Below are 57,671 nucleotides of genomic sequence, written 5' to 3'. Positions count from 1 at the left end.
TAACCAACCATTAAAAGAACCGGTTACTAAAACGTTTTCCATTAAAACGGGAATCACATATGACTTGGCGAATGTACAAGCCAATGGCACGACTACCATAGTGGAAAGGTTTCCAAGTTTTGAAGCAGCGGCAAGCCGTATGAATAGCAATCAAGTCGTGCTGTTCCAAAACAACATCATCCACATGCCGAAAGGGCTTATTTCAACCGTGGCATACGGCGGCAGCTCATTGACCATTTTGCATGCTGATCAAGACCTGAAAATTCAAGAAACATATGTCCCAGCAGATACGGAACTTGTGTATGTTGACTCGACAGCCACTTCTGTAAAAGTAGAGCTTGCGGGAAGAAACTTCTATATCAAGCCACAAAATGCAACGATGTTACCGAGTCAGACCGTAACGGATCGCACCTATTACAAAGTATCGAATCGTTCACTCTATCATTTCATTTACTCACATAGGACAAAGACGTTCGCTTCGTATGAAATGGGTGCTGCTCCAAACTTCATGCAAGAAGGGGTAAAGTATTACAGCACGGACGGCAGTCACTTCCATAATGAAGCAGGGGCTTTGATTGGCACGGCTCATCAATACTTTCAGTACTTGCCGATGCGTAGTATGACACGCTATACAGCTGAAGAGTTGGATGCATATATTATGAAACAGCTTAGGGGCCTGGAGCAGTCTTATCCGAACTCTTCCATTTATAAAAATGCGGCAACGAGAAGTAAATTAATCGGGTTGGGTTCAGAATTGAAGCGAATTGAAAGAGAGAGTCATGTGAACGCGATGCATATACTGGCTCTTGCACAGCATGAAAGCCAGTATGGACTCAGTAAGCACGCGCTGGAATCCAATAATTTATTCGTTATGTACGTAACAGATGACAATCCGTTGAATAAAAACTTTGATTCGGTAAGCGCAAATATTCAAGAACTGGTCGATGCCTTTTTGAATAGAAATTACTTACCGCCTCAAGCCAAATATGCGAATGGAACGAATTTCGGTAATAAAGCAGTCGGCATGAATGTTAAATATGCATCCGATCCTTACTGGGGATCAAAAATTGCAGGGCATTTGTACCGTATGGACCGTTCGATGGGCGGAAAGGAAATAGCTAACCAGCTGAAGATTGGATTGACGAATCCGTCCATTTTGAATGTACGTCCTATACCTTCATCAGCACCAGGCACGCCAATCATGTATAAATATCAAAAGATAGGCATGCCACTCGTTATTTTGGATGATCAACTACCTGAAGCGCCATGGATCAAAATCCGTTCAGATAAGGCTCCATATGACGCGGTATATGTGCATGGAGATTTAGTAGATCCGTTAGAATGGCAATGAACACTGATACAACCCCTTACCTAAATTATCGGTAAGGGGTATTTTTATTCAATCCGCTTGAAAAACTCTTTCGTCAAGTCACCGTTAATTCCTATAGCTGCAGCGCTTCCGGTTCCCGCTGCGACTAGTAGCTGTGAAGGGACGATATGTGAAACATCGCCCGCTGCATAGACATTCCAAACTGTTGTCCGTCCGTAGTCATCGGTTAAAATCCCACCGTATTTATTGCGCTCACATCCTAAGTCTTGAGCGAAATGATTGGGATGACTCCAGCGCGGAGAGGCAAATCCGCCTGCGCGGTCTATCAATGTACCGTCTTCAAGTCGCACACTGTGTAGTTGCCCGTCTATCCCTTCAAGACCTGAAATGATATCATCGACAATTTGTATTCCTTTCGCACTCAACTTCTTTTGTTCCTCTGCCGTCAGCTGACCTTCTCCACTGGTGAAAACAATCAGATCCCGGCTCCATGTATACACTTCCGTTGCTAATTTAAACACGTTTTTATCCGCAAATACAGCCAATGAACGATCTCGCAATTCCCAACCGTCGCAATACGGACAACTGAAGATGGATGTGCCATAAAAGCGCTCAATACCTGGCACATTAGGCTGTTCATCACGCAAACCGACAGCAAGAAGTACTTTCTGTGTGCGGAACGTCTTGCCGTCTGCTGTCATTAACTCATAATGTGATTCATCCAATCGTTCGACTGCAACAATTTTTTGATGATGAAATGTCACAGACGGATACTGCGTCAGTTCTCCCCGCCCAATCTTTCGTAATTCTGAAGGTGGCACACCGTCACGCGTTAAAAATCCATGTGACGCACGGGAGACGCGATTTCTTGCATGATCGTCATCAAATACAATAATATTCCGCCTTGCCCGTCCGAGTACTAAAGCCGCACTTAATCCAGCAGGACCGCCACCAATAATTGCACATTCATAGATCATTGCTATTTTCATCCCTTTTCATTCCATTTTGGTTATAGGACTTCCCATGAAACGTCTGAAGTAAACTGTAGTGTGTGTAGTTTGGGGAAAATAGCAACAGATATGTTGGGAAAAAGCGAGAACATATCATGTCTTTAGGTAATAGGGATACGTTCGATGCTTTACGCTTTATTATTTATATTTCATTCTACACAATTAGGCTAAAAGGACCGGTTCTAGATTCTTAACAAATGGCTAATTATGCCGATAAATGGAGAAGGAGACTTCATTTTTATATAGCCATGTGTATAGGTTAGAAATTTAGTATAAAAGACGTTACTGGCTATTTATTGCAACGCCAAATTTATCAAGCGGAGGAGAATAAGGAGATGAAACAATTTTGGAAAGCGACATTTGCACTGATACTGTTGGTCTGTGTGCTTGGTGCGGGGTTGAAGGCTGATGCAGCGGTGAAGCCGGGAACTCCGGAACCTGTTGAGAAGAAGCCTTATGAGTATGAGTTTGTGGAGGATTCAGCAGAAAAGTATAATGGCTTTACAGGTGCAAAGAAGATGGTGATTACGTTTGATAAGGATATAAATTCTATCAAACCCTCTGACGTGTACGTGGAACAAATAGTTGAAGGTAGAAATAAAACATTACCATTAGTTAAAAATATTGATCCAGTTGGAAAAAAACTTACTATTACATTTAAAAATCTAGAGCTTGTTGACTATAAAGGGAAAGAGGATTTTCAGTTGGTGGTAAAACAAGGAAAACTTTATTTTGACCAGTTGACTAATTATGAATTCCCATTCAAATTTTATGATCTGACACCTGGATTTGAGTCCGTGTTTGTTAATACAAACAACGCAACGCTTATTAACGAGAAAATCTTCAAGCACAATGAGCCGCGAAATATTATGATTCAAGTGCCACCAATTTATATCACAAAGATTGAAACAATTCATCGCTACAAAGGAGTTGTTGATCCGGCTAAGAGCGCACCGAACTTATCAAATATTGATGTCATTGCACACGAAGAAGCGAAGCGTTTGAAAGTAAAGTTAGGAACAAACAATACGCAATATGAAAGAGATTTAGATCGCTCCACAGCAGGCGTCAACGGTTTCTCAATGGGACAAGCAGGTATTGATGATCTCGCTTGTGTGCCAAATACACCACCAAAAGATGGTTGTAAAGAGTACACTCTAAATGACGATTTTGAATTAACTGCTTTTAGCAAAGATGGTCGCAAGCTTGAAACGAAAAACTTTAAAATACGAGTCAGTGACAAGGAAAAAGATTTTAAAATAAATGATTATGTAAAAGCAGATACTAAATTCATCGGCAAACCGGTATCGCTTTATGAGTTGATGCTATCGCCTATTTTACTAGATAACATTATGAAAGAAATTGATGTAAGGGCATTGAATGATTTAGGCGTTAGTTATTCTGTAGCGCCTGTAGCCACCGTTACAACTCGTGAACAATTGGAATTAGCATTAATAAATGACAAACTTAAGAAAATTAGTTTATCAGGGAATTTTAACTTAGCTAATACACCTGCCGTTCCATTTGTGATTGATCGTGATGTGACGATTGCAGGTGGAACTATTACTGGAGACATTCAATTAGGTAACGGAAAAGATCGAATCATACGTCTGGAAGGCACAAAGATTAATGGCAACCTGATAGTTGATGTAGGCGCTAACGGCACTGCTGTGCTAGATAAAGTGACTGTTACAGGCAATACATCAGATCCGCACACAAAAATAGTGAGTGGAGGATCAAAATCTATTCATTTGAATGATTTCAAATCTAGGAATGGAATAGAAGTGTCGAATATAAAGCAACTCCGAATTGTCACAACTAATACTTTCGAAGATACTTTAATATTCGATTATAAAGCACAAGCACCTGTTCAGTTGGAGGTAGTGAGTGGAAAAGTAGATCTTACTTTAGGTGAAGATAACATGTTAGCGGAAAGTAATAAGTTCACTGTTTTCGCAAACGATAAAAACGATGTGACAGTATCCTCTGAGTTAACAAATAATACGTACTTTAGCCTTAATGAAGAAGTAGTGGAACTAGATGAAACGCCAGGCATAAAAAAGATAGATACTAAAGGCCGTTTTATAGAGGTTTTAAACGAAAATGGAGAGTTTTCTCTTGAAAACTTTGAGATAAGTGAATTATATTCAGAAACTATTCTCAAAGATAAAACATTAGAAGAGTGGACAGTAGTAGATCAAACAGAAGGATGGAAAATAATAAAGATAACAGATGGTTTTAATGTTTCCCAAGTTTCCGGAGATGGATTCATTACATTGGAAACATCTGATGGGGACACAGTCTATCATTTGCCTATTCAGATTAAAATTACTAGCTAGATTTAATAAACCCAAGTCTAGTAAAACAAAGGAGTTGAGTTGAGTTTGTTTACTCAATTTGCTAGGAAATACCAGGTGTTCTGCTCACTGCTAACTTGCTTCCTAATAACTTTTGCGGATCCTGCAGATGCTTATGGAATTGCTAACCATGAAAATATAGTGGATGTAGGGAAGAGCCATCTAGTAGTTTTAAAAGAGGATGGAAGTGTATGGAGTTGGGGTGATCACACTTACGGTCAATTGGGTGCAGGTATTATCAGTTCTTCGAATGCCCCCTTGCCTATTCAATTGACGGGTGGAGATAGACTTTCGAAAATTACCGCAATCTCAGCAGGGGGCTACTATACAGTTGCCCTCGATGCTGATGGGGTTGTATGGAGTTGGGGATTGAATGCCTATGGTCAGTTAGGAAGATCTACAATTGGAAATAAGGATGCAAGTCCGCTTGAGGTTAGTATACCTACAATGGTTGACATTTCAGCAGGTGAAAGTCATGTGTTAGCGGTTGATGAAATGGGAAACGTTTGGACGTGGGGACATAATCCATTTGGTCAGCTTGGTAGAAGAACAGTATCTTCCTATACAGCTATACCGGAAAAAGTTGTTGGGTTAACTAATGTAGCAGCGGTGGTTGCAGGGAAAGATCATTCCGTTGTATTGAAAAAAGATGGTACAGTTTGGGCGTGGGGACGCAACACATATGGTCAGCTTGGAAATGGGGAAACAGCAGATTACAATGTAATTCCAAAACAAGTGTTAGGATTAAGCGAAATCATTGAAATTGCAGCCGGCGACAACCACACATTAGCTCTAAAACAAGATCGTACATCATTATTAGCATGGGGCCGTAATATATCCGGTCAACTAGGTGACGGTGGATATGAAAATAAGTTGACACCTTTCTTGGTAAAAGGCGTAAATAATATTCGCTCTGTGGCAGCAGGAGATAACCATACCATTGTAGTGAAAGATGATAGCACAGTCTGGCAATGGGGCCGCAATACATCAGGTATTCAAACTTCGCAGACCGCACCTATTCAAATAACAGGGATGTCTGATGCAGTAGCTATTGGCGGCGGAGGTTATCTGGACAGCTTCACACTGGCAGTAAAGTCAGATGGCACGGTCTGGCAATGGGATAAAGCGTCTTCAGATTCAACAACTAAATTACCAATCTTTAAGAAAGTTTCTGGGATTGACGGTATTATGAAGTTAGACGAGTTCCCCTACGTTCAAGGCGGACAAGTAAAGTTTAAATACATCGGAAACAGTCTGACTGAAGACGTAAAACTGAACGGAAGCTTCAACGATAATATTGATCTGCAAATGGAACGCAAACCCGGAAACGTCTGGGAACTGCAAGTAGAACTGCAACCCGGGCAGTATGAATACGGCTTCCGCGTCAACGGTGACTGGACAGTAGATCCGCTCAACCGAGATAAAACCATTGACGACTTCGGACGGACATTCAGCGTGCTGAAAGTTGCCCCGTACGCGACTGTGGGTCCGATCATCGACCACAAAGAGGTTACGTTCACTTACAGCAGCTACGATTATAATAATCAGCTTGAACTAGAAGCACAATCGAAATCTGTTTCTGTCATGGGTAACTTCGGTGATAATTACCACTGGATCGAAATTCCAATGATCAAGCAGCCGAATAATACATGGAAAGTGTCAAGAACATTAAAGCCGAGAGATTATTATTATTCATTTGTTGTGCGGGATAATGAAAGTGGTGCAGTCGCTGTGAAGCGGAATGACCCGTTAAATCCATTCTTACAGACAGATTCGTTGACGAATATTTCCCGTAACACATTTGTCGTAGCAGAAAATGTGTTGACGAAGATTCCTGTCGCATCGATCACACTCAGCAAAGGACCTGAAATGGACTTAATCGTGGGTGAGCAATCCACATTGACCACCAGAATCAGTCCATCAAACGCGACAAACCAAAATGTTAACTGGTATTCCAGCAAACCGACCGTAGCGAGTGTGGAAGGCGGTAAAATCACAGCGCATTCTGCAGGAGAAACGACCATTGCAGTCACTTCTGTGGACGGCGGGAAGATTGCCAGTGTCACGGTTACTGTAAAACAGCAAGACGGTGCAGTATCGTACCCCCGCATAGGATATAAAACAGAAGACGACCGTAAAAACGTGGAGCCTACAAAAGCCTGGAAAATCAATCTGAATCAAGAACTAGACATCAAGACATTTAATCCAGACTCGGTCTACGTATTGAATGAATCGGGTGTAAAGATTCCACTTGGTTATCAAGTGTCAAATAATAACCGAACGATGGAAATTCGATTGCAAAACGGCTATCAGTATAAAAAAGGTGCTAACTACTATCTATTTATAGAAGATACGGTAAAGTCATCGAACGGCGCTAAGTTGAAAGAAAAAGTGCAGTTGAAATTTCAGATTAAATTGTAACTGCACAGCAAAAAAAGGAGTTGTCCCATATGGGTGCAACTCCTTTTTGCCATCAGTTGATTTTAAATGTTTGAAGTAAAGACTTTTTCAAGAATTCCTTATTCTTCGTATTTCCTTTGAATTGACGGTCGATATGCAGAGTATACTGCTTACCTCGAGTGTAAGCCTTTTTTGGAACGACATAAATTGTCTTCCCGTCGCCACTCATTTGCAATGTAGTAGCCACTTTTTCATTAGTTGCATCATCTAGAACATAGATCAGGCCGGAGTACAACGCTTCGCGGTCTACTCGAGCGTTGAAATTAATGTTCAGAACTTTGTGCGTATCGTAAGAAGGTATATTTTTGCTCCAGTCAACTGCCGGTGCGGCTTCGAGTGCCGTGATCTGACTGATTTGATTTCCGTTTACAACGACTGCATATAACTCACCTGTTGGCGTTGAAATCTTGTCGTTAGGCGTATATTTCGTCCACTTCAGAATATCTGCAGGTGAAGCTGTAGCTACATATTTATTTTTTAATTGAGCGTTAGTTGACTGTGGACTAGTAGTGAATGATATGTCTTTACTACTTGTTGTGTAATAAATTGTGCCAGCTGTTTCAAGTCGTGCTAACTGCAGCGTATACGTTGCACTGCCAGTTGCCGCTGGATTAATACGTGGTGCACTCACACTATCAACCAAGGCGTACGTTCCAGGTTCATCCACAAGACCTATAGTTGAAGTAGAAGTAGTTGCACTTGGCACGGCAACTGTGTATCCATCAACCAGTTTCGCCAATACTTTAGTTCCCGATTTTGGTAGCTTCAACTCAATCGGTTGCATGAAGCGGGATAAGTTACCAAAGCTTACTTCATACGATTCGCCGGCAAGAGATTGTTTCAATGTAAAAGTAGAGTGTCCGGATTCTATTACGTTACTTGACGGGACATGGGCTTCCACTTTTTTATCTTTTGTTATAAATGTTACACCATATTCCTTTGCCATATCCATTTCAATAGGACTAAGTGAAACGGAAGGGGATAGTGGCGTAAGTACTCCGTCTTTTTCAAGCGGCAGGCTACCGACCGAACTGTTCGCCGCGTGTTTTACTGTAACAGAGTAGGTCTTCGTAGTCGATTTGTTGCCGGCTGAATTTACTACACTGTATGATTTAGGTTTGCCATCCGAAAAGTCTGTTTTTACTGATGGGTTCGGTGTGACAGTACCGATACTTGTAATGATAGGCGTTAAGCTTTCTAAATTTGCTGTTTTAGGTACTGTTACAGTAATCTTTTCTGCTTTTTGATCAATGACACTGATTGCATCTACTTCTTTAAAGTTGAAAGAGGTAATCAATGCAGTTGGTTTTGCATCTTCAAATATGTTGACATTTACCGGCAGGGAGGGCTGGCTTTCGATGCCGTTTACTGTTTGTGTGACGTAGTAGCCGATGCCTGCTGGAATATCTTTGAATGTGGCAGTGGAACCAGTTATAGTACCAGTTCCGATATATTGATTATATGAGTTATAAAGTTTTGCAATAGTAGGTGTTGTATATGTGTCTACAGTTGCAGTAAGTATATGAATATTATTAGATATAGCTACTTCTGGTTTTGTTGTTTGCTTTGGTGCTACTGTGATCAATCGAAACTTATTATCGGCTTTTGAGTTTCTATTGGGTGCGATTGAACTGTATCTAATTTTATACAAACCTGGTTGGCTAAATGAGGTAATACACTTAGAATTCGGACTACAATTGCTCTCAATTCCATCAGGTGTGATGATTTTAGTAGAGTTTTCTAAATTAACCTCTAAATAATCTTTTGCAACCATACCGGGATCATCAAATTGTAAAGGACTGCCTTCTGTATAGTAAGGTTCTTTTGATTGATTAATAACGTACGAAAGCTTTTCAGGACCATTTAATGTGATGTATGGCTTATCAAGATCGACTATCTCTATAACGTTTGATTGGCGGCTTTCTTGTTTACTAACCGTTTGTGTTACATAATAGCGACCAGGCACTACATTTTTAAATACGTATGTTTTTTCTTCTGCGTTCAATTCTATTTCGCCACTAATAGTAGAGGTCTGACCATCTTCATTAAGTTTAAAGAGTTTAAGAGTAGTTGACGAGTTAGGGTTGGATGTTCCTGGGTATATATTTTTCACACCGACTTCACCAGTTATTGCAGTGCTTCCGATTGCTATTACAGGACGAGGGTTTATAATGATAGTTCTTTCTAATAGTACTGCCTCATTTCCTGCTTTATCTCTTACGTTGTAAGTAATTTTGTAGGTTCCAGGCTTTTCGGTATTTACTTTGCCGGTAACAACAATTTTCTCAGCAAGCTCTTCAGGTGTGTCAATATTATCTAAAGCAGTGACACCATATTCAATATACTGGTCTCCGACTTCCAAAGTAATTTCCTTATCGTTAATAAGAGTTAGTACTGGGGATGTATTATCGCGAATTTCAATCTCAGTTGACGAAAGACTTTCTACATTATTTACAGTCTGAACGACGTAATAGCCTTGTCCAACTTGAACATTACTAAATTTATATTCACCGTCACTAACTTTATCAATTTTAGATTGAATTTCAGATGTACTACCATCTGTAGTTCGTTGATAGAGCTTTAAATTTGCACCACCATATACACCTTTAACAGTTATAGTACCGGTCTTACGTTGATTAAAGGCTATTTCCGTTTGATAATCAGTATCTTCTTTATAAATATTCACTTTGTTCGGATATACTGTTACATTACGTTGAATAGTTTTACTTAAATTGTCAAACTCTCCATCTGTTGCTTTATAGGTCACTGTATACTTACCAGGAATTGTTCTGTTGGATTCGTTTATAAGGTCACCCGTAACTTCTACTTTCATTTTTAAAGGTGTGCATGGTAAGACTACCGCACTTCCGCTTTCACAAAAAAAAGCTGTTTCTTTGCCTTCATAAACTTTCTTATTCTTATCAGTCACCTTATATCCAGCTTCAGTATATTTAACACTAGACACGATATCATTCGAATTAATCCCATAGCGTATTTCTAAATTTGCGTCACCATTTAAATTAATAATTGGAAGTTGTTCGTTATAAATCTCAATCTCATTCGATGGTGAACTTTGGACACCATTCTCTTTTTGTATAACCGTATATTTGCCTGCAGGGAGTTCCTTGAATGTGAATTGATTGGTAGGAGGTGTTATTTCATCTCCTACTGGAAGTCCGCCGCTATGAAGAACGATTTTGCTTTTTGCTTTTATATTTTTCACTAAAATCGAGCCTTCATTATTCGAAGAACCAGAGTTTTTCATTCGTTCAATTGTCAATTTACTAGGGTAAACAGTGAATAGTTCTGAATCGTCACTTACAGCTCCATTAATTGTTTGTGTGAGATAGTAATTAGAACGTGCATCGATAGCGTCTGATACACCAAACACCGCATTTCCATTGGCGCTGGCTGTAGTTTCACGATAGGGATTATCCACAGCATCTTTAATATAGAGCTTAATAGTACTTGAAGGAAACGCGTTTTCAATTTTAACGTTATAAGGATTTTGAAGAGTAGTGATAATATTACCGTTACTGTTACTTGAAACTGTAAGTGATTTGGGTTTGACCATAATAGGAGCAGACTCTCTAATAACATTAGTATCTTTTTCTGCCCGGACAATGTAGAGTCCTGCTGGAACGTTAGTGAAGACCGAACTATTATCTAATACCATGCCTTGTTGGTCCTTATTTCCATATAGTTTTCTAAGTGTTATTGTCCAATCGGTATTTCCACCATTCATTTTTACAGTAACTGTACCAGTATTATTCTCGTTTACAACACTACCGTTAACACTACCTGGAAAAACTTTTTCTGTATCTTCTGTAACAGCCACCCCAGGCAACGGCCCAACAGTAGAAAACACCAACAAAAAAGCCAAAAACGCAGGGAAAAACTTTTTCATCCTCTTCATTCCTTTCTTATTTAACCTCATAATACTGCGTCTCCATCATGTGGTTCGCTTCATCTAATACCATTATCGTCAATAAATTACCTTTCGCCAGACCGATCTGTCCTTTAGAAAAGGAATCGGCACCATCCCGTAGCAACTTGATCGAGTTCCCATTATTAATCGAATAGGACACTGTTGCTATTTCCGGTTTTACTTTAACGGAAACTGAAGTTGCTAAAGGGTTCATCGTGGCGGACACATCTGTTATGTATGTACCTGTCATTTCAAATTTCTTCGTTACTGGTTTGTTAAGAGTTTTGCCTGAAGCAGCTTTAAAACTAGCTGGAATCGTCAATGTATAGCGTTCGCCAAACAAGTATGGATTTTTCGGTTTTACTATAACTTTATCAAAATCTGCCGATAGAGAAAGAGACAGATTGTTATTTTGAGTTTGTATAGTAATGAGTTCCAGATTGGCTTTTTGATCAGATACTTCTTTCGAAAATGTGATAGTCCATGGCTTTACAGGATCGGTAACCGGCTCGATATCTGCTGCGTAACTGATTTGATTACTGAATAGACTTGTCAGCAGGAAACACAGTAACGCGACGGCAGTAACAATACGTAATCGCATAGTAAATTCTCCTTTTATGTGTGGGTTTATAGTATGTGGATACTACGAAGAGGAAAAAACGCTCTATCTATATTATCGGGAAGGAAGTTGGAAAATGAAGATACATAAGAAATTCATTGCTATGCTGTCGCTGTTTCTGGTTATGCTTTCAGTGACGCAGCCTTTGGAGACAAAAGCGGCTGAAAATGATTCCGCTAAAAGTTGTGGAGTAGAACGGGGTAAGGATATTGTCTTTGTCATTCAGGATACTCCTGCAATGCAAGCGCAAGATCCGGAACAGTACAGAATTACGGAAGCATTGTATGCAGTGGATCAGGGAAATTCGATGGATCGTTTTAGTGTAGTTGGTTTCAATGAAGCCGTAACAAAGCCATTCCCGTTATCATCCAATAAATATCAGGCAAAAGCCGCACTGAAAGAGTTAGCGGTATACTCCGACAAAAATGCAAATAATGCAAGTGTGGGCTTGGAAAAAGCGATCCGTGACTTGTCTGATACAAAATCTATAAATGATAAAATTATTATACTGATAACTGTTGGCACGTCCATACACAATGAGAAAAATCTGTCGCTCGCTAATGAAGCGTATGAGAAAGATATTCAAATTCATACAATCAGTTTTGGCAGTACGCCATCATCTAGTATCGATGAAACGACATTAAGGAAAATCTCAACGATAACAGGCGGGAATTTCAATACCGCAGTGAATGCAGCGTACTTAAGAAAAGTTCTTTCCAATTTACACCAAGAAATTGTTAGCTTTCCGGGGCGTGAAATTCGCAGTGACTGGACGTTGACAAGTAATGTAACGGAGCCAAAAGGGTTGCTTGTACATGAAAACGTGAAAATCGATTTGAATGGTTATAGCTTAACTGTGGAGAATGATTTAGTCATGCTGAAATGTACAGAGCTCCGTGCTGTCAATGGTGCTGTCATCAAGGCGGAGAATCTAGATCAAAAATCAGGTTCGAGCATCCGGCTGAATAACAGCCAGCTGAATGTGACGGGAAATGTAAAACAAGACGGTTCCATTGTAGTGAATGGAAACTATAAAAATTCAGCCGCGCCTGAACTGACGCTTGGCTCCTATACACAAAGAACTCACGGCTATGTAAATCTAAACGGCCAGGAAGCATTAATTACATCAACCATTTTGCAAGAAGGTCATATAGATCTAAATGGTGGAACATTCCATGCGAAAAGTGATTTGGAACAAAAAGGTCGCTTTAATGTGCAGGGAGGCAAGCTACAAGTAGACGGTAATCTGACAATCAATGGAGGACCTTTACTTGACGATGCGTTTACGGAGAATAAATCCCTAGATGTAGGCGGTGGGTTGTTGCAAGTAGGGTCTAAAGAATCCATGGAGATGACTAATAATAAAGGTCACGTCAGGCAAGTCGATGGACAATTATTCGTTAATCACGGAACGGTTAAAATTTATGGAGATTATACAATTGTTGACGGCTGGCTGACCATGATCAAAGGTTCAATGGATACAGCTACTCCTCAATATGGCGAAGGCGACGGAGATTATGTTCATGTTCATGGCGATTTTTCAACAGCGAGTAAACGGAACCATGCCACACGAGCATACATACATCTCAGCAAGCCAATGAATGACCAGGGGCATTTGACGGACGGTGTGCTAAAAATAGAAGGTACATTCACTCAAACGGGTGACGGAGAAGGACATCCGATTTATTCAGATAGGATGTTACAGTACGAAAAAGACTACAGTCGCTATAATTTCCATGCAGAAGGCAGACATAAAGTAGCGTTGATGAACAAAGGGAAGATCAGTGCGCAGGCGAAAGGATTTACATTTAATTTGCTGGAGTTACATGGCAGGTTGGCAGATTACCCGATGGACTCCTATATCCGGTGGAATCAGCTGAATGAAGTCGTAAAATCGGCCAATGCCAATTTGGTCAGTCTTTCGATTAACGACAAAGCAGTTCCCGGCTTCACACCGGCTGTAAAGAATTATTTCAGATTTGAAGTACCGGCAGATGATTACCCAGCAGGCGGAGCTCAAACAGTAAAAGTTGATGCGCGCCCGCAGGATCGTAATGCAATCGTCGATATTTTGGACAGGACCTTGACTTCTGATGGTACAGGAGAAGTAAAGATACAGGTGACTGCTGTTGACGGAACGAAAAGCGTCTATACGGTAGAAGTGAAGATCGGTCCTGGATCTGGCGGGAAAGTTACTTCTATTAAATTAGATAGACATGAAATCATCTTTACGGAAAATGATTCTGGGGGGTATAAGCCTGAGAAAATCGCAATTGGATATACAGTTTATCCGACAAATGCAACGAATCAACAAGTAAACTGGACATCAACTAATCGGGCTGTTGCAGAAGTGAATCCGAGCGGAATGGTAACACCCCGTGCAAAGGGGGAAACAAGTATTGTTGCAACTACAGCGGATGGGGGATTGATCGATTCGGCTGTGGTGAAAGTATTGGGTCAGAATGATCTACTTCAGGGAATTAAAACTCTGGACGATTTTGTTAGTGATAATGACCGCTACGATAAGATTATGGGCGGACTGTATGATATTAAAAACATCGGAATTGTTGTACCAGGAAATTATATCAAGAAATTAACATTTACAAATTCAGGTATGTTATCAGGCGGAACAATTGAAACAGGCAGTGGCGTTATACGTGTTGAAGTTCGGGTTAACGGCAGTACATTGGGTACTAATAAGGTGAATGCCAATTATCTATTCAACCGCGCATCCATGAAAGTCACCGACTATGTAGAAGTTATCGCATATGATGCTGCATCCAATGAACTCGAACGAATTGGAACTACTTATCCGGTAAACTTCACATCAACTTCCGGTGTGTCACCCGGTTATTACTCAATCAAGAGATTGTTAGAAGAACCAGCGTTATTCAACCAGATTTTAGATGAATACTCACCGAAACAATTACGGTTTAGCGCCAGATGATGAAAAGGAGGCAGGGCGTGCACAGGTGCGTCCAAATATATGCTATGAAAAAAATAAAAATTCTATTACTGTTCAGTATTCTACTGCTATTTATCCCAACTATATCGGCAAAAGCAACTGTGAAAAAAACGGCGGTCGGTGTATCAACAGCCTTTATAGAAAGAAGCGGCTCTACAACATTATCTGTATTTATCAGCAGTGATGAAAAAATTGCAGGCGGTTCATTTGATATACTTTATAATCCGGATCAGTTAAAAATCAATGCTACGGATGTCAAAATGACGGATACACTGTCTCAATATCTAGTAGCCGGAGGGAGCGATGCGGCAGGGAAAATTTCTATGTCGTTTGCAAAATCCAGTGGTAGTCTGATTGATAATACTGTCATGGAAGTGAAAGCCACCGTACTGTCTGCAGGTTATGGGAATATACACAATCTAACGCTACAAAACGTGGAATTGTATGATGAACAGGGCAAGCGCATTACAACTCAATTAATAAATGGACAAATCAAGCCATTCGTGGGCAAGGAATCCACGCATCCGAATTCAGTTGAAGTGGATAAGCCATGGCTTATTACATTAAGCAAACCGTACAATCCGGCGACATTGAACACAAGCGCTGTCAGCTTAAAGCGTGGAACCACAGATTTTCCTATTGAATTAGTAGTAGCTAATGACACACAGTTCTGGGTGAAGCCAATTGGATCCTATATACGCTCTACGTATACATTAGAAATTACGGATCAGCTTCGGTCAATTAATGGTGCGAAATTAACTCAGCCAGTACGGCTTAAGTTTAAGGTGAATTGAGGTGAAGGATATGAAAAATATAATGAATAAAGTTTTATTATTTCTACTAGTGATGGTCGCAGTCGGAGTATCAGATTTTATGACAGAGTCAACATACGCAGAGATACTGGAAGTCGGCGAAAGTCGTTCACTCGGTACAACAGTAGAAGTACCGATTACCATTCGGGACACTTCGTATTTAACGTCAGGAAACTTTGTGATCACTGGGCCTCCTACAGATAAAGGAGTTACGTTGAAAAGTTTCCGACCAACATCAGCTTTTGACGATCAAAAATTCCGGACGAGATCAATTATTACGAATAATACATTGGATTTGAACTTTGTGCCGATTTCAGGAAAGGAAGAACGTCTGATAGGAAATAAAATCTTAGTAGGCTATTTAGTGTATGAACTCTCCTCTTCATTTAAAGCTGGGGATTCTGTCGATCTTTCCATCACATCGTTAAACATGAAAGGCCGTTTAAATCAAGATGTTATTGTGACACCCATGAACGGAAAAATTGTGCGCAAGATGCCAGTCGGTGACGTGGTAGGGAACAATAAGCCGACTCCCGCAGCGGCTATCCGAATACTGCAGCATTTGAATAATCCAATAACAGATCGTGAAGCATTCTTATCTGCTGATGTAAATGGAGATGGAGTGTTAACTCAAGAAGATGCACAAATCATCCTAGACTATATTGCAGGAACGCGCTCTACATTCTTGGCCGTTCAATCTAAAGAGTTTGACAACGCGGTATTAAAAAGCGAATATATTGAGCAAGTAACGGCTATGAATGGTCGTGCACCTTATTCATTCAAGCGCTTAGGTACCCTCCTTGCAGGCTTGACAGTAAATGAAAAAACAGGTGAAATCAGCGGAATACCAACACGAGCAGGAACGTTCATTTTCGATATTCAAGTAACTGATGCAGTCGGTGATATAGAAAAGCGGAAATTCAGTATACAGGTCATTGATTCCAATATCTTGTCCGTCGAAAAACCACTGCCAATCAACGTCAAATTGAACGGTACTCCTGAACTACCGACAAAAGTGAATGTCACGTATAAAGACAAAACAACAGGCAAAGAAGCAGTCAGCTGGGGGCCAATAGATACATCAAAAATCGGAACAGTGATTGCGAAAGGGAAAATTGGGGACAGCGGATTTACGGTAAGTGTTGAAGTCAATGTCGTATCGACGAATTACTTAAACGACGTAAAAGTCGCATTTGTACAGTTCTTGAATCTCCATACGATTAAAGTCGATGTGTCGACAGACGTTTATAAAGTAACGGTTAACAATACGTATAACATGCATTTTGAAGGAGATAAGAAATTCAGCTTAATCAGTTCGAATTTCCCGGCGAATTCAACAGTCACATTCCGTATGTATGATAAATATGGAAATCTACTTGAAACAAAGCAACATATTTTAAAACCTAATTAACTACACATAGCCATCTTCACTGATCGATAGATAATCAGAGAAGATGGCTTTTTCCTGTGATAGTATAGAAAGAAACGCCCAAGGGAGATCCATCATATGACTCATTCACAAGAAAAACACGTCCTAATATACGGGGACATTTTCGTAGACTATATCGCAACAGATGAAACGAACACCAAATTCTCGACATTCCTCGGTGGGGCAACAATCAATGTAGCGGCGGGTGTCTCTCGCCTAGGTGCAAAGTCTTCATTAATCACCGTAATCGGAGAAGACGAGGACTCGGTATTTGCAGAAAATCAGTTGCGTCAAGAAGGTGTGGATATAACGTTTTCTGTCCGTTCTCCAGAGAAAAAAGTCAATCGTGTTTATGTACATTTGACTCCAGAATGCGATCGAGTATTTGTAAAATACATAGATGACACGCCTGACCTCCAAGTCCAACCGAGTGATTTACAAGAACAAGCTTTCCAAAACGCTTCAATTTTACATATATGCTCGGGAACGATGTTCCAGCCAACAGCTTTGGCAACAACGAAGAGAGCTGTCGAATTAGCAAAAGAACACAATGTATATCTCTCGATAGATCCTAATATACGTCCGTTACGTTGGGAAAGCGAGGAGAAATGTCGAGATACGATCCTTTCATTTTTAGATCAAACGGACTTGCTTAAACTAACCGAAGAAGAACTCATGTTTCTTATGCAAGAATCGAGTATAGAAAAAGCACTAGAGCGACTGTCCGTCTATAATATTCCTGTTATCATACTGACGATGGGCGAGGCGGGAACTCTTGCCGTCATTGAAGGAGCACAACATCATGTAGCGGTTGAGCCAATTGATCCCGTCGATACAACAGGAGCAGGAGATGCTTTCTTGGCGGGCGTCCTTCGCGGTCTTCATTTAAATGGCAAGCCAGAATCACTCGAAGAAATGCTTGCACATATCGAGTTCGGCAATCAAATGGGGGCGCTATGCGCAATGAAAGTCGGCGCGCTTTCCGCGATGCCGCATACGGATGAACTAGAGTGATGTTGCGATTTAGATTTTGACTTAATACTCACTCATGGCTGATCAACGCTCAATGTGCCTGCTAATTCGCTCAATCGTAGCCACCGAGCGCTCTATGTGCCCGCTTATTCGCTCAATCATTGTCCGCAAGCGCTCTATAACCTCATTCATCCGCTCTATCACATCCCCTGGGCGCTCTAAAAAGCTAAATGAGGAACATAGTAAACACATTAAAAAAGCAATGGAGAAAAAACATAGCCAAATAGAATAAAAAAATGTACACAGTGCGCTGTGTACATTTTTTTATTCTTTTAGGAGCCATATCTAATAGTACAAATATCATCTACATCAATCATCTGGACTTCTGAATCACCAAATGGCTGAAAGTGGACTGTACGAATTTTTCTATCGAATTGTAAGTAGTATCCATTATGTTGTACTTCCTTTGAATCCTTCAGTGTAATTTCTACCGGTGCGCCCATTGTCAAATCAACAAGTATATGAATAATTTTCTTTTCATCATAACATCGTGCTTTTCTTCTCGGAATATACGGCACGTCATAATCATGGTGTGGTCGGAACCTTTTAGATGACATGTTTTAATGCACCTCCTTCTCTCTTTAGCGTATGTAGAAATTGGTTAGAGAACTGTGCAGCTTCATTGGATATATGCAATAAGAATGGATTGGTGTATATATATTGAAAGAAAGATTACTGAAAGTCATATTTGCAATGTCGATAGGGATAGTAGAACTAGAGTAAATTGAATAGAAGTATGTCTTTTGTATCAGTCCGTATGATATAATTATGAGAGAAAAGTCATTTGAATCCATTGGGGAATGGAAGAGGGGGAACCGTATGTACTGTCCGAAATGTGGTCATAAAAATACAGAAGAGGCGAATTTTTGTGGGGGCTGTGGTAAGGCGATACGAGCGGTGCGCAATACTAAACCTATTTTCGCAATGATCTTGGCATTATGGATCGGTGGGCTTAGCTATGGCTACGCGACAGATTGGAGTTTTCGCTGGCCGACAGAAACGATATCTTCCGTTAAAACAAAACTTGTTAGTAAAGATGAAACCGAATTGAAGATTAAAAAGGCGCCTACTGTTGTCAATGAAACGAAGAAGCAAGTAAAAGATAAAACAGAGCTCATTAAAGAATCGTTACCGAGTGTTTTCACCATTAGTACAGGAGACGGTTCGGGTTCAGGTTTTCTGTATAAGGCTGGCGGCTATATCGTGACGAATGCACACGTAGTGGCAGGCTATACCGACGTGACCGTGAAGAATTCTGTGGGTAAAGATTTTAACGGTACTGTCATTGGAATTTCTGATCGTTATGATATCGCGCTGATCAAATCAGAAGCGAATAAACATGTGAAACCATTTGTGACTGAGATGAAAGAGACTCCTATCGGTACGGAAGTTATTGCGCTAGGGAGCCCAAAAGGTCTTGAGAATACCGCGTCTATTGGGTATTTGACGGGTTTAAATCGGGACATGGAAATGGATTTTATTTATGAAAAAATCTACCAGATTGATGCACAAATTGATCACGGCAGTAGCGGCGGTCCGTTGCTAGATGCAATTACGGGTAAATTGATTGGCATTAATTCCTTACTCTATAAAGACAATACCGTATTCGGGTTTTCTATTCCGATGCATAGTATGCAAAAACAGGTTGACGACTGGATTGACGAGCCAATGAGCAATAAAGCGGTGGATGCGTTATTTAACGTCTACGATGATTATGTGCCGGAATCGTATCAAAATTCGGATGATACCTCGTTTGACTATGAGGACTATGGTGGTTATGACGACTCTGAAGAGGAAGACTATAATTACGAAGAAGAGCCAGAAGAGTATGGGCCTGATACAGAAGTAATGGATGAAGAGGTAGAGTATTTCATTCATGATTTCCGAAGTCAATATGAAGCGGCCATCGACCATAACGATTACGATTATATTGCGCCCTATATTGCAACTGGAAGTTCGGCGGAGAGTGAGCTGCTAGAATTCCTAAATGAGCTATCCGTGAAAAATGAGTTTTATGAATTTATTGATACGTCCGTGACTGATGTGATCTATACTGATCAATCGATTGAAGTGTATACGTATGAAACATTGAATTTCACGAAAGAAGATGGAACGGTACAGTATTTGGAAAAGAAGAAGTTGTATACAGTGGTGAATGATGAGTATGGTGATCATCAAATTCAACAGATTTCGAATCAATAATAAGTTGTTGAAATGTCCGAGTTGAGGCACTGCAACGGCTTTTTTGTATTATTGGAAGCAGAATATGCTATGAATTCTACAGGCTTGAATGGTAGTAAAATATGCTATAATTTTCCTAGAGTAGGAGGCGATCATTCATGGAGCATAAAAATTCAGAGCGTTTTCTCATTGCATTTAACCGAATTGATAAATCGTTGATGAAGATTACAGATTTGCCGAACCATTTTTCATTCTCAAAGAAGATTGATAGAGCAAAAACACAACATGCTTTGGTTGCTCATTATGAAGAGGATCTACGGGAGTTTGGCAGTTTACGTAATGCGATTGTGCATAATCGGACGGGGTTTGATTATGCTATAGCAGAGCCCCATGATGAAATTGTAAAACTGATTGAGAGTATAGATGAAAAATTAGCCAATCCGTTAACGGTCAAAGATTTATTTTCCGGCAAAGTACATATTGTGCAAGCGGATGAATCACTCGCCACCGGTCTGCGTTTAGTTAGAGAATGGAAGATCAATCAATTGCCTATTTACAAAAAGGGTCGATTTATCGGATTAATTACCGCAGATGGCATTATGAATTGGCTGGCAGATCAGGAAACAGATTGCATTTCCCGGGAAATACCGACATTATTAGACGTATATAATCACGAGAAAAGAAGAAAAACCTATCGTTTCGTCAAAAGTTCCATGTCGGTGTATGAAGCAGAAGGTTTTTTTAGAAAGTCCATTGCTTCGGGGAAACGACTCGAAGCACTGCTCATCACCGAACAAGGCGGTAAAGATGAGAAACTACTTGGCATCATTACGCCATTGGATTTACTGAAAATAGATGAATGAAGAGTTTAGAAAAGGTGAAATGGATGGATAGTGAACAGAATAAATTATTGTATGAGCCTGCAATTCATTTTCACAATGTGTCGTTTGAAGTAAGGGACACGAAGATTCTCGATGCGATAACCGGATCATTCCCTACAAATCAAATCACGGTATTGGTCGGTCCTTCTGGTGCTGGGAAAACGACGTTATTGAAAATGTGTAACGGTCTGCTGAGTCCTACTACTGGGGAAATTACAGTACAAGGGCAGGCAATTCATGAAATGTCACCAATCGATCTACGTCGAAAAGCGGGTATGGTGTTACAAAATTCACCAATGATCACCGGAAGTGTCTATGATAATTTGGCACTGCCACTACGTTTACAAGGCAAGAAGTTGAGTAAAGAAAAAGCGTTAGATATTTTAGATCAAGTGGGTCTTGAAGGTGAGTATCTCGAACGTGACAGCCAGTACTTGTCGGGTGGTCAGCAGCAGAAAGTATCGATTGCAAGAACATTATTGAATCAGTCGAAGATTTTATTGATGGATGAAATTACATCCGCGCTAGACCCGTCTTCATTGAATGAAGTGGAAGATTTAATTCGTACACTGCATGAAAAGCATGCCATCACGGTCATCTGGATCACGCATAATTTGGAACAGGCGAGAAGAATGGGGCAATATGCATGGATTATGGTGGACGGGAAGTTAGTGGATGCCGGCGAAATATCCGTACTTGATGATTCAGATATCCCTTCGGTCAATCGCTTTTTGAAAGGTGACTTTTCATGAGTACCACTGCCTTATTCCTAACACTGATATTTGTGTTGATACCGTTAGTACTCTCCAAAACGCTTGGATTGCAGTTGGAGAAAGATACTATTATCGCAACGATTCGTTCAACTGTGCAATTAGTGGCGGTCGGCTTCGTATTAAAGTTTGTCTTTGATTCAGAAAGTTATTTGTTCATCTTTTTGATGGTAGTCTTGATGATCGGCGCGGCCGTGCAAAATGCGCGTAAAAAAGGAGAAGGGATTAAAGGAATCACATGGAAGCTGATTGTGACTTTTGTGTTGCTAGAAGTGTTGACGCAAAGCATCTTACTTGGATTCAAGATTGTCCCAGCTACTGCACAATATATTATTTCATTGACCGGTATGGTGATCGGAAACTCGATGGTACTTGCGATTTTATTCCTCAATCGTTTCGTGGCGGAAGTGGAAGCGCATCGACCAGAAAGTGAACTAATCTTGTCACTTGGCGGCACACCAAAACAAGCGATACATAAGCAATTGATCCGCTCTATTCAGGCAAGTATGATTCCGACAATTGAAAGCCAAAAGACGATCGGATTGGTGCAATTGCCCGGTATGATGAGCGGTCAAATTATCGCAGGGGCCGATCCTTTAGAGGCTGTTCAATTTCAAATCTTAGTCATATTTTTATTACTGACAACTGCTGCATTAACGAGTGTTTGTTTAGGTTTACTCTCCTATCCAACATTGTTTAATGAACGCATGCAAATGCTACAACGACAAGAGCATTCGAAGTAACTACTTTTCGAGTACTCTTTAAAGTGATACAAGCCGAAATTTTGTACGACTCGTAACAATAATAATATGGAGAATCCACGGAACCATCTTGGTATAAGACAAGCTTAGCTATTCGAAAATAGACGTCACTGCAAAAAAGCCTACCTAACAAAGGAGCGAGGCTTTTTTGTCGTTCAAGAACTTTAGAGGTTCCGATGATGAGTCGCTCATTATATGTAGACGTAACCATCATTGTTTTAAATATCCTGCCACTAGTACAAAGTATTCATTCTTGCAAATCTATTTGACAATGATTCTCATTATCGACTATGATAATACTTATTGAGAGACATTCTCATTGTGTTCAAGAAAAATGAAGTTGGTTAAAAAGTTAGCGGGTGGGAAACATCATCTTCCTCTTAACGAGTGGCAGTTTACCCATAGTTGCATCTATCTTAAGCCTGATGATTGACCCGGTTTCTTCCTACATACAGTAAATTTGAGATGGGATCTTCACTTTCCACGTGTGTTAGTCGGAGTTAGTCTTGTAATCACTGGTGTGTTAGTACGAGGTAATTCATTACGGTGGCTAGCACAAACTTGTCGCTGGCATTCCGATTGTGATCTATGCAGTGGAATAGGCCTCCACTGTATAGATGGCTTTCGGTAACCCGTTAGCACACAGTACATTGCGTAAACACTTGAAAGCAAACTGTACACGTCTACTTATTGGAAATTAGCGTACAAAAGCCCACCATTGCTTTGCCACGCTAATTCCCAAACGCAACCCTCCCTTTACTTGCGGACATTCACGACATTCCAGCAGGGTTGCTTTCAAGCTGTTTCATTTGGCTGCTTTCATTATTGAGGGCAGTTTTTTTGTGTTGAAATGTGATGAAGGTAGACTGTGTTGTTGGGTAAGCGCTTTATTGGTCGTGTGATCCGCTCAATGTCGGGCGGGAAGCGCTCTATCATTCGAGTACTCCGCTCAATGTCAGTCGTGAAGCGCTCTATCACTCGAGTGCTCCGCTCAATGCCAGTTGTGAAGCGTTCTATCACTCGAGTTCTCCGCTCAATGTCACAGTCGGGAAGCGCTCTATCATTCGAGTGCTCCGCTCAATGTCAGTCGTGAAGCGATCTATCACTCGAGTGCTCCGCTCAATGCCAGTTGTGAAGCGCTCTATCACTCGAGTGCTCCGCTCAATGCCAGTCATGATGCGCTCAATCATTCGATTAATCCGCTCTATCCAAACAAAAAAACCGCTACTTCACAAAGAAGTAACGGGTTCTCACTCTACTTAAAATAACAAATGCGCAATTCCGGCAATGATTGGTAAGGCAATGAGTGTACGCAACAAGAAAATGATCAGTAAGTCGAAAATATTTAATGGAATTTTAGTGCCTAAGATCAAGCCACCGACTTCGGACATGTAAATTAGCTGAATTACGGAAACTGCCGCAATCGTAAATAGTGTAATAGGCGATGTAATGACGCCTTCCGCTAAAATAACAGGCAAGAACATGTCCGCGAATCCGACGACCATCGTCTGTGCGGCTTCTGCAGCCTCGGGTATCTGCAAGAAATTCAAGATGTATTCAAACGGCTTACCTAGAATACGGAATATACTCGTATACTCAGCCATTACTAAAGCAACCGTCCCGAAAGCCATAACGACTGGCGCGACGCCGAACCACATGTCAAGCACGTTCTGCATTCCTGCGCGAACTGTCTTCACAACAGAGCGTTGTTTTGAAGCTGTATCTAGTGCGCTAGTGAGTCCTAGTTTGAAGACGCTTGTTCCAGCGGGCAGTTTTTCGTCCTCTTCGGAATATTCACGATCATCAATATACGTATTCTTAATAGAACGTAATGGATAAATTCTTGGCATAATTAAGGCAAGAATCACTCCTGTGAACAGAACCGTCGCATAAAATGGTAAGAAGTAATTTCCAAGTCCGACTTTGTCAATAATAACAAGCGTAAATGTAATCGACACAACAGAGAATGTAGTCGAAATAATCGCTGCTTCACGCTGTGTATAGTGACCATCCTCGTATTGTTTACTTGTAAGTAAGACACCAATTGTTCCGTCTCCAATCCATGAAGCCAGTGCATCAATGGAAGAACGTCCAGGTAATTTAAATAAAGGTCGCATAACCTTTACCATTAACGTACCGAAGAATTCGAGCAATCCGAAGTTCAATAATAAAGGAAGCAGTAGACCTGCGAAGAAGAAGATACTGAACAAGAAGGAAACGAGTCCATCACCTGCAAGTAGCAATCCACCTGTATTCTCGCTCCAAATCGCTTCAGGACCTAATTTATAGACGACCATGATGGCGAAGATTGCCCCTATAATTCGGGTAATCGTCCAAAACGGTGTAACTTTGAATAAGTTTGTAAAGAATGAAGGTCTGTTTGGATCTTTTTTAACAAATAGATAGAGTATAGATCCGAGTGCAGACACAATGATCAAGCACATCATAAGTTGTGGAATAATCGGTTCCAATGAGCCTGACAATAAATCCGCCAATTTCGCAATCGGTACTTTCCAACCTGCTGTAAAAGGTAGTGGAATCATGAATAATATGACTCCGAGTATAGACGGGATTAAGAATACTAGCCAAGTGCTAGCTGTATATTTTTTCAAGGTATTTCTCTCCTTGCACATAATCTAGTTGATGTATATTTATTCATTATACTGTTTAACGGGTCGATGTAAATACTTTAGCACAAAGTGTAACTTTTCAGTCAGCAAGCAGTCTATATGGAAATGGGATATGTAACGGCAGATGGTCGGTAAAATACTATGTAGGATTACAGTAATCGGTAGCGCAAAGATGGATTTGATTGCACAAGCGGACAAGTTTCCTTTACGAAGTGAGATGGTTAGGGGAAAGAACTTTCAGAGGGCATCTGGTAACAAATCAAACTGTAGCCTGTGCAAGACTTGGCCATAAAGTGCAGCTGATCAGCACGACAGGCGCAGGAGAGAAATTTAACGGAGCGCTCGCTAGCCGACTGCTTTAGAACTAGTAAAAGAAGTAGAAAATCTTGCAGATAGAAAAGAGTGGAAATCCTTTTATATCAAGCCTGATTGGCACTCATCTGTCACCATTGACAGGCATTACTAAAAATCTAACCGTTCTCCCTTTAAATTTCTGAACAAAAGGCGTATGCTATGGCAATAGAATGGAATACGAGGAAAAATGGAGGTAGATGTTGATGGTTTTTGGAGAGAATATAAAGGTCCGTAAACGCATCTTGCAGTTGATTGATGGCTTAACAGATGAGGAATTTAACGGAACACCATCGCATGGCGGCTGGTCACCCAAACAAATTGTAGAACATTTAGCATTAATGGAATGTCGAGTTGCTACAAACATCGCCCAAGAATTGAAAAATCCTGAGAGTTTACGTGTCTTCAAAAAACCGATCAGTGTATCGGCTAGTCCTTTAGTAAAGGCATATTTCATGGAATATACACAACCAACAGATATGCATCTTTCCATTCCAGAGATTAAAGAGAAGTTGCATGCATCCAGAAATTATTTACTGGATATCTATGAATCTGCCACTATTACAGAACTTCGCTGTAAATCACTAAAGCATCCGATTTTTGGAAATGTGCCGTTAATTCAATGGTTCCGTTTCGTAGGATTCCACGAAAAACGTCATCTACGACAGCTGAAACGTACAGTAGAGCAAGTGAAGTCGGCTCGCGTACCGCTAGTTTCAACGTCTAAATAATAAAAAGAGAACTTGTTGCCTCCTAGGGCACAAGTTCTTTTCTCATTTTACTTTGAATCAGCTATACTTTACTTAACCGTGAAGGAGGAGATGGAATGAATCGATACCGTTTTGATACCCCTGAAAAGCTGCGTGCATTGCTTTGTGAACTAGTAAGTTGGGATAGTCGTACGTTAACGGAAGGAGAGCGTTTCTTTTCCTGGAAGCTACAAAATAAGTTGAGCGAACTGGAATACTTCACTGAGAATGCTGATAATATTACACTTCATGATGCGGGTCTCGGGCGGCATGTCGTGCATGCCCTTTATGAACATCCTGACGCCACAGATACGATTGTGTTGATCAGTCATTTTGATACTGTACAAACGGATGAATACGGAGCACTTGAACCACTTGCATTTCATCCGGAAGAGCTGACTAAGAAGTTGCTAGAAAATAAAGATATGTTGCCTGAAGCTGCGCGCCTTGACTTGGAATCAGGAAAATATCTATTCGGCCGAGGTACGATGGATATGAAGATGGGGTTGGCTTTACATATACAGTTGATCGAACGAGCAAGTATGGAGAATTGGCCTATTAATTTATTATTGTGTACAGTACCGGACGAAGAAGTGAACTCAGCGGGGATGCGTGCTGCCGTAAAGGAACTTGTACGCCTGCAAGAACAAGAAGGGCATCGCTTTAAGTTATTCTTGAACGGAGAGCCTTCATTTTCACAAGGACCTGCGGATACGAAAGAATATATTTATTCCGGGACAATCGGAAAGATTATGCCAGCCGCATTATTTTATGGAAAAGAAACGCATGTGGGTGAACCTTTAAAAGGGATTACTGCAGATTATATGGCGTCTTTTTTGACACAAAAGATGGAATGGAATCCTCTATTCCTTGAAATAGAGCAGAACGAATCAACACCTCTTCCCGTCACATTGCACCAAAAAGATTTGAAAATCCAGTACTCTACACAAACACCACAGCGAGCAGCTGCGTTATATAATGTCTTCCTATTCAAGCGGACAGCTGCTGAAATCATGAATATATTTGAACAAGTGGCGAATGAAGCGATGGCACTTTGTACTGAACATTATAAAGCGGTGTGTGCACGTGAATCGGCAGTGCCTCTAGGAGATATTCGTGTACTGCGTTTTGAAGAGTTATTAACATACGCTGAAGATCAGTTAGGAAAAAATGAAGTAAACAGATTGAAACAGGAAGTGCTGTTGCAAGAAGAATGGGATGACCGTGAGCAATGCATACGTATTGTCGATACGCTCATGATGGCGTGCCAGGAATTAGGTCCAGCGACCGTCCTATTCTATGCGCCACCTTATTACCCGGCTGTTAACTCGTCTGACGATCCCCTTGTGAAGGAATCGATTGCGTTTGTGCAAGAGCGAGCGCAAGTATTTAATTTAACAATTGAACAAGTACATTATTTCAATGGAATTTGCGATTTGAGTTATGTGCATTATAAGGATGAAGAGGATCATTGGAAGGCGTTCGCAAAGAATACGCCAGTCTATGGTGCGACGTATTCGATCCCGTTTGAAGATATGCGCAAGCTAACTGCACCGGTGTTGAATGTGGGTCCGTTTGGTAAGGATGCGCATCAAAAGACGGAGCGGCTGCATATCGATAGTGCGTTTAGGGAAATGCCAGTGTTGTTGGAGCAGTTGGTGAAGAAGCTCGCGGGCATGAATCAGCCGAAGTCTAGATGAGGTTTCAAACAATTTGGGTCTAATGGATAGAAGTGTTGGACCGGCGTTCGACGTAGTTTGGATACTAGAATTTGAAAGTGTCGCACTCTTGACCTGCATTGGTGCGTGGCCCTACCCGATAGAAAATCAACGTATTGATAGTACTAATAACGAATTTTAGGCAAAGCAATAGGCATAGACAGGCTAATATCCTGTCTGTAGCTTCTTGCGAAAGTCATCTACTTGAGCCGAAGTGAGGCCAATGGATTCTCCACTTACAATGGCTCGCAAAACAACCTCCCCATGTTACACCCCACTCACTTTCATTAACCATCAAACACCACCATACATAGTACGCAAACGTGCATGTTTTCAACTTGTCTAAATTTCAGCTATACTAAGAGTAGAAGCAATTTAAGAATAGGATGTGCCAGGATGAGTCATTTAGTGGTAGAAAAATTAACTAAAACAGTTGGAGAAAAAACACTTTTTAGAGATGTAGCATTTAATTTAAAAAGTGGAGATAAGATCGGTTTGATTGGGATTAACGGCACGGGAAAATCTACGTTACTCTCCATAATTTCGGGGCAGGGAAGTGCGGATACGGTGACAATGGATCATCCAAATAAGTTCCGTGTGGCATACTTGCCTCAAGAACCGATTGTCAATCCGGACTTAACCGTGATGGAAGCAGTATTCGAAAGTGATGCACCTGTTATCCGTACAAATCTACATTACGAGCATGCATTGCAACTACTAACCGAAGATCCTTTAAATGAAGAATATCAGGAACGTTACTCATTCTATCAAAATGAAATGGATTCAACGGGCGGCTGGGATTTGAATGCATTAGCACGTACTATATTAATGAAGCTAGGTATCGAGACATTCGATAAGAAGATGGGCGAATTATCCGGCGGTCAACTGAAGCGTGTGGCTCTCGCTAAAGTATTAATTGAACCGGCAGATTTATTGTTGTTGGACGAGCCGACGAACCATCTGGATGTCGCATCGATTCAGTGGTTGCAAGACTTCTTACAAAATGTTCAAGGAGCAGTATTATTTGTTACACACGATCGGTACTTCTTGGATCAAGTCGCTACACATATTTACGAGTTAGCGGATAAAACACTTTATTCGCATACCGGAAATTACGCAGATTATTTGGAGTCAAAAGCACTGCGTGAAGAGATGTCAGCTGCTTCGGATCAAAAAGACCGTAATCGCTACCGTAGTGAATTGAAATGGATTCGCCGCGGTGCTAAAGCGCGGTCGACGAAACAGAAAGCGCGAATTGACCGCTTTGATGAACTTCAATTGAAAGTGAAGCAGACTGATGAGTCATTGGACTTTGAAATGGATTTACAAACGACACGTCTTGGTAAAAAAGTGTTGGAAATCAACAATATTACAAAAAGATTTGACGATAAAGTGATATTGAATGGTTTTTCTGCTATTCTACAAGCGAAAGAACGTATTGCGATTATCGGACCGAATGGTGTAGGGAAGACGACACTTCTTCAAATGCTGGATGGGACGACGATGCCGGACACCGGTGAAGTCGATATAGGCTCTACCGTAAAGATTGCTCATTTCCATCAACATTTGCCACCAATGAATGAAAACCAGCGGATTATTGAGTATATTCGTGAGACATCCAATGACATTGAATCAGGAGATGGTGAGCGATTGTCCGCGACACAAATGTTGGAGAGATTCTTATTCCCTTCCTCTGCACACGGAACGCCAATCGGTAAATTATCAGGTGGGGAACGTAAACGTCTATATCTATTGAAGTTATTAATGGAACAGCCGAATGTTTTGCTGCTGGATGAGCCGACGAATGACTTGGATCTTGAAACGTTATCCGTTTTGGAGTCGTTCATTGATACGTTCGCTGGAGTAGTCGTGACGATTTCCCACGACCGTTTCTTCTTGGATCGAATCTCACGTAAGCTATGGATACTAGATGGTTCGGGAGAAATCGATGTACGTCTTGGTTTGTATTCAGATTATCTTGAAGAAAAGAGTACGAAAGACGTGAAGCCCCAAGCTAAAGTTGCGGTTGTTGCCCCGGCTCCAGAAGTTAAAGAACCTAAAAAGAAAATGACATACGCGGAAAAACGTCAGTGGGAAACCATTGAAACGGATATAGAAGGAATAGAAGAAAAAATAGCCGCGGTACAACAAAAAATGACGATTACGGGCTCAGACTATGATCAGCTCCGTCAACTGGATGAAGAACTCGTAACGCTGAATCAACAATACGAAGAACTGGTCGAGCGCTGGTCTTATTTACAGGAATTAGCCGATTAATTATATTGGAGGAGATTGTTCTTGAAAATCAAATCGATTGAACCGACACCGAGTCCAAATTCCATGAAAATTATTTTAGATACCCCTTTGCCCGATGGAGTAAGCCATAACTATAAGAAGAAAGATGAGGCACAAGCACCTGAGCCGGTTCGTTCTCTATTGGCTATACAAGGAATTAAAGGAATCTATCACGTATTAGATTTTATGGCAGTAGAGAGAATTGGAAATGTTGCGTGGGAATCCATCCTGGCCGAAGTACGTTCCGTTTTAAATGAAGACGGCGAATCGCTTGAACAAGCTGAAGAACAGAAGATAGACGAGCATTTCGGTGAAGTCTACGTTCATGTACAGACGTATAAAGAGATCCCGCTGCAAGTGAAAGTGTTCAATAGTGATGAGGAATCACGGTTTGGATTAAGTGAACGTTTCATCCAAGCGATGGAAACCGTTCACCATTCTGAAGTGGAAAACTACATTTTACTGCGAAAATGGGTAGATTACGGAATTCGTTACGGAGAATTGCAGGAAGTGGGCGAGCAAGTTGTACAAGAACTTGAAGCCGCGTATCCTGAAGCACGCCTGCATGAGCTTGTGGAAAAAGCGGAGAAGGCAGACGGAGAAGCAAAAGTTCGTGGAGAGAAAGTGACTTTGGCGGAATTTACTGTTCCAGAATGGGAAACGCGCTTTCGCTTATTGGATCAAATGCCAAATCCCGACGTTTCGGATTATCCAGTACTTACGCTGGCACTTGAAGATGAGAAGATGTCCATCCGCAGATTGGCTACAGTTTACCTCGGTATGATTGAAGATGAAACAGTCATCCCGTTTATCGAAAAAGCACTCGAAGATAAAAGTTGGGCGGTTCGTCGTACAGCCGCAGATTGTATGAGTGACCTTGGCTATGTTGGTTTCGAATCAGCTGCTATCCGTTTACTACAAGATAAGAACAAGTTGGTTCGTTGGCGTGCCGCAATGTTCCTCTATGAATCCGGAACAGAACGAGCATTACCCGCACTGCATGAAGCAGAAAACGATAATGAATTTGAAGTGAAACTTCAAGTCCGTATGGCGATCGCTAGAATTGAAGAAGGCGAAGAAGCAAAAGGCTCTATTTGGCGTCAAATGACCGAAAGAACTAACTAATTTATTCAAGTCCACCGAGAGACGTTAAACATCTCGAATTCTTGACCTTGTCTACCCGACAAGGTTTTTTTATATGACTTTCAGATAAAAAGGTATACTTTTAGTAAGGACTAAAGGTATAATGATGATCTGATCATAATTTACTAGGAGGGCACATGAAGTGAAGAAGTCTGCAAGTATTGCGATGAAACTCTCAGGACTAATTATCGCATTATTTTTATCACTATTTTTGGTATACTCAGTTGTTACCAGTTTCATGTTACATAAGCAAAGCATTAAAGATGCTGAGGAATTTGCGTTGGAAAGTGCAAATAAAAATTCACTTGTTCTTAGTGCGAAATTCAATGAAACAAATGATATGTTACGCACAACAAGTCACATATTGGAAACATTGCAAGCGACAGGTGATATGAAACCGGAGGAAATTATTCGGATCATCAAAAACAATTTGAAGAAAAATGAGGATGCTACCGGAATGGCAGCGGTAATCAATCAGTCCGCATTCGCTGAAGGGGAAGTCATACCAAAGAACTTGCTAGATGAAAATCAGCAATTCATTCCTTATGTCTTTAAACAAGACAATACTACTGATGTAGAACCATTAAGTGGAATGGATGATTCTACAGCGAATAGTTGGTATACCGTTCCAAAAAATGAAGCACGTGCGATATTAACAGAACCTTACCCGTACGAAACAAATGGTAAAACGATTCTCATGACTACTATTTCCGTTCCAATGGTCGATGCATCAGGAAATTATTTTGGTTTGTTAACCACAGATATATCAATAGATTTCTTGACTGATATGGTGAAGACGATTCAACCAAAAGGCGGCTATGCTTCTATTATTACAGACGCTGGATATATTACGGCGAACAGTCTAAAGCCTGAACTAAACAATAGCAATATGGCAGATGCAATCGATTGGAATGCTGCTAAAGTAAATATTGATCAAGGTGAATTGGCAAGTATGTATGTAGATTCACAGAGTCTAGGTGAACGAGCATTTAATGCCTTCTCTCCAATCAACTTAAAAGGAATCGATGAGAGATGGTCAGTACAAACTGTTACACCGAAATCTGAGATTTTGGATACATTCACTGCTATTTTGTGGATTACAATTGTATCTGCAATCGTGATTATGTTACTGATGTCAAGCGCCTCCACGATTTTCATTTATCGACTGTTGAAACCGTTGAAAACCTTACAGCAATCCATGCAAACCGCTGCCGCAGGTGACTTGACGATGATGGTAGATGAACAGAAAATCCGCCACGATGAGATAGGTTTAGTAACACTTGCTTATAACGATATGTTGCGTCAGACGAATGCGGCGTTACAAACCGTGCAATTATCTTCGAGTCAGTTGAGTGATTCATCCTCGCAAGTCACACATGCCTTCGAAGAGCTAGTAGCTGCGAATCAGGAAGTATCAGTAGCGACAGATGAAATTGCACAAGGCGCTTCTAAACAATCCGAAGATACAGAGGTGACAAGCCTACGAATTTCTGATTTAGCGGACCGTATGGATCATATCCACACGATGTTCATGACAATGAATCAGTTGTCTACAGACGCTTCTCATTCTGCTGAAAGTGGAATGTCGGAAGTGAAAAAACTACGTGTTCATAACACAACAGCAAATGAAATGAATAAAAAAGTACAGCTTCAAATACAAACTTTGACTACTAAAATATCATCTATTAATCAAGTCATTGAAACATTGCATGGTATTACTGCAAGCACGAATCTTCTGGCGCTTAATGCAAGCATTGAAGCGGCTCGAGCGGGTGAAAGTGGTAAAGGATTTGCGGTTGTTGCGAATGAAGTACGTCAGCTAGCGGAACAGTCCCGCAGAGAAACTGAAGTAATTCAAGAAACCGTGAAAGAAATCTTGTCAGAATCACAGCAGACAGTTGATGTCATTGAATTGAACATGAAATCAATGGACGGTCAAAATCAGTCCGTTACAGATACGGAAGAATCATTCGTACAGAACGCGGACATCATTGATCAAATTCGCCAATCCATCACGGAGCTATCCGAGAAGCTTGCCGAAATGATGGAATATAAAGATGAAGCCATTCTAGCCATCCAAAACGTTTCTGCCATTTCGGAGCAGACGGCTGCCTCTTCCGAAGAAGTGAGTGCATCGGCTGCCGCACAACAGAGTGAATTGGAACAAGTAGCATATTCTACAAATCAAGTGAATGAGATCGCTGGGGAATTGCGAAGTGTAGTCGATCGATTCAAATTATCGTAATTTAATCGTGTAATCAGCAGAAGTGGCGTAGTCCACTTCTGCTTTTTTGGAGTCTGTTTTACGCAGTACAGTTTATGATGTGAAAGTGTCTGCAGTTCTTTTTGCTATGAATATGCGAGAGTATATGCAGTGACTCACGTAAACCCTCCACCAACCCCTCGCTAGGAAATGAATGTCACGAGGTTGTCCTGACATTCAAAACCGTCAACTCCTCACTATTCTTTAACAACTCAATAAACACTTGCAACGCCTTCGTTTGAAACGGCGAGTTGGTCACGATAGAGAAATGCCGCTTGAATGGCGTTCCTTTCACCGATAGCGTCGTCAAATCACCATAACGTAATTCCTTTTGTATCGCCCACTGTGACAGCAAGCTAACGCCAAGCCCCGCTTCGACAGATTCTTTAATCGGTTGCGTACTGCTGAATTGCATAATGCGCTTTGGATAAAATCCAGACTGGGAAAAGAATAATTCTGCAGCTTCCCGTGTACCTGAACCTTCTTCGCGTAATAGCCAGATTTCATCTTCTAGTGCAGTGATTGACTGTCGTCCTTTTTTCTGAGTTAGTGGATGATTGCTAGGCGTGACGATGTACATTTCGTCTTCTGCAAAATCTTCATTTTGAAGCGGTGCAGCTTCCTTAAAATGCCCTTCGATCAAACCGATGTCGAGTTGGTGAGTAATGACTAACTCCGCGATGTCTGCTGTATTTCCAATTGTGACTTGTGGTTCAATCGCCGGATAGTCTGCGACAAGTTTAGACAGAATATGAGGCAAGACGTATTCACCGAAAGTATAGCTGGCTCCAATGGCGAGAGGACCGCTAGCTTTATGGGCTAAGTCATCTACTAAGTTTTGCATTTTTGAATACAAGCCCGCAATTTCTTTTGCGTGATGATAGACAATTTCCCCAGCTTGGTTAAGTCGTACATATTTATTCGTCCGCTCGAGCAATCGTACACCAATGGATTCTTCGAATGAACGAATATATTGACTGACAGCAGGTTGTGTCATATGCAGTTCTTCTGCTGCTCTAGAGAAGTTCTTTTGCTCGGCTACCTCAATGAATACTTGCAGTTGCTGATCGATAGGACGGCAACTCCTTTCCGCGTATATAGATTTACTTATCATAGCTATTATAAATAGTTATTTCACTTATAGCCAGCTGTTTTCTATACTATTACTAGGGAGGTGTCATCATGATTTGTTCGAAAATGACTCCAGAACAGCACGCACTACAACATCCATCTAAATGGAAATCATGGACCAGTGGAATAGCTTTTACATTTTTTATTGCATTTTTAGGTTATTTATTAGCAAAAGTACCAGGTTTCAATCATATAGGACAACTGGCCTGCGCAATCATAATCGCAGTGGCATACCGTCAATTTTTTGGCTATCCTGAAATGATTCGAAGTGGAATTGCCTTCTCATCCAAGCGTTTACTTCGCACGGCAATTATTTTATACGGTTTGAAATTAAATATAGATACCGTCTTAAGCGACGGGCTTGGTTTACTCTCTCGAGATGTAGGTGTGATCATTTTCGCGATATTCATGACCATTTGGCTCGCTAAAGTATTTAAAGCAGATAAAAACATCTCCCTGCTTTTAGGTGTCGGGACAGGAGTCTGCGGTGCAGCGGCCATTGTAGCAGTGGCACCGATTATTAAAGCAAAAGATGAAGACACTGCAATAGGTGTAGGAATCATCGCATTAATGGGTACAGTGTTTGCGATTGGCTACACGATTTTACGCCCCATTCTTCCACTCGATTCAATCGAGTACGGAATGTGGGCAGGAATCAGTCTACATGAAGTTGCGCACGTGGCTTTGGCGGGTGCACCGGCTGGAGAAGATGGCTTAGCGATTGCCTTATTGGCTAAACTTGGCCGAGTATTCCTATTGGTGCCACTATGCTTCATCTTCATTGCTATCATGAAACGTAAGCATACAGACGAAACGGGCGCTAAAATTGAATTTCCCTGGTTCCTCGTCGGCTTTATCATTCTAAGTATTTTAGGAAGCTATGTGTTCGGTCACTCCATTCCTGTCTCGGATCACCTAATGGAAGGCGTCTTTACACTGACGACATGGTTACTAACAGCAGCCATGGTTGGACTCGGCCTAAACGTCAGTCTACGAGATGTAAAAGACCGCGCGATGCGTCCACTTGCCGCCATGACTGTCACATCCATACTATTATCCGTCATCGCCTATTTCATTATTTAATACACCATACCGATAAAAAGTCAGTCTACGAGTAACTATCTCGTAGGCTGGTTTTTTTGTAGTGAATTCTATCCATAACTGGCAATCAATAAAAATTCAATAAAACGCGACTGAACTAGTTGACTTTATTTAGTCCATCCCCTAAACTATTAATTATTGGTTTAGGGGGTGGACTACTTTGAAAAATCAGCTTCAAGAAGCAGTAGAACTATTTGAAGAAGTCATGATCTACGGTACAGAGCATGTTGTGAAAAACTTGGACGTTCCTATATGGAAGGATTACTCACCAGAACAAATCCACGTACTAAAAATACTATCTGCTTACGGGCAGCTATCCAGTGGACAACTGGCGGAGATTCAAGGCGTACATAAAAGCGCCATTTCGAGTCGTCTTAAAAAACTAGTCGAAAAAGATCTTGTACAGTCTGAAAAAGACGTGAATGATCAGCGGATGAATCGAATATCACTAACCGAAAAAGGTCGTGAAGTACTATCGATTTCAAATGCCGCAATAAATGAAAGCATCGAAAACTTGTTGAAAGATCAAATCGATGAACAGGAGCTTGAACAATTCATCAAGACATTTCGTAAACTGAAATCGATTTTAGTCACAAAGGAGAGATAAGGCGTGAAAACGATACTAAAATTTAAATGGCCTATTGCGATCGGTATTGTCATACTGACGGCTGTTTTATTTATACTAGCACCTGACTTGGCAAAGCAGGCGGAAAAAGCAGGTTCTTTCCAATTGCTAGATTCGGCAGATTCCCAGAAGGCTGCAAAAATGTTAGAAGATGCGGGACAAGCGGATGAAACCATTTCGCTCGTCTATGACCTCGATAAACCGGCAGATAAAGCAAAAAAACAGGAAATTTCTGCAACTGCCAAAGAGATCCGGGATGCCAGCAACATTGTAACGGATGTTCTAGATCCGTTTGAAAGTGAAGAAATGAAAGATCAGCTCGTTTCTAAAGATCAAAAAACTGTATTGCTCCCCATCATGGTAGACGGTACAGATGATGAAATCATTCAGTTGGCTGAAAAAATAAAAAAAGATATCGTATCTAAAGAAGATACAGTGTATATGACGGGCGAAGTAATCATCAATCATGACGTAAATGAAAGTGCGCAAGAAGGACTGAAAAAGACAGAAATTATTACGGTCGTATTGATCTTTGCTTTATTGCTCATTGTTTTCCGCTCGATTGTCACACCATTCGTTCCGTTAGTCGCGGTAGGAATCGCTTATTTATTAAGTCAGTCATTTGTAGCGTTCTTCATCGACTGGTTTGGGTTCCCGGTATCAAACTATACCCAAATATTTTTAGTCGCGATTTTATTCGGTCTTGGAACAGATTATTGTATTCTGTTATTAAGTCGGTATAAAGAAGAATTACTAGCTGGACATGAAGTGGAAGAAGCAATTATCAACACGTATAAAACAGCTGGACGCACTCTATTCATCAGTGCACTTGCGGTCTTTATCGGTTTCGCGGCAATCGGATTTGCGGACTTTCCGATATTTAAATCAGCAGTCGCAGTAGCAGTAGGGATTGCGGTGTTGATGTTCGTTCTATTCACTGTCGTACCGCTGTTGATGTCCATTTTACAAGACAAATTATTCTGGCCTTCAAAAGGCGCGGCTTCGCATAAAGATAGTAAATTGTGGATTGCATTCAGTAAATTATCCGTTATGCGCCCATTACTTTCTATGGCCATCGTAGCCATCATCACGATTCCGCTATTATTGACATATGACAATGATCTATCATTCAATACGGTAGATGAAATTGATGGTAGTAAAGAGTCTGTCAAGGGATTACATCTTATTTCGGGTGCTTTTGGTGAAGGGGATTCACTGCCTGTACAAGTATTGTTAAAGAACGATTCTCCAATCGTTAAAGAAGGGGATATCACCTATTTAGAAGCGATTGCCCGAGACTTGGAGAAAGTAGAAGGCATCAAAAGTGTTCGTACCGTTACACGACCGACTGGTGAGTTATTGGAAGACTTGTATGTAGATCATCAAATCGGTTTGATGGCAGACGGCTTGAAACAAGCGAATGATGGTATACAGGAAATTCGTTTAGGATTGGCGACAGTACAGTATAATTTACGCGACGCAGCTAATCAATTGCCTTCCGGCGGCACGGGTAGCGGCTTAATCCAGGCTGCAAATGGTATTGAGCAGATCAATGGTCAGCTAGCACAAATTTCTGGCGGCCTCCAACAAGGTCTTCCTGCCGCACAAGCAGCTGGAGGGTTGGATGCACTAGGTAAAGAATTGGATAGGATCAGTAAAGGCATTGCCGGAGCTGGATCACAGATCAACCAAAGTGGTTCGCAAATCGGACTCTTAAAAAGTGGTTTGAAACAGCTAGGTAGCGGTGTCAAAGCTTCCAAAGACGGTTTGGCTGAAGTGACGACAGGTCTTCAAGAAATTGCGGAAATGCTTGACGATATGGCGGATACGAAAAGTGTGCGCGACACGGGTTTATTCATTCCTAAAGGAACACTCGATAGTGAAGAGTTTGCACCAGTCATGGAGCGCTATACATTCGACGGTGAAAAAGGAATTTTGATGGAAGTGATCTTGAAGGAAAATCCTTATTCACGTGAAGCTATTTCAACGGTGAAAGATATTAAAGATACTGTGAAGCGCTCGGTCATCGATACACCATTTGAAGATGCAGATCTAGCATTCAGCGGTATTTCGAGCATGAACTCGGACTTGAGTGATATTTCATCGGCTGACTTTACGCGTACAGTAACCGTTATGTTAATAGGGTTATTCATCATTCTCTTCGTCTTATTCCGTTCAGCTATCATGCCATTGTATATGATCGGTTCATTATTGCTGACATATTACACGGCTATATCTATTACGGAATTGATCTTCGTCAATGGTCTTGGTTATGACGGAATCAGTTGGGCAGTTCCATTCTTCGGATTTATCATGCTGATTGCGCTTGGCGTAGATTACTCCATCTTCTTACTCGATCGTTTCCGCGAAGAGAGTATTGGGGGTATGAAGGTCAGGGAAGCGTTGATGTATTCTATGGCGAAGATGGGTACTGTTATTATTACGGCAGCTATTATTTTGGCAGGGACATTCGGTGCTATGATGCCTTCAGGTGTCTTGAGCCTCATGCAGATCGCAACGATTGTGATTTCGGGATTACTGCTCTATGGTTTAATTATTTTGCCATTATTAATTCCAGCCATTACGATTTCGTTCGGACGCGGTGTTTGGTGGCCGTTTAGAGGATAAAGGAAAGGTGCTCAGCTACTGACTGAGCACCTTTTTTGTCTATGTTTATAGGACCAGTCTTACAGGGTAAATAAAGTAAAAACGAATAGATAGGGGATTGCTACTAATGAAGTTACATACGGGGTCATTGTATTGGGAGTCGACTTTTACAAAAGAAGGTTTTGCAGAAGTGAAACGTCAAGATCTATATGATGTCGCAATAGTAGGTGGCGGAATGTCGGGTGCGCTGACTTCATACGTATTGGTGAATGAAGGGTATTCGATCGTGTTGATTGAACAAGAGGAAGTAGGCGGGGGTAGTACTGCTGCAAATACTGGTTTACTACAGTTCTCCAATGATATTATGCTGCATGAATTAATAGAGCAGATTGGCGAAGAAAAAGCTGTGGAATTTTATCGGGCGTGTAAAGAAGCAATGAAAAATTTGCAAGATGTTGCGGAACATGCGCCATTTGATGTTCATTTCCATACACGCGAAAGTTTATATTATGCCAGCACAGAAGAAGATGTAGCAAAATTACGCAAAGAGTTCGAGACGTTACAAAAATATGGTTTTCCGGTAGAGTTCTGGGAACTTGAAGATATTGAAGCGCATTTCCCGTTTTCACAACCTGCCGCTATCGTGACGGCAGGGGATGCAGAAGTGAATCCTTTGCGTTTGTGTATGGGTGCGATACAGTATGCATATGAAAAGGGTATGGATATATTTGAACATACCGAAGTACTCGGGATTCAAGATACAGAAGAACGTGTATTCATCAAAACGACGAACGGGGAATTTCAGGCAAAGTCCGTCGTGGTCACTACTGGTTATGCACCGACTCCTGATATGGTGATTCCTCAAAAAGACTTAAAAGTTACATATGCCATCGCAACTCAGCCAATAGAAGATTTGTCATTCTGGCACGATCGTATGATGATTTGGGAAACCAAACGTCCTTATTTGTATATGCGATTGACGGATGAAAATCGCATCGTAGCAGGTGGCTTGGATCAAAATATGGATACATTACCAAGCTCACAAGAAGAAATCGATAAGAAATTTAAGCAATTAAAACAGGAATTGCAAGAGCTGTTTCCTAATCAAAAGTTCAATTTTGAGTATGAGTGGACAGCGTTGTTTGGGGAATCGACGGATGAGTTACCGGTCATTGGCCGCCATCCATTTGAACGGAATATTTATTATTTGATTGGTCTTGGCGGGAACGGAACGGTCTACAGTATGTTGGGGGCGTATTTATTACGTGATGAATTGGCAGGTACGTCTAATCCTAATGAATCTATACTAGAAATAGAACGTTAAAAAACAACTAGTGCAATCGTTCTTCAGCTACTTATAGCGTTGTGAATAGAAATAGGCTGGCGAGGAGATCATTTACATGACGTTCCGCGACAGCCTATTTTTTATGATGGGGCTAATAACGATATGAAATGAGTAGAGATTTTACAACGTAATAACGCCCATAGCCATTGTAATGAGGAATAAGACGATACTGAACCCCCACATGATAACGAATGAGTAGCGAATATGCTTGCCCATCTCTAATCCTGCAAGTCCCAATGCCAGCCAAAGTGCAGGCGAGAAGGGGCTAACGAATGTACCTATAATATTTCCAACGATTAATGCATAGGCGATGGAAACGGATGGAACACCGAAACCGGAGACGACTTGCTCTACAATCGGCAGTAATGCGAAGTAATACGCATCCGTACTTAACAATAGATCGAACGGAACCCCGAATAGGCCGATGATGATGTGCAAATACGGTACAATGATGGCCGGCAATACTTTTACTAAATCGGTCGCTATCGAATCTAGCATATTGGTTCCATTCAAAATACCGAGGAATGAACCGGCTGCTAGAATGATTGCCGCCATGAGTAGAGCATTTGGTGCGTGCGCTTTAATACGGTCCATCTGTTCATTCACAGAGCGATAATTTAATGGAAGTGCGATACTGAATCCGACCATGAAGATAAAGCCTGCAGGTACTTTTCCCCAAACGAGTAAGCCGATGACGGTTACGGCAATAATCACGTTAATCCATAACATTTTTGGACGCAGGAGAGAAGTGCCTTCTGATTCTACTTTTTGTTCTTCCACTTCTCCCAGTTCATCCAATTTGTCATCAAAATCCCCACTAGCTACTTTCTTAGCGATAACTCGCTTTTCACGTAATCCGAGAATGAAAGCAACTGCAATTAATAGTAGGAGACCGATGATTTGAATTTTAATAAGTGGTCGCCATAATTCCGTAACATCGACACCGAGTACAGCTGCTGCCCGTCCAAGCGGGCCGCCCCATGGAACCATGTTGACGATACTCGCTGAGATACCGACAAGTAGTAGCAGTAAATAAGGATTCATTTTCAACCTTTTATAGAGCGGTAAAAGCGCAGGGATCGTAATGAGGAATGTGGAGGCGCCAGAGCCGTCTAACTGTGCAATAGCAGCGATTACCACCGTCGCCATAGCAACAGCAATTACATTTCCTCGTGAAATTTTAATCATAGTATTAATTAGCGGGTTGAATACACCGGCATCTTGCATAACACCAAAGAATAAAATCGCAAAGATGAACATGATCACAACGCTAATGACAGACTCAATTCCACTGTTGAAAAATTCTCCGACTTCCTTGAAGTTGAATCCAGCGAAAAATGCACCGAAGATCGGAACGATGACCAACCCAACAATGGGTGTGATCCGGCCACTGATTAATAATGCGACGATAATAAAGATCGTTAGTATTCCAATAATACTTAACATAGCGATTTCCCTCCAATGGATAAAATGGTGAAAGAGTCTGTAAGCGGATACAAATAGAAGTATCTGAATAATTCCACTTAAGCTGTCCATAATGTACCATGTCGAAAAGCCGCTAAAAAGCTTGTTTACATAAGATCGATATACTTCATATTATGCGTTTTGTTCATTTTGTTCACGGTTGCGTATTTAGATTTTTCTATATGTCCGTTCAGGTCTACCGACATCTCCATAATGCAGCTGTGCTCCTACTACTTCAATCAATACAAGGTATTCTAGATATCGACGTGCAGTAGAACGGCTAACACCGGCTGCTTTACCTACTTGAACAGCAGTTATTCCTTCAGCCGGACTTTGAAGCAAAACGTTTTCTATCACTTCAAGCGTCAGACGATCGATACCTTTTGGCAATGCGTCAGAAGCAGAATCCTGCCGCATCTCCGTACCAAATAATACGCGGTCGAGATCTTCTTGGGAAAGTTCACTTTTAGATGACAGCAATACTTTCCTCGAACGGTACCGTCTAAATGCTTCCGCAAACCTCACAGGCTCAACAGGTTTGATTAAATAATCCAACACGCCTCCATGGAGTGCTTCCTCTATTATTTTAGTCTCTTTAGCAGCTGTTAGCAGCATAATATCGATTGCGGAGAATTCTCTTCGTAGATGCCAAAACAAATCTAGCCCTGGACTGTCAGGTATGTACACATCCAATAAAACCAGGTCGGGTAGCGTCTTTGCCTGTTGCAAAAAATCGATCGTCTCAGAGGCAGTTCGCGTTTCTGTCACGACTTCATAGCCGGTGATCTGTTCGACTAGTTGGCGATTAATCTTTGCGACTCGAAAATCATCTTCCACAATTAGTACTCGTATAGTACTGATCACGGGGGATCCCTCCTTCATTTATCTTTTGGTAATGACACGACAAAATATGTACCGCCCAATTCACTCGGTTCAATGGACAGCTGGCCATTCGCTGTTGCAATGGCATTCTTTGTTAAAGCCAAGCCAAAACCTCTTCCAGCTCCATCTTTTGTCGAGAAACCATGGGATAAGACTTTATCAAGCGAAGCTTCATCAATTCCTGGTCCTGCATCATCGATTTCAAACAGCAGATTTTGTCCGATATCAGTAAAAGAAATCGATATGTCCCGGGAAATGGCGCGTTCATCATATACAGCATCGAATGCATTATCAAGCAAATTTCCAATAGCCGTTAGCAATGCTTGGCGGTTTACATCGGAAAGTGTGGAATGTAATTGACTGTCAGGCTGGACGGATACATTAATTTGCAACTCACTCGCTTGATTCAGCTTTCCGACAAGCAATCCGCTAATATAGGGATCATCTATAGTATCAAGTAGTGCGTCTGTCCAGTGTTGCTGGATACTTGTTTCTTCTTGGATAAAGTCGAGCACTTCATCTTTTTTATTCAGTTGAGTTAGTCCCATAATTGTATACAGTTTATTTGCGAATTCATGTGTTTGTGAACGTAAGGCATTGGCATATTGTTGGATATGTGCTAATTTTTTAGTCAAATTCTCAATCTCGGTTTTATTCCGGAAAGTAGCGACTGCACCGAGCAATTCATGTTCGTAGAAAATCGGCACACTGTTTACATAGACGATATGGTTACTAAGAAGTCTTTCCTGATCAAAAACTGATTCGCCATGCTCTAGCACATACGGTAAGTCTGAATTCGGGAAGCATTCATGTATAGGTGTACCAATCCAATCGTCTGCTTGCTGCTCGCCACCTGTCAATAATTTCAATGCAGCAGTGTTGACCATCGTAATATGGCCATCTGTATTGATAGCGATAATGCCTTCATGGATAGAATGCAAAATCGTTTCTTTTTGAAACAGTAAATGCGAGATTTCTTCCGGTTCTAATCCGAATAAGACGTTCTTGATATAGTTCGCAATGAATACAGCTCCGATGATAGCAGCTGTGCAAATGCCTAGAAGGACGAGCCAAATTTCTAGGCTATACTCCCAGATGATTGAATCAATAGAATCTACCAAGAAACCGACCGAAACGACACCGACAATTTCACCGTTTAAATAGACTGGAGCCTTTGCACGCAGTGAGCTTCCTAATGAACCGGTTGATATAGAAGTATAGGATTCTCCATTATGCAACGCACGTTCATTATCTTCGCCAATCATTTTTTTACCAATCCGATCAGGACTCGGGTGTGCATAACGGATTTCTTGTTGATTGCCTACAACGATAAACTCTGCATCGGTCTGAGCTTGGATTTTCTGCACGATCGGCTGAATGATGGCAGAAGGATTATTCGATTCGAAAGCCTGGGAAATTTCAGGTATCACAGCTACACTTTTTGCTACACTGAGAGCCCTTTCTCCAATTTGGGCTTCTAATGTATCCGTGACGAAGTAACTCATAAATCCACCAATGAACAGAATAATCGTGACAGAGAGCGCGCCAATTAAGCCAATCATTTTCAAGTGGAGATTGACAAAGGGTTTGTTTTTCTTTCGATGGATGGATAAATCTTCTCTACGGATACGAATCATGATAAACCCCCGATACAGATGTTTGTAACTATAGAATACCATGTGGTGCGCAAAATTAAATAGTAATGGTTATGTAAATAGTAGGGGAGGGCTATAGGGGAAGGAATAGGCTTCTTCAATCAAAGCTAGTAGAATACCTAACGACAAGAGTGTTTAATGCACTACTGGGCAAGACAAATCAGAATAAATGATAGGTTATCTATATGAAACTTAGGGAATAATAGCTATAAAGGGAGTGAGTATATTGGAAATCTACACTGTTGGACATTCCACACATACAAAAGAAGAGTTTTTGACATTATTGGATGATGCAAGTATCGAGAAATTGGTCGATGTACGTGCATTTCCTGGTAGTCGTAAATTTCCGCATTTTCATGAAGATCGAATGACTGAATGGTTACCGGCACATGGTATTGCTTATAGACATTGTGGAAAATTAGGTGGACGTAGAAGGAAATCTAAAACTATCGACAATGAAGTCAACGAAGGATGGAATAATCAATCCTTCCACAACTATGCGGATTACACATTAACACCTGAATTCGAAAAAGGTATAGAGGAATTGATGAAGGAAGCCTCAGGCCAACGCATTGCGATATGCTGTTCCGAACGTCACCCAGCAAGATGCCATCGCTTGTTGATTAGTAATTGGCTCGCCACACATGGCATTAACGTAAAACATATTATAGATGGACCTAAGGAAAAAACATTGATTGAAGATCATGAAGTAGGCAAGTGGGGAGCTGAACCCGTTGTGTCAGCCAATGGAGAAGTGACGTATCCTCCTAAACAGAATGAAGATGAATAAAATCAGTGCCTTTTAAGAAAAGGCACTGATTTTATTCGTATAACGTTTTATCGTGTGATCCGTCAGCATGAAAGACCTTTAAAATACCTTCATGTTCGTTCACATATTTTTTTGCTTTTTCAAGTAATACGGACTTGGTATCTTCCTTAAACAGTACATGATCACTTCCGGTCTTACTAAAAATCCATTCATTCTCGCGTGGTTTCACTTCATAGTGAGGACGACCTTCACTTTTGCCTTGTACATACTCGTGTGCTTGAGCAGTTGCAATAGAAATCGCGCGCTCGTCGGAATAGTTTTCACGTAGTAAAGCGTTCGCTATTTCGATTGCTTTATTACGTACTGTCGGATCCAGATTCTTCAGAGAAGCAGGATAATCATTTTTACTCCATGGCATACGACATCACCTCCTACTTCACAAATTCCCTTTTTTACCGAATATAAACGGTCTTTCACATAATTTCAGAACATCCTATATGGTGAATCGAATAAAGTCGAATATTGTGTAATTATCGTTCTATTTAAAATTATTTGATTATTATCTAGATGACTGGTAATCTAGAGACGTTCATATGAACTTAGCGACCGAGTTGTATAGGAAAAGTAGCCTTTTTTTCGTTTTGATCTCACTAGGGGAACCCTATGAAGATAAATACAAACTGAAGGAGTGAATGCATTGTCTTTGTCGGTGCAGCAACTATTGGAAAGCAAAGGGATTCAAGCTAAGCCAGAACATTTGGAAATCCTAGAAAGTCGCTGGAATGGGATGAAAAAGTTAAGAGGTACGCTAGAGAGTGTAAAAATCGAGGACGCGGATATCGGGCTTCGAAATATTCCCGGAGGTGATCATATTGGCTAAAGATTTGATTCAGAAATCAGTCGAGGAATTGGCACCGCTTTTAGAAAGTGGATCACTTTCACCAGTTGAGCTAACGAAAGCAGTGCTTGATCATGCGGAAGAAACGCAGGATACAATTAATGCCTATATGACAATCTACCGGGAAGAAGCAGAACACGCGGCGCGTGAAGCAGAGAAAGAGATCAAAAATGGAAACTATCGAGGCATGTATCACGGAATTCCGATGGCCTTGAAAGATAATTTATATTTTAAAGGTAAAGTGACGACCATGTCTTCTAAAATTCATAAGGATTTCATTCCGGAAGACGATGCGACTGTAGTCAGTAAGTTACGAGACGCGGGTGTGATCTTTACCGGTAAACTAAGCATGCACGAATATGCTTGGGGAATTACGAACAATAATCCTCATTACGGACCAGTCAGAAATCCTTGGGATACCGATAAAATTCCTGGCGGTTCGAGTGGTGGTTCGGGAGCTGCTGTTGCGGTCGGTTCCAGTGTCGCGTCATTAGGTACCGATACGGCTGGCTCTATCCGAATTCCGTCATCAATTTGCGGCATCGTCGGATTGAAGCCGACACATGGGCGAGTCAGTAAATACGGATGCTATCCATTGGCATGGTCGCTCGATCATATCGGACCGATGACTAAGACGATTAAAGACGCAGCGGGAATGATGGATATTATTTCAGGATACGATGCAAAAGATCCAACTTCAGTCGATACTCCTGTAGGCCAACATTTGGAGAGAATAAAGGGCGATGTCAATGGTTTGGTTATTGGCGTTAATGAGGAATACTTCTTCAATGAAGTAGACAACGATGTAGATCAAGTGGTGCGTGGAACGATTAAAGCGCTGACCGATCAAGGTGCGAGAGTAGAAGTGGTTAAGATTCCAACACTTAAATATGCAGAGTGGGCAGAGCTGGTCACGTCACTTTCAGAAGCGTCAACTATTCATCACGAAGATATGCTGAAGCGACCGCAAGATTTCGGTGATGATATCCGCATGCTATTCGAGCTAGGAGAACTGCCATCGGCTGTCGATTATCTTCAAGCACAGCAAGTACGTCGTCAGTTGAAGCAAGAATTCCATGAAGTATTCCAGAAGGTCGATGTATTGATTGCACCTACACTGCCTGTAGTGGCCAGTAAAATCGGTGAAGATACAGTGGACTTAAATGGCAAGCAAGTGGACTTAATTGACAATATTATACGCTTTACGGGACCTAGTAACTTAACAGGTAATCCTGCATTGTCAGTGCCGGGTGGCTTCAAGGGAGACCTTCCTGTAGGTGTACAAATTATTGGACCTGCCTTTTCGGAAGACTTATTGCTGGATGTCGGTTATGCAATCGAACAGACAAATCCTATGAAAAACAGAAAACCCGCTTTACTAACAAGAGCATAAAATGAAAAAAACTCCGCGGTCAACCCATGGCCGCGGAGTTTTTCGTTATGTACTCGCTCTTCGACGAAGCGGTACAGACAATTCGACTTTACTTCTTCACTATCACAAACCCAGCTGCACCAAACTTCAACCCAAATCCGTTTGTGCAATTGCTGTTACTAGTAGTATAACCTAACAAAAGCTCAATAAACGCAAATCATCAAACTGTGAAGAATGTCATATTTCTGTAGTGTTTGGCATCAAATTGAGATAAATTACATCAACCTTACACTAACCTTTCAATACACTATAGTATGCTGAATATTTAGATTTTATACATATAAATCAGAATATTCAATCACATTAATTTTGAAATGAACATGGTAGCTATTCCGAAATAAATCAGTAACGACAGAATGTCATTGATCGTCGTAATTAAAGGGCCAGAAGCTACTGCTGGATCCACTTTAAATTTGTTAAGAATTAAAGGAATAATTGTTCCCGCAATTGTACCGATGATCAGTGTAGCGACCAAAGACGAACCTACAACTAATCCAAGTGTAAAACTGCCTTGCCATACATAAGCAATCACTGCGATAGCGGCACCACAAACGACACCTAGTATAACGCCGACAATTAATTCACGAAAGACTAAATGCAAGGACTTTTTCATATCTAAGTCTTCAGATACTAGTCCACGCACAACGACGGCCAAAGATTGAGTTCCTGTATTACCGGTCATGCCGGCAATCATCGGCATGAAGAAAGCGAGGGCGACAACGGCTTCCAACGTTGCTTCAAATTTGGAAATGATACTGCCTGAAACGAGCCCGATAAATAGTAAAAGAATTAGCCAAGGAAGTCTACGATAGGCTGCTACGAGAGGTTTAGTATTGAAGTCAATAGACTTACCGGAAGCAAATAGCATTTCAATATCTTTATTTGCCTCTCTAACAACTAAATCGAGTACTTCATCAGTGCGAATAATTCCTACTAAGACATTCTCTTCGTTGACAACGGGTAGCGAGACGAAATCAAATCGTCCAATCATTTTGGCTACATCGCCTTGATCCGTTGTATCGAATACTTTGGCGAGACCAGTTTCCATGATTTCCGTTACATTACTATCTGCCTGCGCGAGTAATAAATCGCGGTAAGAAAGTACACCGATTAATTGCTTTTCATCATTAATGATATAGACGTAATTTAAGTAATGAGCAAATGATTCATAATGCTTGAGCTTTTCAATCGTTTTCTCCACGGAGTATGACTGATGAATCCATACATAACGCGTCGTCATAATACGTCCGGCAGAATCTTTTGGATACTTTCGTCGTTGTCGAATATTTCTTTTTTCTTCGTGTCGCAAATCTGCTATGAGTTTCTCCACTTGTTTATCTGAAAGGTCGGTCAAAAGATAAGATAGGTCTTCACCTTTCATTTCTTCTAGTAGTTCGGTGGAACGGACTGGTCCTACTAAATCTAATGCTCGTAATTGTTCATTTTTCGAAAGAAATCCTAGCATGTGTACTAATGTTTCTTTATCTAATACTTCCAAAAATGTAGTATGTCGTTTTAGCGGCAATCGTTTATATTGATTTGCGACTTCAGCAGGTTCTAGTTCTCCAATTGCTTTTTTTAAGGATTCCAGATTACCATCTTTAATCAATTGTATAATTGCACGTGAAACATCGTCTTGATTCCGTGTCACTGGCATGTAACGCACCTCTCTTGTTTATAAATAGTTACGGTCATTCAATCATTCCCTCATATAGGGGGAAAGAAACCATAAGACATAATTTAAAGTCATTTTGGCCAATAAAAAAGCCTCCGTAGTGACTTCTTTCGATTTACAACAGAAAGTCTTTGCCAGTTGGCTCTTAATTTATGAATATACTTTGTTCTAGTCTTATAGAAAATGTTTTAGGCTGTTTTATTACTACCCTGTTTTATCCAATTAACACTTGAAAATGTATGGAGCTACCCAAATGCAATGTAATTTGTGGGACTTAAGACTTCATTTGTCATACAAATCTGACTAGAAACCTGCCATTTGTAATATAAGACGTACCGATGTCACGGCATTGTTTCACGATTGTAATCTTTTTGTAATATAGTCTTGGTAAGCTAAAGCTATTAAATCGTTAGGGGTGGCATATTGAAGAAATTAGTATTTGCATTGACAGTAGCCATGTTCATCACACTATTCACAAGCGGAATGAACGAAACGTCTGCTGCAGCATCAGTTCATACAGTTAAAAAAGGTGACACACTATATAAAATCTCACAACAACATAAAGTGTCTGTCTCAAATATTAAACAATGGAATAACTTAAAATCGACAGTTATTTATCCAAAACAAAAATTACGTTTAGTAAAGTCTTCTAAAGTGGCGGCTAGTACTCCGAAGAAACAAAACACGCCTTCACGTTCAAATGGAGCGAATGTCTCTAAAGAACTTATGGTAAGTGCAACAGCGTATACAGCACATTGTAATGGTTGTTCAGGTATTACAAGAACAGGTTTGAACTTACGTAAAAATCCTGACTTGAAAGTCATTGCAGTAGATCCACGAGTTATAGAATTAGGAACTAAAGTCCACGTTGAAGGGTACGGATATGCTATCGCTGGAGATACTGGCGGGGCAATCAAAGGGAATAAAATCGACGTATTCATTCCGAATAAATCACGTGCCTACGAATGGGGACGTAAGAATGTAAAAGTAAAAGTACTAAACTAAGAAATTGAAAGCTCACACAGCATAACTGCTGCGTGAGCTTTTTTGAATAGTGCGTACGATCATTTATACTTTCTCGTTAACAAAAAAACATGAAACCCAATTTACAGGTATCATGTGTAGGTTATATGAAAGAGACGACTTGGTTTTTGCCATTCTTTTTTGCTTTGTATAGAGCGAGATCCGCTAAATGAAACAATTCATTGAAAGATTGCTTGCTACACATTTTATTGTCACTAAGCCCTATGCTAATAGTAAGTGGAATGGGTATCACATTAGAAGAAGTAGACAAAGACTCAATTTTTCTAGCGAGTAAAGAAGCTTTCTTTATTGCGTCTGCTAATGAAATGTCTTGCATTACTAAAACGAATTCATCACCACCGAATCGAGCAAGTACATCTTCTTTTCTAATTTCATTCATAGAAGTATGCGCTACGAATTTAATCGCTTCATCGCCAATTAGATGGCCATATGTGTCATTAATCGCTTTTAAATTGTCGATGTCATAGACCAAGCACACAACGGATTTTTTAGTTACTACTGCTTCGGCCAACCATAAATTAGTCGTTTTTTCCAAAAATTTTCGGTTATAGATACCTGTTAAATAATCCAAGTTTTCGCTAGTTTTAGTAGAAGAGCTTTGCAAACGAATTTGCAATTCGAGCGCTACTTTTACCCAGCAACTGTCTTCAATTTCATGCAGTAAATTGATGTATTCTTTCTGGATTATGGCTAATTCATCAAAGCTACACAGTTTTTCAGCTAACACAATGCGTTTTTGCTGAATTTCTTTTAGGAGGGTGTAATCTCTCCATTTTTCTTCTCGTTTTTTGGCGTTGGTATAAAAATGGAAGGCTTTTTTAGAATCACCTATGAACTCATAAAATCTGCCTTTCAAAATTTCAAGAACTGCTAATTCACGGGGATGATGGTCTATAGTAGGTAATTGACTTAAATAATGTAGGCTAGTCATCGCGCAATTAGGGCTTTGTAGATTGATAGCGGATTCAATTGCGTATAAATGCGCACGAATCATTAAAATTTCTCTGTCCACACCTTTCTTCTTTGCGAAAGAAATGGCCGACTGCGCAAACTCCAAAGCTTTCTCGTATTGTTCTATTTTATTGTACAGATGACTTAGTTGACTGTATGCCATGCTAATATACGAATAGTCTTCAATTTCTAGCGCGATGGATAGCATATCTTCTAGTAATTTTTGTCCTCTTGTATAATCCAATGCGAATGAGCTGACAAAGTATTGCAAATAATAAGAGCGCATCCAATCGGACTTCTCGCCATGCGAAATACACTGTGTGTGATGTTCTTCTATGTGGAAAAGAACCTTTTCATAATTTCCAACGTAGTAATAGGATATAGCGCAAATGTAATGAGCGGATAAAATAGCTTCTTTATTAGAAAACAAAATGCCTTTACTTAATAAATCTTCTGCATGTCTAATGACTAAATCATGGCGTCCATCATTTTTTACTTCGTTAATTTTACGCCACACAGCGTTTATCTCATTTTCCCCCGTCATAGTTTCTCTCCTCCGATATAGGAAGTATCATTCTTTTCACTAGTTCATTCATCACTTTTTACATTTGGAATACATTTACATTATACCATTTTGAGAATAAATAGATATAATCAAATAGGCCATTTTAATGAATGTTTTAATTTGTTTCTGTTGTTATTTAGTTGTTTATACCCTGGGAGACAAAAGTATAAACGTCCTACTTCAAAATATGAAGTAAGACGTTGAATTATACACTATTTGACTCTTATTTTGATTGGATTTGTTTGAATAGAGAAATGAAGTGTTCTGGCTCCTCTTCAATTTCAAATGTAAAAACTCCTTCATTTGTGTGCAAGTAAAATAATCCCGATTGTCCGGAGAACGGGCGGTAGGATAAATCAAAAACATGTTGTAAAGGGAAAGTTCTCTGGGACGTCGTAATCCGATCTCGGAATAAACAAATCGTGTGGTAAGACTTTTGATAGGTTTGTTCTAAGCGATCCACGACTCGGTTTATGGAAATATAGCTAAGCGAATGAATCAACTGATCACTTGAGTTATTCATTAATTACCCTCCTGTTTCGCTACTATCATAACATAGAGTATTATGCTCATAAAAACGTTAGGAATACTAAAAACCTAAATATTGCTATGGACCTAATTCTTACGTAAGCGTTTAATTACACGAACGATAGCTACTAGTAAAAGAAACGTTACAGCGCCGGCCGTGTCTAAATACACGTCTTGCATGGTTGCTGTGCGGCCTCCTGTAAAATATTGATGCAATTCATCAGCGCACGCTAGCAGAAAGGTAAATAAAGCGGCCAATAATAAGCGACCTGTCCGTTTAGGTAATAGCCAATAAATTACCAAAGCTAAAAAACCAAATGTAAAGAAGTGTGCAGCTTTTCGGATCAGGAATTCTACAAAGTGATAATATCCACGTTCTTCAATAGAGATCGTTCTATTCCAATAGTTGAATTCCCAAGTGGATAGGATAGCTTTCCCGGGTTCCCCCGGTAGCAACTCTTGTAATGTAGAGACAAGCGATTGCTGTTCATATGTCTGACTGGATGAGATGGACAGCCCGACTAACATGCTAATGAGTAAGAGAAGAGCTAGTAATTTTTTCATATGGGGATTGTATCATGAAAAGTAACTTCTGATGCAAGCAAGTTATATTTTTATTTGACATTACAAAGTTACAAGCTTGTCACCTGAATGTAATATGCAAGTTGTATAGTACATTCAGGTTGCTGGTTCCATAATTTGCACTAGCTATCCATCATTTGCCATTACCAATCGTGGAAAAGTATGCTAATATAAAGTGGAGTAGCTAGTAATCACTTTTTTATTTCATATTCTTTATTTATTTAATAGTCTGCCGGATTATTTAATGGAAAAGAGGGTATGAGAGTAAGAGAGTGGTTTTTCTGCTGCTCTACAACCAACCAGCAATCACGCTTATAAACGAACTAAAGGAGGAAATTATTTAATGAAATCACAATCAAAAAAGAAGTACAGCAAGTATCTAACAGGTGTAGCATCAGCGGCATTAGTTGCATCAGCGGTGGCACCAGTAGTCAGCGCAGCAGATTTTAATGACGTTGCCGACACTAACTCACATAAGGAAGCAATTGATGCACTAGCAGCAGAAGGTGTTATCAGTGGTTATCCGGACGGTTCATTCAAGCCTAATAAAACTTTAACGCGTTCTGACGTAGTAAAGTTAATGGGAAAATGGCTTGTATCAAAAGGTTATACAATTCCGACAGACTATAAAACAAATCCACGCTTCACAGATTTAACATCGAAGTCAAATGACGAATTGTTGCAATCAGCGGCAATCGTAAAGGATAACAATGTATTTAGAGGATATGAAGATGGATCATTAGGCGCGGCTGGTTCTATTACCCGTGAAAATATGGCGGTTGTATTAGTTCGTGCATATGATTCAGTTAACAAAACGGACTTATTATCTTACGTTCAAGGACAAGAATTTGATAAAGATGTAGTAGATTTGAATAAGGCGAAAGCTGAAGCACGTACTGCAATCGACGTATTAGACTACTTCGACATTACGAACCCAGCTGCACCAAACTTCAGACCGAAAGAAACAACAACTCGTGCACAATTTGCTTCATTCCTTTATAAAACGATTCAAGTAGAAGTATCTGAAACTCCAGAAGCTCCGGAAGTAGCGGAAATAACTTCTGTAACAGCGACTGGTGAAAAGGAACTTGAATTAGTTGGTAAGAACTTACACACATTGAAAGCAGAACAATTAAAGATTGAAGGAAATGAACTGGCTTCATTTAAAGCGAATGAAGACGGTACAAAAGCGACAATCGAGTTAAAAAACGAACTAACGTCGGGTAAAGAAACGACTCTTAACTTGACGACTAAAGCAGAAGCTGAAGGCGAAGAAGACGTAGTTACTTCTTATAAGTTTACGTATGAGTTTAAAGTAGAAAAAGTTACAGCTACTACTACTCAAGTGAAAGCTGGCGAGGCTGGTCAGAAGTTAGCGTTCAACGTTGATGGTAAGTCGGTTGATATGAAGAAATTAACGGATGCTGGTTATACGGTTGCGTTCCAGTCTACTAAACCGGCTGTGTTCTCAGAGCAGGCAACTGGTACGTTGAAGGCACTTGCAGTGGGCAATGACTTCTCTTATAAAGTTGTTATTACGGACAAAGATGGAAAAACTATTGAATCGGAATTAGTAGACGTTAAAGTACTAGATTTCGCTACTACGGTCTCTGAGATTAGTAAAGTTTCAGTTAAGCAGGCTGGAGTAACAGTGGAAAGTGGGAAAATTTCACTTGAAGACGGTGCGGTAGATGTAAAAGTTGAAGAAACTATTACTCTAGGCGGAGCAACAAAAACTGATTCGACAGCAACATTCACTTCTTCTAATCCAAGTGTAGCAACAGTCACTTCTTCTGGAAAAGTAACACCAATCAGTACAGGTGAAGTTACAATCGTTGCGAAAGTTGGAGATGTAACGAAGGATATTAAGCTTACAGTAGGTGCTGGTAAACGTGTTGCAAGCAGTGCAACATTATCATCAACAGAGTCTAAATTAATTGTAGGTGCAAATCAAGACACGAATATTGTAGTTAAAGACCAATATGGTGATTTGTTTGCTGGCAATGTAACAGTCGTGTCAAATGACCCTGAGATTGCTACTGTATCTGCAACCCCTGTAACAGTTGCAGAAGGTAAGGCCGTTGTTAAAGTAACAGCAGTAAAAGTTGGTACAACAACTGTCCAAGTTAAATCTGGCGATACGGTTCTAGGCAATATAGCGGTTGCTGTATCGGATGATGTAACAGTAGCTACTAAAAAGTTGGAAACCGTTTCTGCGTCAGACGACTTAACAATTGATGCTATTGATGGTTCACAAGATGGTACAGTCAAACTAGCCTGGAATAAATACAATAGCCAAGGTTTCTTTATCGCTAAAGATTTGATTCCGGTGGCTGATTACACCGTAACTTCTTCTGATAGTAATATCGCGACAGTTGGTAAGGACGCTAATGGTATAATAACGGTTCAAGCGGTAAAAGCAGGTACTACTGATATTCAAATTAAAGAAGGAAATATTGTTAGAGCGACGGTTACTATTACAGTAAAGGATTCGACTCCAACTATTTCATCAGTAGTATTTGAAGATACTAAGACTATAACTACTACAGCTGTCGATATGCAAGTGCTTAAAAAAGAAGGTATTAAATTAACATCAACGGAATTCACTCCAGGTATTGATAATAAGGGTAAGATTTTCATTACAAACAATGACAAAAAAATTGAATTAGGTACAGTTGCAAAAAGCTATTCAGGTAGTACTAACGATGTTACCGAGTTACAATTAGACGGTGGTAAACTTGTTGGTACTGTAAAAGCTGGTGCGCAAGGTACCCTAGTAGTAAGTGTAAAGAATGAAGGACAGTCTACACCGGTTGGTACAAAAACTATCGAAGTAAATGTTCCAGCAAGCAAATAATCTAATTTCAGTTACAAAATAACAATCTAGCAAGATCCAGCCCTAATCCTTGAGAGTCATTCAAGGATTAGGGCTTTTTTACGTTTAGTCAGCTACTTATCAAGGGTACAGGTACAGTACAAACAATCAGAAAGGAGAGGGGTTATGAATTGGTTGGAAGGAATTAATTTCACGACTTCATTGGTAGTGCTAATCATATTGGCGATCCCGATTAGTATTGGAATTTTTCTATACTTTTTTGATCGCAGTCAGAAGCAGCATGCAATCTTGCGCAACTATCCGATTTTAGGCAGAGTCCGCTATATGTTTGAGAAGGCAGGGCCAGAGGTGAGGCAGTATTTATTCAACGATGACAATAGCGGCAAGCCATTCAGCCGTGAAGAATATTTACATATGGTGATGCCGGGGAAGTATTTAAACAGTATCATCGGTTTTGGATCTAAACGTGACTTTCAGGAGCCTGGTCACTACATTCGTAATGCCATGTTCACGAAGCAAAATGAAGAAATGCGGGTGGATAATGATAATCTAGTAAACACAATGCGTTATGAAGTGGATACTGACAATTTATTCTCGCGTAAAGAACACCGCGAAGAATTGACAACATTGCCTTGGTTGTTACCTGAGGAAGATGCGATTGTATTAGGTCCGAATTGTGAGCATCCATTTGTCGTGCGCAGTTTGTTGGGGCAATCGGGGATGAGTTATGGAGCACTCGGAGATCATGCAATCACTGCGCTATCCAAAGGGATTGGTATGGCCCAAGGTGCTTGGATGAACACAGGGGAGGGTGGTGTATCAGACCACCACTTGGTAGGTGGAGCCGATATCATTGCGCAGATCGGGTCAGGTTTATTCGGATTCCGAACAGAAGATGGGCAGTTCGATATGAACAAAATAAAAGAGAAAGCACAAATACCACAAATAAAGGCATTTGAAATCAAGTTAGCCCAAGGAGCAAAAATGCGTGGAGGGCACGTAGAGGGAGAGAAAGTCACAGAAGAGATTGCGGCTATACGAAATGTGAAAGCTTATACTTCTATCAACAGTCCGAACCGTTTTAAACAGTTCCACGATTATCCAACATTGTTTTCATTCATTGAAGATATCCGTCACGCGGGTGGTAAACCAGTAGGGATTAAAATAGTCATTGGAGGAAAACAAGATGCTGAAGAACTGGCATCATATATGGCCGAAACAGGTATGGGTCCTGATTTTATCTCGCTAGACGGTGCGGAAGGAGGATCTGGGGCTACTTATCAAGACTTGGCGGATAGTGTAGGCTTACCACTTCGTTCTTCTCTTATTCTATTAGATGATGCGCTGCGTAAGTTTGAAGTGCGGGACCGAATAAAAGTTATTGCATCAGGGAAAATCATCACACCTGATAAAGCAGCAATTGCATTGGCTTTAGGTGCCGATCTAATACAAGTTGCACGTGGCTTCATGATTTCGGTAGGTTGTATCATGGCAGAGCGGTGCCATACGAATACTTGCCCAGCCGGTGTTGCCACGACGGATAAGAGTTTACAGCGGGCGCTTGTTGTAGAAGAAAAGAAATTCCGTGTAACCAACTATATTTTGACGATGAGGGAAGGATTATTCCGTGTGGCCGCGGCTGCGGGCTTGGATTCTCCAACAAAGTTTGAGCGACATCATGTAGTCTATAAAGACGAGCGTGGAAAAATTCATACAATTGAGTAAAAAAACGACCTGATGAATGTTCATCGGGTCGTTTTTTGGATGTGCGCCCAGCATGGGTGTAGTCTATAGGGTGCAAGTCCCGAACTGTGAAGGCAGAAGTAACAGTTAGCTCAACGCAAGGGTGTCCATGGTGACGTGGAATCTGAAGGAAGCGAGCGGCAAACCTCCGGTC

General features: G+C 40.7%; 42 protein-coding genes (1 of these 42 running past the window's edge). 28 read left to right on the top strand and 14 right to left on the bottom strand.

The genetic code is table 11. From position 1 onward, the window contains the following. A protein-coding gene (locus CSV67_RS14065; protein WP_233192627.1) for an N-acetylglucosaminidase crosses the window boundary here: on the top strand, positions 1 to 1,351 show its 3' portion. Its footprint begins 323 nt before the window's first position; the window shows 1,351 of its 1,674 coding nt (coding positions 324-1,674); its start codon lies off the left edge, out of view; the stop codon is at positions 1,349 to 1,351. Between the two features lie 44 nt (positions 1,352 to 1,395). Here the strand turns inward: CSV67_RS14065 and CSV67_RS14060 are convergent, their stop codons facing one another. Beyond that, on the bottom strand, positions 1,396 to 2,319 hold the full coding sequence (locus CSV67_RS14060; protein ID WP_099632232.1) for an NAD(P)/FAD-dependent oxidoreductase: 924 nt from the start codon (positions 2,317 to 2,319) through the stop codon (positions 1,396 to 1,398). A 356-nt stretch (positions 2,320 to 2,675) separates the two neighbouring features. Here CSV67_RS14060 and CSV67_RS14055 point away from each other — a divergent pair, with 356 nt between their 5' ends. Further along, complete coding sequence (locus tag CSV67_RS14055; protein ID WP_099632231.1) at positions 2,676 to 4,679, top strand: hypothetical protein; 2,004 nt, start codon at positions 2,676 to 2,678, stop codon at positions 4,677 to 4,679. 45 nt (positions 4,680 to 4,724) lie between these two features. Then, a complete protein-coding gene (locus CSV67_RS14050; RefSeq protein WP_158232953.1) occupies positions 4,725 to 7,118 on the top strand; it encodes an RCC1 domain-containing protein in 2,394 nt (797 codons plus the stop codon). A 52-nt stretch (positions 7,119 to 7,170) separates the two neighbouring features. Here CSV67_RS14050 and CSV67_RS14045 read toward each other — a convergent pair whose 3' ends face one another. Then, positions 7,171 to 11,094, bottom strand: a complete 3,924-nt coding sequence (locus CSV67_RS14045) for a DUF5011 domain-containing protein (protein ID WP_099632229.1) — start codon at positions 11,092 to 11,094, stop codon at positions 7,171 to 7,173. Continuing rightward, the gene (locus CSV67_RS14040; protein ID WP_099632228.1) at positions 11,081 to 11,686 is read right to left on the bottom strand and encodes an Ig-like domain-containing domain; all 606 of its coding nucleotides are present in this window, start codon (positions 11,684 to 11,686) and stop codon (positions 11,081 to 11,083) included. Before CSV67_RS14040 ends, CSV67_RS14045 begins: the two co-directional genes overlap by 14 nt. Before the next feature lie 94 nt (positions 11,687 to 11,780). On the opposite strand from CSV67_RS14040, the gene CSV67_RS14035 reads away from it, so the two are divergent. From CSV67_RS14035 to CSV67_RS14020, 4 genes are all read left to right on the top strand, one after another. Further along, entirely contained in the window at positions 11,781 to 14,651 is a 2,871-nt protein-coding gene (locus CSV67_RS14035; RefSeq protein ID WP_158232952.1) for an Ig-like domain-containing protein, read from the top strand. 44 nt (positions 14,652 to 14,695) lie between these two features. Beyond that, positions 14,696 to 15,463, top strand: coding sequence for a cohesin domain-containing protein (locus tag CSV67_RS14030; RefSeq protein WP_099632226.1), 768 nt, complete (start codon positions 14,696 to 14,698; stop codon positions 15,461 to 15,463). Between the two features lie 22 nt (positions 15,464 to 15,485). Further along, positions 15,486 to 16,892: an Ig-like domain-containing protein gene (locus CSV67_RS14025; RefSeq protein ID WP_158232951.1), complete on the top strand. Its 1,407-nt coding sequence runs from the start codon at positions 15,486 to 15,488 to the stop codon at positions 16,890 to 16,892. 96 nt (positions 16,893 to 16,988) lie between these two features. Then, the gene (locus tag CSV67_RS14020; RefSeq protein ID WP_099632224.1) at positions 16,989 to 17,924 is read left to right on the top strand and encodes a carbohydrate kinase family protein; all 936 of its coding nucleotides are present in this window, start codon (positions 16,989 to 16,991) and stop codon (positions 17,922 to 17,924) included. Positions 17,925 to 18,214: 290 nt separating this feature from the next. On the opposite strand, the gene CSV67_RS14015 is transcribed toward CSV67_RS14020, so the two are convergent. Beyond that, positions 18,215 to 18,499 carry a hypothetical protein gene (locus CSV67_RS14015; RefSeq protein ID WP_099632223.1) on the bottom strand — a complete coding sequence of 95 codons (285 nt, stop codon included), beginning with the start codon at positions 18,497 to 18,499 and terminating at the stop codon, positions 18,215 to 18,217. A 262-nt stretch (positions 18,500 to 18,761) separates the two neighbouring features. Here CSV67_RS14015 and CSV67_RS14010 point away from each other — a divergent pair, with 262 nt between their 5' ends. The 4 genes from CSV67_RS14010 (at position 18,762) to CSV67_RS13995 (ending at position 22,517) form a co-directional block, all read left to right on the top strand. Then, a complete protein-coding gene (locus CSV67_RS14010; protein ID WP_158232950.1) occupies positions 18,762 to 20,144 on the top strand; it encodes a trypsin-like peptidase domain-containing protein in 1,383 nt (460 codons plus the stop codon). A 137-nt stretch (positions 20,145 to 20,281) separates the two neighbouring features. After that, complete coding sequence (locus CSV67_RS14005; RefSeq protein WP_099632221.1) at positions 20,282 to 20,986, top strand: CBS domain-containing protein; 705 nt, start codon at positions 20,282 to 20,284, stop codon at positions 20,984 to 20,986. Continuing rightward, positions 20,983 to 21,756 carry an ABC transporter ATP-binding protein gene (locus CSV67_RS14000; protein WP_233192625.1) on the top strand — a complete coding sequence of 258 codons (774 nt, stop codon included), beginning with the start codon at positions 20,983 to 20,985 and terminating at the stop codon, positions 21,754 to 21,756. Before CSV67_RS14005 ends, CSV67_RS14000 begins: the two co-directional genes overlap by 4 nt. Next, entirely contained in the window at positions 21,753 to 22,517 is a 765-nt protein-coding gene (locus tag CSV67_RS13995) for an ABC transporter permease (RefSeq protein WP_099632219.1), read from the top strand. Before CSV67_RS14000 ends, CSV67_RS13995 begins: the two co-directional genes overlap by 4 nt. Positions 22,518 to 23,794: 1,277 nt before the next feature. Here the strand turns inward: CSV67_RS13995 and CSV67_RS13990 are convergent. After that, complete coding sequence (locus CSV67_RS13990) at positions 23,795 to 25,147, bottom strand: YjiH family protein (RefSeq protein WP_099632218.1); 1,353 nt, start codon at positions 25,145 to 25,147, stop codon at positions 23,795 to 23,797. A 230-nt stretch (positions 25,148 to 25,377) separates the two neighbouring features. On the opposite strand from CSV67_RS13990, the gene CSV67_RS16560 reads away from it, so the two are divergent. From CSV67_RS16560 to CSV67_RS13965, 6 genes are all read left to right on the top strand, one after another. Next, a complete protein-coding gene (locus tag CSV67_RS16560) occupies positions 25,378 to 25,527 on the top strand; it encodes a hypothetical protein (RefSeq protein WP_158232949.1) in 150 nt (49 codons plus the stop codon). 195 nt (positions 25,528 to 25,722) lie between these two features. Then, positions 25,723 to 26,247 (top strand): DinB family protein, encoded by a 525-nt coding sequence (locus tag CSV67_RS13985; protein ID WP_099632217.1) that lies wholly within the window; start codon positions 25,723 to 25,725, stop codon positions 26,245 to 26,247. 95 nt (positions 26,248 to 26,342) lie between these two features. Then, positions 26,343 to 27,965, top strand: a complete 1,623-nt coding sequence (locus CSV67_RS13980; protein ID WP_099632216.1) for a M20/M25/M40 family metallo-hydrolase — start codon at positions 26,343 to 26,345, stop codon at positions 27,963 to 27,965. 414 nt (positions 27,966 to 28,379) lie between these two features. Continuing rightward, entirely contained in the window at positions 28,380 to 30,260 is a 1,881-nt protein-coding gene (locus CSV67_RS13975) for an ABC-F family ATP-binding cassette domain-containing protein (protein ID WP_099632215.1), read from the top strand. 21 nt (positions 30,261 to 30,281) lie between these two features. Beyond that, the gene (locus tag CSV67_RS13970) at positions 30,282 to 31,403 is read left to right on the top strand and encodes a virulence factor (protein ID WP_099632214.1); all 1,122 of its coding nucleotides are present in this window, start codon (positions 30,282 to 30,284) and stop codon (positions 31,401 to 31,403) included. Between the two features lie 160 nt (positions 31,404 to 31,563). Further along, positions 31,564 to 33,666 (top strand): methyl-accepting chemotaxis protein, encoded by a 2,103-nt coding sequence (locus CSV67_RS13965; protein ID WP_099632213.1) that lies wholly within the window; start codon positions 31,564 to 31,566, stop codon positions 33,664 to 33,666. Between the two features lie 175 nt (positions 33,667 to 33,841). On the opposite strand, the gene CSV67_RS13960 is transcribed toward CSV67_RS13965, so the two are convergent. Beyond that, positions 33,842 to 34,756 (bottom strand): LysR family transcriptional regulator, encoded by a 915-nt coding sequence (locus CSV67_RS13960; RefSeq protein ID WP_099632263.1) that lies wholly within the window; start codon positions 34,754 to 34,756, stop codon positions 33,842 to 33,844. A 125-nt stretch (positions 34,757 to 34,881) separates the two neighbouring features. Here CSV67_RS13960 and CSV67_RS13955 point away from each other — a divergent pair, with 125 nt between their 5' ends. From CSV67_RS13955 to CSV67_RS13940, 4 genes are all read left to right on the top strand, one after another. After that, positions 34,882 to 35,898, top strand: coding sequence for a YeiH family protein (locus CSV67_RS13955; protein ID WP_099632262.1), 1,017 nt, complete (start codon positions 34,882 to 34,884; stop codon positions 35,896 to 35,898). A 178-nt stretch (positions 35,899 to 36,076) separates the two neighbouring features. Next, entirely contained in the window at positions 36,077 to 36,523 is a 447-nt protein-coding gene (locus CSV67_RS13950) for a MarR family winged helix-turn-helix transcriptional regulator (protein WP_099632212.1), read from the top strand. Positions 36,524 to 36,526: 3 nt separating this feature from the next. Then, the gene (locus tag CSV67_RS13945) at positions 36,527 to 39,169 is read left to right on the top strand and encodes an MMPL family transporter (protein ID WP_099632211.1); all 2,643 of its coding nucleotides are present in this window, start codon (positions 36,527 to 36,529) and stop codon (positions 39,167 to 39,169) included. Positions 39,170 to 39,275: 106 nt separating this feature from the next. After that, entirely contained in the window at positions 39,276 to 40,472 is a 1,197-nt protein-coding gene (locus CSV67_RS13940) for an NAD(P)/FAD-dependent oxidoreductase (protein ID WP_099632210.1), read from the top strand. 141 nt (positions 40,473 to 40,613) lie between these two features. Here the strand turns inward: CSV67_RS13940 and CSV67_RS13935 are convergent, their stop codons facing one another. The 3 genes from CSV67_RS13935 to CSV67_RS13925 form a co-directional block, all read right to left on the bottom strand. Next, positions 40,614 to 41,939 carry a CitMHS family transporter gene (locus CSV67_RS13935; RefSeq protein WP_099632209.1) on the bottom strand — a complete coding sequence of 442 codons (1,326 nt, stop codon included), beginning with the start codon at positions 41,937 to 41,939 and terminating at the stop codon, positions 40,614 to 40,616. Between the two features lie 186 nt (positions 41,940 to 42,125). Continuing rightward, positions 42,126 to 42,821 carry a response regulator gene (locus CSV67_RS13930; RefSeq protein ID WP_099632208.1) on the bottom strand — a complete coding sequence of 232 codons (696 nt, stop codon included), beginning with the start codon at positions 42,819 to 42,821 and terminating at the stop codon, positions 42,126 to 42,128. A 14-nt stretch (positions 42,822 to 42,835) separates the two neighbouring features. Further along, a complete protein-coding gene (locus CSV67_RS13925) occupies positions 42,836 to 44,476 on the bottom strand; it encodes an ATP-binding protein (protein ID WP_099632207.1) in 1,641 nt (546 codons plus the stop codon). Between the two features lie 235 nt (positions 44,477 to 44,711). Between CSV67_RS13925 and CSV67_RS13920 the strand changes: the two genes are divergently transcribed. After that, on the top strand, positions 44,712 to 45,284 hold the full coding sequence (locus CSV67_RS13920; protein WP_369803186.1) for a DUF488 domain-containing protein: 573 nt from the start codon (positions 44,712 to 44,714) through the stop codon (positions 45,282 to 45,284). Between the two features lie 31 nt (positions 45,285 to 45,315). Here CSV67_RS13920 and CSV67_RS13915 read toward each other — a convergent pair whose 3' ends face one another. Next, positions 45,316 to 45,681 (bottom strand): DUF2188 domain-containing protein, encoded by a 366-nt coding sequence (locus CSV67_RS13915; RefSeq protein WP_099632205.1) that lies wholly within the window; start codon positions 45,679 to 45,681, stop codon positions 45,316 to 45,318. A gap of 270 nt (positions 45,682 to 45,951) precedes the next feature. Here CSV67_RS13915 and CSV67_RS13910 point away from each other — a divergent pair, with 270 nt between their 5' ends. From CSV67_RS13910 to CSV67_RS17055, 3 genes are read left to right on the top strand one after another with little or no spacing between them, the layout of a single operon-like run. After that, a complete protein-coding gene (locus tag CSV67_RS13910; RefSeq protein ID WP_233189640.1) occupies positions 45,952 to 46,143 on the top strand; it encodes a hypothetical protein in 192 nt (63 codons plus the stop codon). Next, a complete protein-coding gene (locus CSV67_RS13905; protein WP_099632203.1) occupies positions 46,136 to 47,554 on the top strand; it encodes an amidase in 1,419 nt (472 codons plus the stop codon). Before CSV67_RS13910 ends, CSV67_RS13905 begins: the two co-directional genes overlap by 8 nt. A 47-nt stretch (positions 47,555 to 47,601) precedes the next feature. Then, on the top strand, positions 47,602 to 47,724 hold the full coding sequence (locus tag CSV67_RS17055) for a hypothetical protein (RefSeq protein WP_255397340.1): 123 nt from the start codon (positions 47,602 to 47,604) through the stop codon (positions 47,722 to 47,724). A gap of 167 nt (positions 47,725 to 47,891) precedes the next feature. Here the strand turns inward: CSV67_RS17055 and mgtE are convergent, their stop codons facing one another. Continuing rightward, positions 47,892 to 49,250 (bottom strand): magnesium transporter, encoded by a 1,359-nt coding sequence (mgtE, locus tag CSV67_RS13900; protein ID WP_099632202.1) that lies wholly within the window; start codon positions 49,248 to 49,250, stop codon positions 47,892 to 47,894. Between the two features lie 441 nt (positions 49,251 to 49,691). Between mgtE and CSV67_RS13895 the strand changes: the two genes are divergently transcribed. Continuing rightward, complete coding sequence (locus CSV67_RS13895) at positions 49,692 to 50,273, top strand: LysM peptidoglycan-binding and 3D domain-containing protein (protein ID WP_099632201.1); 582 nt, start codon at positions 49,692 to 49,694, stop codon at positions 50,271 to 50,273. Positions 50,274 to 50,394: 121 nt separating this feature from the next. On the opposite strand, the gene CSV67_RS13890 is transcribed toward CSV67_RS13895, so the two are convergent. The 3 genes from CSV67_RS13890 to CSV67_RS13880 form a co-directional block, all read right to left on the bottom strand. Next, entirely contained in the window at positions 50,395 to 51,807 is a 1,413-nt protein-coding gene (locus CSV67_RS13890) for a GGDEF domain-containing protein (RefSeq protein WP_099632200.1), read from the bottom strand. 244 nt (positions 51,808 to 52,051) lie between these two features. Next, the gene (locus CSV67_RS13885) at positions 52,052 to 52,351 is read right to left on the bottom strand and encodes a hypothetical protein (RefSeq protein WP_099632199.1); all 300 of its coding nucleotides are present in this window, start codon (positions 52,349 to 52,351) and stop codon (positions 52,052 to 52,054) included. A 92-nt stretch (positions 52,352 to 52,443) separates the two neighbouring features. Beyond that, positions 52,444 to 52,920: a VanZ family protein gene (locus tag CSV67_RS13880; protein WP_099632198.1), complete on the bottom strand. Its 477-nt coding sequence runs from the start codon at positions 52,918 to 52,920 to the stop codon at positions 52,444 to 52,446. A gap of 361 nt (positions 52,921 to 53,281) precedes the next feature. Here CSV67_RS13880 and CSV67_RS13875 point away from each other — a divergent pair, with 361 nt between their 5' ends. Further along, positions 53,282 to 55,795: an S-layer homology domain-containing protein gene (locus tag CSV67_RS13875; RefSeq protein ID WP_099632197.1), complete on the top strand. Its 2,514-nt coding sequence runs from the start codon at positions 53,282 to 53,284 to the stop codon at positions 55,793 to 55,795. Between the two features lie 144 nt (positions 55,796 to 55,939). Then, positions 55,940 to 57,499, top strand: coding sequence for an FMN-binding glutamate synthase family protein (locus tag CSV67_RS13870; protein ID WP_099632196.1), 1,560 nt, complete (start codon positions 55,940 to 55,942; stop codon positions 57,497 to 57,499). Positions 57,500 to 57,671 lie beyond the last annotated feature (172 nt).

It is taken from the genome of Sporosarcina sp. P2, assembly GCF_002743255.1.
GTDB lineage: Bacteria > Bacillota > Bacilli > Bacillales_A > Planococcaceae > Sporosarcina.
The sequence above is the reverse complement of the archived record's forward strand: the minus strand, read 5'-3'. Positions and strand labels throughout refer to the sequence as shown.

Bases quoted from the DNA above. Each gene is read 5' to 3' on its own strand.
- CSV67_RS14060 (WP_099632232.1), bottom strand. From the start codon at position 2,319: ATGAAAATAGCAATGATCTATGAATGTGCAATTATTGGTGGCGGTCCT.
- CSV67_RS14055 (WP_099632231.1), top strand. From the start codon at position 2,676: ATGAAACAATTTTGGAAAGCGACATTTGCACTGATACTGTTGGTCTGT.
- CSV67_RS14045 (WP_099632229.1), bottom strand. From the start codon at position 11,094: ATGAGGTTAAATAAGAAAGGAATGAAGAGGATGAAAAAGTTTTTCCCT.
- CSV67_RS14040 (WP_099632228.1), bottom strand. From the start codon at position 11,686: ATGCGATTACGTATTGTTACTGCCGTCGCGTTACTGTGTTTCCTGCTG.
- CSV67_RS14035 (WP_158232952.1), top strand. From the start codon at position 11,781: ATGAAGATACATAAGAAATTCATTGCTATGCTGTCGCTGTTTCTGGTT.
- CSV67_RS14030 (WP_099632226.1), top strand. From the start codon at position 14,696: ATGAAAAAAATAAAAATTCTATTACTGTTCAGTATTCTACTGCTATTT.
- CSV67_RS14025 (WP_158232951.1), top strand. From the start codon at position 15,486: ATGAATAAAGTTTTATTATTTCTACTAGTGATGGTCGCAGTCGGAGTA.
- CSV67_RS14020 (WP_099632224.1), top strand. From the start codon at position 16,989: ATGACTCATTCACAAGAAAAACACGTCCTAATATACGGGGACATTTTC.
- CSV67_RS14015 (WP_099632223.1), bottom strand. From the start codon at position 18,499: ATGTCATCTAAAAGGTTCCGACCACACCATGATTATGACGTGCCGTAT.
- CSV67_RS14010 (WP_158232950.1), top strand. From the start codon at position 18,762: ATGTACTGTCCGAAATGTGGTCATAAAAATACAGAAGAGGCGAATTTT.
- CSV67_RS14005 (WP_099632221.1), top strand. From the start codon at position 20,282: ATGGAGCATAAAAATTCAGAGCGTTTTCTCATTGCATTTAACCGAATT.
- CSV67_RS14000 (WP_233192625.1), top strand. From the start codon at position 20,983: ATGAAGAGTTTAGAAAAGGTGAAATGGATGGATAGTGAACAGAATAAA.
- CSV67_RS13995 (WP_099632219.1), top strand. From the start codon at position 21,753: ATGAGTACCACTGCCTTATTCCTAACACTGATATTTGTGTTGATACCG.
- CSV67_RS13985 (WP_099632217.1), top strand. From the start codon at position 25,723: ATGGTTTTTGGAGAGAATATAAAGGTCCGTAAACGCATCTTGCAGTTG.
- CSV67_RS13980 (WP_099632216.1), top strand. From the start codon at position 26,343: ATGAATCGATACCGTTTTGATACCCCTGAAAAGCTGCGTGCATTGCTT.
- CSV67_RS13975 (WP_099632215.1), top strand. From the start codon at position 28,380: ATGAGTCATTTAGTGGTAGAAAAATTAACTAAAACAGTTGGAGAAAAA.
- CSV67_RS13955 (WP_099632262.1), top strand. From the start codon at position 34,882: ATGACTCCAGAACAGCACGCACTACAACATCCATCTAAATGGAAATCA.
- CSV67_RS13940 (WP_099632210.1), top strand. From the start codon at position 39,276: ATGAAGTTACATACGGGGTCATTGTATTGGGAGTCGACTTTTACAAAA.
- CSV67_RS13935 (WP_099632209.1), bottom strand. From the start codon at position 41,939: ATGTTAAGTATTATTGGAATACTAACGATCTTTATTATCGTCGCATTA.
- CSV67_RS13925 (WP_099632207.1), bottom strand. From the start codon at position 44,476: ATGATTCGTATCCGTAGAGAAGATTTATCCATCCATCGAAAGAAAAAC.
- CSV67_RS13915 (WP_099632205.1), bottom strand. From the start codon at position 45,681: ATGCCATGGAGTAAAAATGATTATCCTGCTTCTCTGAAGAATCTGGAT.
- CSV67_RS17055 (WP_255397340.1), top strand. From the start codon at position 47,602: ATGTACTCGCTCTTCGACGAAGCGGTACAGACAATTCGACTTTACTTC.
- mgtE (WP_099632202.1), bottom strand. From the start codon at position 49,250: ATGCCAGTGACACGGAATCAAGACGATGTTTCACGTGCAATTATACAA.
- CSV67_RS13890 (WP_099632200.1), bottom strand. From the start codon at position 51,807: ATGACGGGGGAAAATGAGATAAACGCTGTGTGGCGTAAAATTAACGAA.
- CSV67_RS13885 (WP_099632199.1), bottom strand. From the start codon at position 52,351: ATGAATAACTCAAGTGATCAGTTGATTCATTCGCTTAGCTATATTTCC.
- CSV67_RS13880 (WP_099632198.1), bottom strand. From the start codon at position 52,920: ATGAAAAAATTACTAGCTCTTCTCTTACTCATTAGCATGTTAGTCGGG.
- CSV67_RS13875 (WP_099632197.1), top strand. From the start codon at position 53,282: ATGAAATCACAATCAAAAAAGAAGTACAGCAAGTATCTAACAGGTGTA.
- CSV67_RS13870 (WP_099632196.1), top strand. From the start codon at position 55,940: ATGAATTGGTTGGAAGGAATTAATTTCACGACTTCATTGGTAGTGCTA.